A 56,769-nucleotide genomic window follows, 5' to 3' on the forward strand; every position below is an offset into this window, starting at 1 on the left:
CCGGTACGCCTCCAGAAGCAGGTCGAGCCCCTTGACCCAGGTGTCGATCCGTCCCAGGAAGAGGATGTGCTGGCCCGCTCCGATCGCGGCCTCGTCGATCTGCCGCTGCTCGACGCCGTTGGCGATGACCTGGACGTCCGCCCGGGGGCTGAGCCGTCGGACGGCGGAGGCGTCGGCCTCGTTCAGCACCACGATGTGCCGGTAGCAGCGCAGCCCGAGCCGCTCCACCAGGAAGAACGGGACGTGGTAGCGGCGCCAGAGCGCCTCGGCGCCGCGGCCCTGGTCGATCCCGACGACCGGCGTCCGGGAGAACAGCGGCAGGAAGCTTGTCGAGAACGGTGGCGTGAAGTTCTCCAGCCACGCGTCGTGGGGAAGCCTGCGGGCCACGAAGGGGAGGAGCGTCAGGAAGAGCAGCCGCCCGGCGCGCGGCCCGGCCCAGCGGACCGGGAGATAGACGTAACGGATGCCGTCACGACGGAGGGAGACACCGCGCCGTCCGGCCGTCACCACCGTCACGTCGAACTCGTCCGACAGCCTCCGGGAGACCTTCTCGACCACCAGGGCGCCACCGTCCCGGTGGTCGAGGTCGCCCGTCTCGTCGTAGACCGAGACGACGATCCGCTTCCGCCGCGCCCCGCGTCCGCCCTCCTCGGGTTCCGGGAGGCGCCGGGTCCGTACGGTGTCGAGCATCCGCTCCACCGCCTCGGCCGCGACCCGCGACGGGGCGCGCTCGCCGTCGAGCCGTACCACCCGGGGCAGGCGCGAGGCCCAGGCGCGGTACCGCGAGGGGACGGGACCGGTCTCCACCAGCAGGGTCAGGTCGTAGCGCCGGACGAGCCGGGCGAAGCGGTCCGAGGCGCGGTGCTCCGGTGTGAGGCCGAACGCGACCAGCCCGTCCAGCGGCCCGCCGTCCGTCAGCACGACGGCGGGACGCCCTCGGGACCGCGTCGCCAGCGCGCGCCGCGCGGCACGCGTGCGTACGGAGAGGTCGCCGGCGTCGAGCAGGGCGCGGGCACGGCGCGCCCACGATCCCCGGCGCGGGGGATCGTCAGGGCGCCGTACCGTCTCCTCCTCATCCCTCACCCGCGGAGGAGAGCCGAACCCACGGCCCGGGAAACGGCCGTGGAGCGTCGTCACCGCCACACCGCGCTGCCGCAGCAGCCCGGCCATGCGCCGGACCAGCGCGGACCTGCCCGTGCCGTCGGGCCCGGAGACCGCGATCAGGAGAGGCCGCGCCGTGTTCATGAGGTGCGCCTCCGCAGTCGCTCGGTGACGGCGAGCGGCACCCGCAGGGCGACCTCGCGGGCCGCCGTGGAGGCCCGCCCGCGGGTCAGCAGATGCCCGGCGTGTTCCACGCCGGTGCGCAGCGACGTCGTGACGGGCAGCGGCAGGGGCAGCTGTACGAACTCGCCCCGGTCGAGCGTGGCCATCGCCTCGGTCGCGAGCTCCAGGGCCCGGTCTCCGCCGACGGACCAGCCCTCGCGAGCGGTCTGGGCGCGCGCCTCGGCCACGACCTCGGGGGCCAGCAGCTCGCGCAGCGCGAGAAGTTCGGACAGATCGAGGGTCTGGTTGCGGAAGATGCCCAGGGCCAGCCAGATCCTCAGCCGGTCGGCGGGGCAGGGGACGAGCCAGGCGCGGCCGTCGTGGTCGGGGACGGCGTGGGCGAAGAGGCGGTCCGTCGCCATGACCGAGACGCCGCGCCAGGCCACGGCGGTGTGCAACTGGGCCGAGGGGCCGTCGGGCGGCTTCAGGAGCACCGAGGTGGACCGCTCCAGCCAGTGCGTCGACCGCTCGACGTACCAGCCGCCGAGCGCCTTCTGGGCCGCTTTCCAGCGGTCCGTGGGGACGACCAGATCGAAGCTTCCGAGGGTGAGATCGCCCGGCAGATCGGCCTTGACGAGCACCGTGGGGACGGCCGCCGCGCTCAGCCGGTCCGTCGACTCGACGACGTTGCGCCGGAAGAGCCGGCCGGCGTCGTCCACCGCGTGGAGCGTCGAGGCCAGTTGGCGGGGGTAGACCTGCGCCAGTCGGCCCTCGACCTGGTTGTCCCGGGCGACGGCCAGCGCGGCACGCAGCTCCTCGTCGGACGCCGCCGGGGCGTCGCCCCGCCAGACGGCGTCGACCAGCAGCCGAAGCGCACGCCCGGACTCCCGCCCACCACCCGCCCCACCGGCCCGGGCCTCACCCGGCAGGGGCTCGCCGTCCGGCCGGGACCCGAGCGGCCCGGCCGTGGCGGCCCGGGCCGAGTCCGGCGCCCTTCCGTGCGGGAGGGACCCGTCGGGCACGTGCTTGTCCGGCCACGTCTCGCGTGGCCTGGCCTCGTCGGGCCCGGCGACCTCCGGCGAGGTCCGGTCCCGGCGGGACCCGTCCGGCGGGAGCCGGTACGGCTCCGTCCCGTGCTGCCCGGACACGTGCGGCCGGGACTGGGGCGGCCATGACCCGTGCGATGCGGTCTCGTCGCGCCCGGGGCCACCCGGTGGGGTCCCGTGCGGCTTGCTCCCCTGCGGACGGGGCCTGTCCGACGCGCCCTCGTCCAGCCGGGACCCGTGGGGCCCGGCCGACTCCGCCGCGGTACCGGGAGGGAGGGACCACTCGGGCACGTCCTCGTCCGGCCACGTCTCGTGTGGCCTGGCCTCGTCGGGCCCGGCGACCTCCGGCAAGTTCCGGTCCCGCCCGGACCCGTCCGGCGGGAGCCGGTACGGCTCCGTCCCGTGCTGCCCGGACGCGTGCGGCCTGGACTGGGGCGGCCATGACTCGGGCAGTCCGGACACGTGCGGCCGGGACTCGGGCGGCTGGGAGTCGTGTGATGCGGTCTCGTCGGGTCCGGCGCCACTCGGTGGGATCCCGTCCGGTTCGCTCCCCTGCGGAAGGGAACCGTCCGACACGCCCTCGTCCGGCCGCGACCTGTGCGGTCCGGCCGTGGGGGCCCCGGCCGCGTCCGGCACGGCACCGGGCGGGAGGGGCCCCTGCGGACGAGGGGCGGAGGCCGGGGTGCCGTGGCGGCGGAGGCGCCGCCACGAGCGGGTCAGGATCCTGCGCGCGGCGGCGCGCCGTGGCGCGCCGGCGTGAACGGCGGGCCCACGTCGGCCCGCCTCGCGGACGAGCAGGACGCCCAGAGCGACCACCGTCCCGCACATCCCGCCGGTCGCCATCCCCGGCACGCCGCCGGCGAACCAGCCGGCCGTCAGGCCGGACACGTACATGAGCAGGGCGACGACGAGCGGACGCAGCACCACGTCGTCCCGAAAGGCGGGCGCGCGCAGGGCGACGGTGTCGGCGGTCCTCATGGCCGGATCCCCCACGGAGGGCTCGGCGTGCCGACGAGCACGTCCCGGCCGCCGGCGGGCAAGACCGTCGCCTCGCGCACGTCGAGCCTCCTCAGGGCCTCCGGCGCGCGCACCTCGTCACAGCGGTGGCGGCGCGGCAGCGGCCGGAAGCGGTCTTCGTCGAGGTCCCGCCCCGTCACCTCGGTGCGCCCCGCCGCGCGCTCGCGCGCGTCGGAGAGCGCGTCGAAGGCGGAGTTCGTGCATGCTTCGGGCCGGACAGGGCCCCCGTGTCCGGCGGGTTCCGAGGGTGAGCCGGGTGATCCGCCGCCGCGTCGGGCGTGCGCGGCGCGGGCGCGGACGGCACGGGAACGCCGGCGCCGGGCTGCCGTACGCGGACGGCGCACGGCACAACGGCGGGTGCGGACCGCGGGCAGGAGCCGGTCGGTCGCCCGTCGTCCGGGATGGGGCGCGGGGCGGCGGGCCGGGACGCACGGGCTACGGCGCCGGGACTCGGCGGAGGGCCAGTCGGTCACCCGTCGCAGCGGATGCGGAGCGGGTGCCGCCGGCGTCCTGCCGAGCAGATATGACCTCACGAGGAACTTCTTCCGGCAACCGGACCCTGCCGAGGGTCTGTCATGCGTCCAAAATGCCTGACTTCAAGCGTTAGCATCGGATTTCTGATCCGTCAAGCGTGGTCGGCCCGTTCCGCCCGGCCCGCGAGACGCGGCGACGGCCTCAGGCGATGCAGGGCGTTGTGCGGGCGCTCGTCGAGCAGTCCGCCCAGGATCCGTGTCCCGTCACGGAACGTGCGGGCGGGCGACAGGCCGTGGCGGCGCGGCAGTTCGAGACTCGGCACCTCGGCGATCCGCAGCCCGTAGTGCAGGGCGTGGGTGACCAGCTCGGCGCCCAGCTCCACCCCGTGCTCCCGCAGGTCGAGCAGGTCGACGAAGCCTCGGCGGAAGGCGCAGAAGCCGTACCAGAGGTCTGTCAGACGCTGGCCGTAGAGCTGCCGGGCGAGTCGGAGCAGCGCGCTGTGGCCGAGTCTGCGCACGAGCGGGTAGTCGGCGACGCCGCCGCCTGCGATGAAGCGTGAGCCCTTGACGAAGTCGTACCCGCTGTCCAGGTAGTGCAGGTAGTGCGGGATCTCCATCGGCGACATGCTGCCGTCGGCCCCCATCAGCACGACGAACTCGCCGGTCGCGGCGAGCAGCCCCGCGTGCGGGACGTCGCCCGCCGCGCAGTCCCACGGCCCGAGCCGGCGTACGGTCACCGCGGCGCGCGCGGCGCCCGGCTCGACCGCCCCGCTCGCGGTGGCATCCGGTGTCCTCGCCGACGCACCTTCCGCGGCCCCGACCAGGACGACCTCGCCGACCTCGGCCGGTATTTGCTCCAGCAGCCGGTCCGTGTCGTGGTCCCCGGGACGCACCGCGATCACCACGCTCACCGTGCGGGTGTCCGCGTGGGGTGAACGGTCGGTCGACCGGCGCATCGGATGTGGCCCGCTACCCATGGGTACGGCTTTCTCCAGAACGCTTTCTCCGGAATTGTGGAAGCGACTTTCAGCATCCTGCGCGGAACGCCGTGACGTCAAGGTCTCCTCCCTCCGTCCGTGCGCCGCATTCCTCGCGGGATTACAATCCGTTCATGGCAGGGCGAATTGAGGACTACGCCCTCATCGGCGATCTGGAGACGGCTGCCCTCATCGGGAAGGACGGAGCTGTCGACTGGTGGTGCGCGCCTCGCTTCGACTCGCCCGCATGCTTCGCCGCGCTCCTCGGAGACGAGTCCCACGGGGCATGGACTCTGGCGCCGGTCGGAAATCGTCCGTGTAGTCGCCGGAGTTACCGGGGTGATTCACTCGTCCTGGAATCGGTGTGGGAATCCGTCTCCGGAACGGTGCGCATCATCGACTTCATGCCCCCACGTGAACGGACCCCGCAGATCGTCCGGTTGGTGGAAGGTGTCTCCGGACGCGTCGACCTGCACGGCGAGTTGAGGATGCGCTTCAACCACGGCAGCGTGGTCCCCTGGTCGCGGCGTGTCGACCGGCGTACGGTCGCGACCGTGGCCGGCCCGGACGCCGCCCATCTGCGGTGCGGACCGGGTGTCGAAATCGGTGTCACCGACGAATGCGTCACGCTCGACGCGTCGGTGACGGCGGGTCAGCGCATTCCCTTCGTCCTCAGCTGGAGTCCTTCCCATTCCGCACCGCCTCGGGCACCCGACGTGGCGGCCGAGTTGACGCGCACACTCGCCTTCTGGGACGAATGGACCGCACAATTCCGATACGAGGGTCCCTTCCGCGACGCCGTCCTCCGGTCGCTCGTCACCCTCAAAGCCCTTACGTACGAACCGACCGGCGGCATCGTCGCCGCGGCGACCGCTTCACTCCCCGAACGCATCGGGGGAGAACGGAATTGGGACTATCGGTTCTGCTGGCTGCGCGACTCCACCTTCACCCTGTCCTGCCTCCTGCGCAGCGGATTCCGACGCGAGGCGTTCGCCTGGACGGACTGGCTCGTGCGCGCCGTCGCGGGCGACCCCGCCGACCTCCAGCCGCTCTACGGCGTCGCCGGCCAGCGCAACCTCCCCGAGGTGCGCGCCGACTGGCTGCCCGGCTACGAGGACTCCAGGCCGGTCCGGTTCGGCAACGCGGCCGTCGACCAGTTCCAGATGGACATCTACGGCGAGGTGTTGAGCACGATCTACTCGGCCGTCCGTGCCGGAGTCGCCATCGACCCGCACGTCTGGAGTCTCGTGGCCTCCCTCCTGGACTACGTGGACAAGCGCCGGCGGGAACCGGACGAGGGCATCTGGGAAGTGCGCGGCCCACGCCGCCACTTCGTCCACTCCAAGATCATGGCCTGGGTCGCCGCCGACCGCGCCGTGCGCCTCGCCCGCGTCGCCGGCCTGCGGGCCTCCGTCCAGCGCTGGCAGACCATGCGGAGCGAACTGCGCGACGAGGTGTGCGCGCGCGGCTGGAGCGACGAGCAGCAGTCGTTCGTCCAGTACTACGGCGCCCGGCGCATCGACGCGACGGCGCTGCTGATCCCCAGGCTCGGCTTCCTCCCGCCGTCCGATCCGCGCGTCCTGAGTACGGTCGAGGCGATGGGCCGGCTCGACGACCGCGGATTCGTCCGCCGGTACGCGGACGTCGGCAACGGTGAGGTGCACGAGGTGGACGGCCTGGACGGCGCCGAAGGGGCCTTCCTGGCCTGTACGTTCTGGTACGCCGACGCGCTGGCGATGACGGGCCGTCCGGCCGAGGCCCGCACCGCCTTCGAGCGCGTCCTCGACATCCGCAACGACGTGGGGCTGCTCGCCGAGGAGTGGGACCCGCACGCGGGCCGCCAGCTCGGGAACACGCCCCAGGCGCTCAGTCATGTGGCCCTGGTGAACACGGCGTTCACCCTCTTCGGAACTCGACGCCACGCGCGTTCACCCGCGGGACGGTCCGCTGTGGCATGATCCGCCCGCATCGGCGCATCGGCGCATCGCGCATCGCGCATCGGGGGGAAGGGCGAGCATGTCGTCGTACTTCGGCTGGGCCGTGGGTCTGGCGGGGCTGCTGTTCGCGATCGGTGGGGTGCTCGCCCTCACGCGGGGCTGGATCCTGCCCTACCAGCGCAGATGGATCCGCCGCACGGCGGTGTTCGGCTGGGCGCAGCTCGTGGTCGCGGTGGCGTTCCTGCTCCATGCGGCCGAAGCGCTGCTCGTCGAGGATCCGGGCGTGGGCGTCGCGGTGAGCAACACCGGATTCGCTGCGCTGCTCTGCGGCCTCGGCCTCGCCGTGTACGCCCAGTGGCCCCGCGAGGACGCCGGCGAGAACGGCTGACGAGCGGCCCGGCCGATGCCCGGACGCCACCCGACGCCCGCGCCTGACACCCCGTGACCGTCGCGGCCGCCGGAACGACCGCTCGGCGATTCGTTCGGGTGCGTCCAGCGGGCGCGCCGGACCCCACCGGGTTCGAATCGGAGCATGGCTCCCTACGACAGGCTCCGTACCGACGGCAGTATCCCGTCGCTGGAGAACGGCACCTGGTGGTACGCCGCCGTCGCCGGTGAAGCGGCCGACTCCTTCAGCGCCCGGGTACGCAAGCGGATGCGCCGCGCCTGCCTCGGCTCGGTGCTGCTCATGGCGGTCGTCTACGCCGGACTCGTCCTGACCGCGACGGGCCAGCGCTGGGAGAACGCCGTCCTCACCGGCCGCTTCACCGACGAGACGCTCGCCGCCGCCCACGAGGCGAACCCCTCCCTCCAGCACATCACCGTCTACTCCCTCGCCGTCGCCCTGCTCGTCCTGACCGCGATCGGGATGCTGCGCCGGCGATACGCGCTCACGGTCACCGCCCTGGGCGCCGTCGCCGCCTCCCTCTTCCTCGCGGAGGTGCTCAGGCGCTTCCTCCTGGCCCGTCCGGACCTCGTCGAGGCCCCGGCGCACCTGTCGCCGAACAGCTTCCCCAGCGGTCACACCGCCATCGCGGTGAGCGTGATGTTCGGGCTCACCCTCGTCGTTCCCTACCGCGCGCGAGGTCTCGCCGTGGGGCTCTGCGCCCTGTGGGCCCTCGCCGTGGGCGCGTACACCGTGGCCGCCGGATGGCACCGCCCCAGCGACGTGATCGGCGCCGACCTGCTCGTCCTCGCCGTGGTCTGCGGGCTGGTCGCGGTCCTCGCCCGCCGCGGCAAGGTGGCCCCCGCACGCACACGGCACCTCCCCCTGTTCACCCTCTTCGTCGTGGCGCCCCTCGCGCTCGTCGCCGTGGGCGGCCTCGGCAGCGGCACCGTCCTGCTGATCGACTCCATGTACGTCCTGGAGCCCGCCGACCCGTCCGTCCCGCGCCTCGCCCACCGGGCCGGGCAGGCCCTCGTCGCCGGGGCGGGCGCGGCGGTCACGCTCGTGCTGCTCGCCCTGCTCCGCCGCGTCGACCTGGGCGCCACGCCCGTCCCGTACCGGCTCACGGGCACCGTCGCGACGGAGCCGACAGGGCCCTTTCCCACCGAGGCCGATCACGAGATATCTTGATGTCGAGCAATCTCGCAGACGCAGACGTGGAGCGGAGCACACCCGGTGACTGACTCGACCATCATCTACACCCACACTGACGAGGCGCCCGCCCTGGCGACGTACTCGTTCCTGCCCGTGATCCAGGCCTACGCCTCGACGGCCGGAGTCAATGTCGAGACCCGTGACATCTCCCTGGCCGGGCGCATCATCGCCGGATTCCCCGAGCGTCTCGAAGAGGGGCAGCGGATCGACGACGCCCTCGCCGAGCTCGGCGCGCTGGCCAAGACGGCCGAGGCCAACATCATCAAGCTGCCGAACATCTCGGCCTCCATCCCGCAGCTGAAGGCCGCTATCGCCGAGCTCCAGGCACAGGGCTACGCCCTCCCGGACTACCCGGACGACCCGCAGACCGACGAGGACAAGGACGTCCGCGCCCGGTACGACAAGGTCAAGGGCAGCGCCGTCAACCCGGTCCTGCGCGAGGGCAACTCCGACCGCCGTGCCCCCGGCTCGGTCAAGAACTACGCCAAGACCCACCCGCACCGCATGGGCGCCTGGAGCTCGGACTCCAAGACCAATGTCGCGACGATGGGCCAGAACGACTTCCGCTCCACCGAGAAGTCCGCCGTCGTCACCGAGGCCGGCGCCCTGCGCATCGAGCACGTCGCCGCCGACGGCACCACCACCGTCCTGCGCGAGTCGGTCCCCGTCCTCGCCGGCGAGGTCGTCGACGCCTCCGTCATGCGCGTCGCCGCCCTGCGCACCTTCCTCTCCGAGCAGGTCGCCCGCGCCAAGGCCGAGGACGTCCTGTTCTCCGTGCACCTCAAGGCCACGATGATGAAGGTCTCCGACCCGATCGTCTTCGGCCACGTCGTGCGCGCCTTCTTCCCGAAGACCTTCGCCGCGCACGGTGCGGCGCTCGCCGCCGCGGGCCTCTCCCCGAACGACGGCCTCGGCGGCATCCTCAACGGCCTCGCCGCCCTCCCGAACGGCGCCGAGATCAAGGCGTCCTTCGAGGCCGAGATCGCCGAGGGCCCGGCCCTCGCCATGGTCGACTCCGACAAGGGCATCACCAACCTGCACGTCCCGTCCGACGTCATCGTCGACGCCTCGATGCCGGCCATGATCCGCACCTCCGGACACATGTGGGGCCCGGACGGCCAGGAGGCCGACACCCTCGCCGTCCTCCCGGACAGCAGCTACTCCGGTGTCTACCAGGCCGTCCTCGACGACTGCCGCGCCCACGGCGCCTTCGACCCGTCGACCATGGGCTCCGTCCCGAACGTCGGTCTGATGGCGCAGAAGGCCGAGGAGTACGGCTCCCACGACAAGACCTTCGAGATCGCCGCGGCCGGCACCGTCCGCCTCGTCGACGGAGCGGGCAACGTGGTCCTGGAGCAGGAGGTCGCCGAGGGCGACATCTTCCGCGCCTGCCAGACCAAGGACCTGCCGATCCAGGACTGGGTCAAGCTCGCCGTCACCCGCGCCCGCGCCACCGGCGCCCCGGCCGTCTTCTGGCTGGACGAGACCCGCGCCCACGACGCGCGGCTGATCGCCAAGGTCGAGCAGTACCTGCCGGAGCACGACACCGAGGGCCTGGAGATCAAGATCCTCTCCCCGGTGGAGGCCACGAAGTTCTCCCTGGAGCGCATCCGCCGCGGCGAGGACACCATCTCCGTCACCGGCAACGTCCTCCGTGACTACCTGACCGACCTCTTCCCGATCCTGGAGCTGGGCACCAGCGCCAAGATGCTGTCGGTCGTCCCGCTGATGGCGGGCGGCGGCCTCTTCGAGACGGGCGCCGGCGGCTCCGCCCCGAAGCACGTCCAGCAGCTCGTCAAGGAGAACTACCTCCGCTGGGACTCCCTGGGTGAGTTCTTCGCCCTGGCCGCCAGCTTCGAGCACCTGGCCACCACCACGGGCAACGCCCGCGCCCAGGTCCTGGCCGACACCCTCGACCGCGCCACCGGCACCTTCCTCAACGAGGACAAGTCGCCGACCCGTCGCGTCGGTGGTATCGACAACCGCGGCAGCCACTTCTACCTGGCCCTGTACTGGGCCCAGGAGCTGGCCGGGCAGACCGACGACGCGCAGCTCGCCGAGGCCTTCGACGGCCTGGCCAAGACCCTGACCGAGCAGGAGGACACCATCGTCTCCGAGCTCAACGCGGTCCAGGGCTCCCCGGCCGAGATCGGCGGCTACTACCAGCCCGACCCGGCCAAGGCCGCGGCCGTGATGCGTCCGTCCGCCACCTTCAACGAGGCCGTCGCGTCCCTCGTCTGATCGCGGAACGACAGCTCAGCCGCCCCGGCCGGAATTCCTCCGGCCGGGGCGGTCCCGTCGGTGGCGCATGTGCCATCCGGGTGTGAACCTGGATGGATGAGCTGGGCTTCATGGACGACCCCCGGCGTCTACACCGGGCGGGGTGGGGTGCTCACCGAGGAAGTCGGTGCGGTCACCGGCGACCTGACCGTGCACACCACCTGGGCAGATGGGGAAGCACGCGTAGCCGTGCAGTACAGCGGCGCCTCCGACTGGTTCACGATGTCGGGAAGTCCGGTGCCGTGCTCCTCGGAGGCGGAGAGCCGCGACCTCCACGAGGCCGCCGTCGAGGCCGTACGGGCAGGGCACGAGGCGACCGTGCCGTATCTGCCCCACCCACCCGCATAGCCGGATCCGCGGCCCGGTAACCTCGCGTCCCCGGCCGCGAAGTGTTATCCCACCCTCTCCCACGGGTCTCCTCACGACGGGGACGGACAGACCCAGGTACGAGGGAGCAGGGCACATGCACAGCGACGAGCGCGGTACGGCCGCACTGGTGGACGCGGCCGCGGCCGGAGACACCGACGCCGGCGAGCTGCTGATACGCGCCTACCTTCCGCTGGTCTACAACATCGTCGGCCGGGCGCTCGACGGCCACGCGGACGTCGACGACGTCGTCCAGGAGACGATGGTCCGCGCCCTCGACGGCCTCCCCGGCCTCCGCGACCCCGAGCGCTTCCGGTCCTGGCTCGTCGCCATCGCGATGAACCAGATCCGCCGGCGCTGGCGCGACCGCCAGAGCGGACCCGTCCCCGGCCTCGACCGGGCCGCCGAGCTCGCCGACCCCGACGGTGACTTCGTCGATCTGACCATCCTGCGGCTCGGGCTCTCCGGGCAGCGGCGGGAGGTCGCCGAGGCCACCCGCTGGCTCGACGAGAGCGACCGCGAGGTGCTCGCCCTGTGGTGGCTGGAGGCCGGTGGCGAACTCAGCCGCGCGGAGCTGGCCGAGGCGCTGGAGGTCACCACCGCGCACGCGGCGGTCCGCGTCCAGCGGATGAAGGAGCGCCTGGAGACGGGCCGGGAGGTCGTACGCGCCCTGGCGGGGCGGCCGCCCTGCGCGGAGCTGGCGCAGCTCACCGCGGACTGGGACGGCCGGCCCTCCCCGCTCTGGCGCAAGCGTCTCGCCCGTCATGTCACCGGCTGCGCCCGGTGCGTCCCCGCCGGCGCGAACCTCGCCCCGGCCGAGGCGCTGCTGGTGGGCCTCGCCCTGGTACCCCCGCTCCTGCTCTGGGCCACGCCGACGCCGGGAACCGAGACGGCAGCCTGGGCGGCGGACGCCGCGGACCCGAGCCCGTACACGAGCACGGGATCCGAGCCGGTTCCGCACGCGAGCGCGCCGGCGGACCCGCTGCCCCCGGACTCCGGGGCCGGGACGAGCGGGGCGGCCGGGGGCTCGGTCCGGCGGGCCTGGGTCGCCGGGGCTGTCACCCTCGGAGTGCTCGGCGGGATCATCCTGCTGGTGCCCTCCGACCCGGAGCCCCGGTCGCCCGCGCCCCCCGTCACGCCCGTGGCGGCCCCGCCCCCGGCCCCGACCACCACCCCGCCCCTGCCGAGCCCCACCACCCCCTCGCCCACCCCGACCCCGACCCCGACGCCCACCCCGACACGGACGGCCACCCCCGAGGAGCGGCTGAACCGCCTGGTCAACCAGAGGCGGGCGGAGGAGGGGTGCAAGCCCCTGAGGAACGATCCCCGGCTCGCCGAGGCGGCCCGCGCCTACGCCCGGGACATGGTGCGCCGCGGCTACTACGCGCACAGCAGCCCCGAGGGACGCTTCGCCGACGCGAGGATCACGGCCGCCGGGTACTCCTGGTCCGCCTGGGCCGAGAACCTGGCGCGCGGCGCGTCCGATCCGGCCGACGTCTTCGACGGCTGGATGGACGGGGCGATGCACCAGCAGAACATGCTGAACTGCCGGTACCGCGACACCGGCGTCGCCGCCGTGCCGGGTCCCGACGGCACGGTCTGGGTACAGAAGCTGGCCACGCCCGCCTCCTGAACCCGTACCGCCGCACCGGGCCGCCGGGTCAGCGCCGGATGCCGAAGTTCTGCACCCACCAAGGCCCGTTGGAGGTCAGGGCCACTCCGACGCCGAGGTCCTTGAACGAGCAGTTGAGGATGTTGCGGCGGTGACCGTCGCTGTTCATCCAGTCCTCCATGGCCCTCACGGGGGTTTTGGGGCCGCGGTGGATGTTCTCCGCCCAGCTCGACCAGGTGTACCCGGCCGCCGTGATGCGCTCGCCCGCGTCCCGGCCCTCGGGCGTGGCGTGGGCGTAATAGTCGCGGTCCGCCATGTCGTCCGCGTGGGCCTGTGCCGAGTCGTGGAGCCGGCCGTCGGCGCGCAGTGGGGAGCAACCGGCCTTCTCCCGCTCGGTGTTGGTGAGCGCGACGATCTGCTCGACGAACTGCGCGGCCTTCCCGCCACCACCCGGCTCCGGGGCCGCGACCACCGCCTTCTCGGGCCCGGGGGCCCGGGAAGGCGTCTCCATCACCGGCGCCGGGGCCGACGCGGACTCCTTCGGGGCAGGTCCCGGGGCCGCGGGCGCGGACCGGGGCGGCGAGGGCGTCCCGGCCGGGGTGACCCCGGTGGCGGCGGCCCCGGCCGGGTCGGCCGGGGCGGGCGCCGGTGAGGACGGGCCCGTGGGCGGCGGCGCCGACCTCCCGATGAGAGGCGCCACATTGGTCAGGGCGACCCCCTCCGATCGGGTGTCCGTCCCTGACGGGCTCCCCAGGGATGCCACGTACGCCCCCGCCGCGACCGTCAGCGCGGCCGTGGCCGCACCCGCGAGCGTCACGGCCGTACGGAAGGACGGCGCCCGGCCGGCGCGGCGCCGAGGGCTCCCGCCTCTGCGGTGCCGGCCGCCGCCGTGCGTCCGCTGTTCGTGGGGGCGTGGCTCGTCGTGGTGCTCCATGGGCTCCGCTCTCTTCTCCGGGCCGCCGGTCGGTCCGGCGGCGAGGGAGAGCCGCCGGGGCGGCGGTCATAACCCTTTCCGGGCCAGGACCGGCCGACACACCGCGTCAACCTGCCGCGTCACCCCGCCGGGTCAACCCGTAGCGTCACCGCATCACTCGTGCGGCACGACCGCCACCGGGCACGGAGCCAGATGGAGGGCCGCGTGCGCCACCGAACCGATCCGGGGGCCGATCGCCCCACGCCGGGCCCGCCGCCCGACCACGAGCAGCCGCGCACCGCCCGACGAGCTGAGCAGCACCTGTCCGGCGCTCCCGATCTCCACCTGCTCCGTCACCCGGACCTCCGGGTACCGCTCCCGCCATGGCGCCAGAGCCTCGCGCAGGGCCTTCTCCTCGTACGGGACGAGCCCGCCGGCCTCGTCGGCGAGCGCCATCGACCCGGGGCTGTAGGCGTACAGGGACGGCAGGCTCCACGCCCGTACGGCCCGCACGGACGCCCCGCGCGCCGCCGCCGTCGCGAACGCGAACCCCAGCGCGGGGGCGCTGTCCTCCGGCCCGCCCAGCTGACCGACGACGATCTCGCCGCCCTCGGGGTCCGGTTCCTCGCCGCCGTGCGCACGGACCGCCACGACCGGCCGGGTGGCGCCCGCGATGATCTGCTGACCGTGCGAGCCCAGCAGGAACCCCGCAACCGGACCGTGACCGCGCGAGCCGATGACGAGCATCTCGGCCCGCTCCTCGGTGCTCAGCAGCGCGGCGACCGGTGAGTCGGGCCGGACCTCGGCGGTGAGGGCGAGCCCGGGAAACCGTGAGGCGATCGTCGACTCGGCCCCGCGCACCACCTTGTCGGCCAGATGCTCCTGATGCACCGGGTCCTGCGTCAGCGGGAGGTCGAAGGGCTGCGGCCGCCAGGCGTGGACCAGCCGCAGGGCGAGTCCGCGGTGCACGGCCTCCCGCGCGGCCCAGTCCGCCGCTGCCAGACTCTCGGGCGAACCGTCCACTCCGGCGACGATCCCACGGCTCATCAGGCTGCCTCCCTCACTCGACGACTCCGGCCTGTCGACCGGCGTCTTTCCTCCCCAGCTTGGGTCAAACCGCCGCACGGCGAGAGGGCCGGAGGTCCCGACACGCCGACCCCGGACGTCACGCGAGCAGTCTGAGCCCCGGCCGTGTGCCGTGGAGATAGTGGTCGCCGATGTCGCGCATCCGGTGCGCGGCGGACGTCCGGGCGGTCAGGGCGCGGGCGTTGCGCCAGAAGCGGTCGAAGCCGGGGCCGCCGCCCGGGACGCCGGCGGGCTCCGTGGTGTCGACGAGTTCGAGGATCCGGCTGGTGATCCGTACCGCCGCCCGGCTCGTCACGGCCTCGGCCGCGGCGACGAGGACGGCGATGTCGGCGCGCTCCTCGACCCCGAGCACGTCTCCTGCCGTCAGACCGCGCGCCAGGGCGTCCGTCGCCCGCTCGACGACGGCCGCGGCGGCATGGGCGGAGGTGGCCAGCTCCCCGTACGCCAGCAGGAGGAACGGGTCCTCGCGGCCGAACCCGTCGTCGAAGGGGTCGTCGGACGCGCCCGCGCGCGAACCGGCGGAACGGGCGAGGTGCCGTGGGACGGCCCGGGTCGCGCGACTGACGTCACGGGCCTCGGCCAGCGCTCCCTCGGCGATGCCGAGTCCGACGTGGACGAGGAGGAGGCGCAGCGCGAGCGGGGCCAGTGTCGTGAAAGGGGGGACGGCATGCTCGTCGCGGGGGAGGGAACCGAGGACGTTCCGCGCGTCCACCCGTACCTGATCGAACGTCACCGTCCCGGCGCCCGCCAGGCGCTGCCCGGTCCGCTCGGCCGCGGGCTCGGTGAAGACCGCGGGATCCCCCGGGTCCACCAGGACGACGAGCAGCTCCCCGGTCTCCGTACAGCGCGCCCCGACGACGAGACGGTCGGCGACGCTCACGCCGGAGGCGAAGGAGCGGCGCCCGTGGAGGACGTGTCCGCCCGGCGCCGGGGTGAGGGTGAGGCCGGGCTCCCCGGGGCCACGGGACGGCTCGATGCCGCCGGCCAGCAGCCGGCCTGCCGTGGCGCCCTCGAAGGAGCTGTACGGCTCACTCGCGGGGGCGGGCGCCTCGGTCGCGGTGACGGGTGCCGCGCCTCCGGTGAGGAAGCGGGCGGTCCAGGAGAGGACGTGATGGTGGGCGAGGAGTTCGCCGATCGAGCTGTCGGCCGCGGATATCTCCCGGATGACCGCACAGGCCGCCCGCCAGTCGGTGCCCCGGCCGCCCGGGCCCGGCGGAGCGAGCAGGGCGGGCAGTCCGGCCTCCTGGAGCCGGGCCACCTCGTCGAACGGGGGCTTGCCCGCCCGGTCCCTGGCCGGGGCGTCGAAGGCCAGGTCGTCGGCGAGCTCCCGGGTGACGCGGGGCCAGATCTCGTCGTCACCACGGCGGTCGGCCGGTCGGGAGGTGGGGCGTAGCGCTGACTTCTTCGGCGTTCTCACGTCACCTCTTAGGTTCCCTAGGTTTCCCACTGGAATAGTAGGGATAGTTTCAGAGGGTCGCCGGGGCGCCAAGAGGCGTTCACATCATGGACAGTTGAATCTCGTGAGCCGAGACGAGTGTCCGGAGGCCGAAGATCCCTCCGGGGCGGACCGGGGATGGGTCAGGGGTTGGTCCAGGCGTCCGGTGCCTCGGCGAGCCCGGAGATCTCGGTCGGCAGCTTCGCCGCCGCGAGGTCCGCGAGGGAGACCCCGTCGAGCACCTGGCGCACGTTCGCCCGCAGCGCGATCCAGAGCGTCAGCAAGGACTCGGCCGGACCCGTGTAGGACAGCTCCGGCGGCCGTACCCCGCGGACGGACACCAGCGGGCCGTCCACGCAGCGGATGACGTCCGCGACGGTGATCGACTCCGCCGGCCTGGCCAGCCAGTACCCGCCGTTCCCGCCGCGCTGGCTCTGCACCAGACCGCCCCGGCGCATGTCGCCGAGGATCCCCTCCAGGAACTTGTGCGAGATGCCCTGGTCGTCGGCGATCGCCTCGGCCTTCACCGGCCCCGCGTCCTGGGCGGCGGCCAGCTGGAGCGCGGCGCGTACCGCGTAGTCGGCCCTGGCTGAGATGCGCATGACCGCATTATTCCGCATGTGCGTGACCGGATTCGTACGGCCGCGGGAGGCGTGTCCAGGGAGGTCCGCGCCCTTGACGCGGACCGTGACCGCGCCGACACTCGGGGACGGGAATCCGAGTGAACAGGTAGGGAATGATGGGAAACGCCGCTGCCTCCGGGCGGGTGCCGACACCGTCGAGCGCTGTCGTGACCCAACACCGAGCACCCTGAGGGAGAAGCATGTCCGTCATCCAGCACCTCGGCCCGTACGCGCCGCCGTACCTCGCCCCCTTCGTCCCCCCGACGACCGCCCGGCCCGCCTTCTCCGGCCGGATCGGCCAGGACGTCCGAAGCGGCCACTACCCCGTCCCGCACCGCTACCGGCTCCATGTGGCCCGCGACTGTCCCGGCTGTCTGCGCATCGCCGTCACCCACGGCCTCCTCGGTCTCCAGGACACCGTCCCCCTGACCTTCCTCCCCGCCGTCCCCGACGCGCCCGGCGGCGGCTACACCGCTCTGCGCGCCCTGTACGAGGCCAGCGCCCACCAGTACGCCGGGCCCGCGGCCGCGCCCGTGCTCAGCGACCGGTGGACCGGCCGGATCGTCAGCACCCACGCCCCGGACATCCTGCGCGACCTCGCCCTCAGGTTCCGCTGCCCCGACCGGCCCGACCTGCTGCCCCCGGGGTCCGACGCGGAGATCGAGGCGATCGGCGACCTCTGCGCACGCGGCATCGACGACGCCGCGCGGGACGCGGGACAGCCCGGACTCGACGCGGAAGCCGCCCGTCAGGGCCCGCTCGTCGTCCTCTTCGCCGCTCTGGGTGAGCTGGAGAGCGTGCTGGAGCGGCAGCCGCATGTTCTGGGCGACACCGTCACTGCGGCCGACGTCCATGTGTGGGTGACCCTGGTCCACCTCGACACGGTCCGTCGTGAGCAGCTCGACCCTGCCGCCCTGGACCGGATCGCCGCGCACCGGACGCTCTGGTCCTACGCACAACGCCTCTCCGCCCACCCGGCGTTCGCGTCCGCGCTCGACGACGGAGCCGGTCACGGACGCCCGAGCCCCCTCACCTCCGGTGGGGCTCAGGCGGAGGCGGGGTCCCAGTCCTTCCTGACCTCGAAGCGGTAGTCGCTCCGGTCGAGCACCCGCCCCTCGCCGTCGACGAGCGCCGCGCTCACCTCGTACAGACCCCGGGCCCGCGTGCCGTTGGGAACCCGCTCGGGCGGGAGCGCCAGCTCGTACGGGCCGCCGTGCCGGAAGTCCCCGAGCGCCACCTCGCGGCCGCCGAGTTCGGTTCCGGCCCGGTGCCTGATGTCGACCACCTTCAGGCCGGCAACCGATGAGCCGTCCACCTGGAACCGGACCACGGCCCGGCACTCGGTGCCCTCCTTGACCGTGAACGGGGCGGACACCTTCTCCGCCGCGGGTACCGGTACGGAGATGTCCTCGTGTCCCGTGTACTGGAGCTCCAGTCCCAGCAGCCGGACGGTGGGGCGTTCCCGGTGAGCTACGGCCGGGGCCGTGTCGGCGAGGGAAACCATGGTGTGCGCACCTCCCGGGGCAGGTCTCGCGAATGAGGGGGCGGTACGACGACGCACCAGCGGCTACCCGATTCGCCCCCGCGCATGCGGGCGGGCCGGACCTGGCGCGGCGGGTGGCGCGGCGAGGGGGACGGAGCGCGACGCGCCCGTGTCTCTCAGCCTACGCGGCGCCCGGTGAGCGGCCCGGTGGCGTCACCGCTGCCCGCCCGCACACCCCGCAGAAAGGCACCCAGTGCCTCCAGCGAGTTCGAGGACGGCTCCCAGTCGAGTTCGCGCCGCGCGCGGTCCGGAGAGAGCAGCGGAAGTCTCAGCACCGCGTCGAAGAGGTCGGGCGAGGCGGGCGCCACCCGCAGGTGCCAGGCGGCCGCGAGCAGGCTCCGTGCCGCGCCGCTCGGCACCTTCACGGGCCGGGCGTCGAGGAGCGAGGAGAGCGCCGCCGTGTCGATCACCGGGTCCACCGCGAGATTGAACGGGCCCCGGACGTCCCGTACGAGCGCACGGCGGTACGCGTCGGCCGCGTCGTCCGTGTGCAGCGCCTGGAAGCGCAGCCCCCGCAGCTCCGGCAGGAGGGGCAGCAGATCGGGGCGGAACAGCCAGCCCGGGAAGTACCGTCCGGCGAAGATCCGGCGCTGCTCGCTCGCGGCCTCTTCCTTGAAGAGGAAGCAGGGCCGCATCCGGACCACGCGGGTCTGCGGGTGGTCGCGCTCGAAGGTGTCCAGAACGCGTTCCAGGTACGCCTTCTCGCGGGTGTACGCGGCGCCCGGCCAGCCGTGGGTCGGCCACGACTCCGAGACGGGCGGGCCGTTCTCCGGCCCTGGGGAATAGGCGCCGACGGACGAGGCGTACACCAGGGCCGGCACGTGCGCCGCCGCCACCGCGTCGAAGACCCGCAGCGACCCGAGGACGTTGGAACGCCAGGTCTCGACGGGGTCGTGGGTCGGCTGGAACCGCCATGCCAGGTGGACCACCGCGTCGGCGTCCGCGATGTACTCGGCGAGCCGCGGCTCGTCGCTCTCCAGCGAGAGGTCGACCTCGGCCCACTCGGTCTTCTCCAGCGTCAACGAGGGCGTGCGGCGCGCGAGTCCGAGGACGGAGGCGATCCGGGGTTCGCGCGCCAGGACGCGCGTCAGGCTCGTTCCGACGTTGCCCGTGGCACCCGTGACGACGACCTTCAGTCCCGCGCTCGCCTTCATGAATCGACCTTCCGCCATTCCCGGCGGAAGCGCATGTCGGACGCGCCCTGTGACGGATCGTGTCCGCATGGGTCGCGCGGGTGACGCGGTGACCCGAATATGGAGCGACGGAGGGAGTGGGGGCCGCGCCAGGAGGAGCATGATGTTGCTGCCCGACAGAAACAAGATCGACCGGCTGCTGCGGCACTACCGGGCCCAGGAAAGGGTGGTCCTGGCCCGGCCGTGCGACCTGTCGATCCGCAGGCGGTTCGAGGACACGGCGTACACACTGTGTGTGCTGATGGGGGAACGGACCCCGCGCGAGGCCGTACACGCCGCCGAGCGGTACGTGGGAGGGACGAGCCCCGCACCGCGGCAGGCGCTGGAAGGGCTTCCCGGCTCCTGACGGCCGGTGCGTGCCCGGGGCACGCGCGGGGCATGCCGTCCCGGTCGTCGGGGTGAGGGCCGCGTGGCGGGGTGCTTCCGGGGCATGAGAGGGATAGAACCGTGACTCCGTACGACCATGGAGGGAGGCGGGTGATCCGATGACGTCGGAGCGGTTCGCCGTCACGGCCGGACCCGGACCGCAGCCCGGTGCCGTGGTGCTCTCCCTGACGGGGGAGCTCGACCACGACACCGCGGACACACTGCGGAGCGCTCTGGAGGAGCGGACCGGTGCGGAACGGATCCTGGTCGACTGCGAGAAGCTGAGCTTCTGCGACTCGACCGGCTTGAACGTGCTGCTCCGCGCCCGCCTGCGCGTCCTGGAGGAGGGCGGTCGCCTGGAACTGGCCGGCCTCCGCCCGCCCGTCGCCCGGATGTTCGAGATCACGGGGGCGCGGACGGTGTTCCGGGTGTACGAGAACGTGGCCGAGGCGCTCGGCGACCGGCGGGCCGGCGGCTAGGCGCGGATGGCGGAGGGAGTCGTGGGCGGGAAAGCCGTGGACGAGGGACAGGTGCGGCGGCTGGTGCTGTTCGGGACCAAGGGCGTCGTGATGCGTTGTCGCGACTTCACCGCCGAGGCGCTCGGCGACTGGGGCTGGATCCCGGCGGAGGACGACGAGGGCCGCGAGAGGGCGGAGGACGTCCTGCTCCTGGTCTCGGAGGTCGTCACCAACGCCTGCCTGCACGCGGACGGCCCCGAGGAACTGGTGCTGCACCGCCGTGGCGACCACCTGCGGGTGGAGGTCTCCGACGGGAACCCCGAGCACCCGCGCCGACGCCAGCCCCGAGCCCCCTCGCTGCCCGGCGGCCACGGCCTCATGGTTCTGGACCGCCTGGCGGGGGCCTGGGGCTCCGAGTCCCGCGCCCACGGCAAGGTCGTCTGGCTGGAGGTCACCCGCCCCACGCCCGGCGCCGTCGGACGCTGAACCGGGGACCCCGGTCACGTGTGAATCGCGCCCGTGGCAGCCCTGGCGGGGCCCTGGTACCCCTGGTGGCGCTGGTAGCCCTTGGTGGTCCTAGTGGCGCTGCCGGCCCGTCACGGCCTGGTGCAGTCCGCCGGGTCCTGGTGCGCCGGGTCCTGCAGGAGGCCCGTCCGGAGCTCGTCCAGGATGCGCGCCAGCAGGCGCGAGATGTGCATCTGCGAGAGGCCGAGGCGCTCGCCGATCTCCGCCTGCGTCAGCTCCTCGCCGAACCGCAGCGCGAGTATCCGGCGGTCGCGCTCGTCGAGCTCCGCGACCAGCGGCTTCAGCGACTCCAGGGCCTCGATCAGCTCGTAGGCCCGCTCCTCCTCGCCGAGCCGTCGCTCGCCGGCCGTGACGGCCGACTCGTCGTCCCCGGCCGGAGTGTCGAGCGACCGGGCGACATAGCCGTTCGAGGCCTGCTCGCCCTCGGCCACCCTCTCCTCGCCGATCCGCAGATGGGCGGAGAGCTCCGCCCGCGTCGGGCGCCGGCCGAGCCGCTGCTCCAGCGTGTCCACGGCCTTAGCCAGCTCGATACGCAGCTCCTGGAGCCGGCGCGGCACTTGGACGGCCCAGCTGGTGTCCCGGAAGAAGCGCTTCATCTCTCCCACGATGGTGGGGAGCGCGAACGCCGAGAACTCCACTTCCCGGCTGAGCTCGAAGCGGTCGATCGCCTTGATCAGGCCGATCGTGCCGACCTGGATGATGTCCTCCGTCGGCTCGGCCCGGTTCCGGAACCGGCGGGCGGCGAACTTGACCAGGCTGAGGTTCAGCTCGACGAGGGTGTTCCGCACGTACGCGTGCTCGGCCGTACCCTCCTCCAAGGACTCCAGGCGGGTGAAAAGGGCGGTCGAGAGCGTCTGCGCGTCGGTCGTGCTCACCTCGGTGGGCCGGTCGATCTCGGGCAGACCGCCCAGCGCGCGCTCCCGCACGGCCGCGGCCTCGTCGGCCCTGGTGCGGGTCGGGTCGGTGGGCTTGCGGAGGGTCGACATGAGGACTCCTGGACGAGATGGGGTGAGCCTGCGCCGCCGCAGGCGGCCGACTCCGTCGTTTGCCGTCCACAGGCAATGATTCCCTTTCCTTATGGTTTGACACGGAATGGCCGGGAAGCGGAGACGTATGACGAGTGCATCGAGGAGCGAGGTGACGATCCGCACGACGGACAGGTCCCGGCAGTTCACGCTGGGTGCGGGCCCGGGAGTGGTCGGGGAGTGCCGCGACCTCACCCGGCAGGCGCTCCGGGAGTGGTTCGGCGCTCCGGCCGTGATCGGGAACGTCGCCGTGGACGACATCCTTCTGCTCGTCTCCGAGGTCGTCGCCAACGCCTACGAGCACGGGGGAGCCCCGTACGAACTCCGCCTCGACCGCGCCGGCCGCAGGCTGTGGGTCCAGGTCAGCGACGCGAGCCCGGTACGCCCCCGGCCGCACGCTCCACACCGGGCGAGCCGCACCTCGGGACACGGGCTCTACCTGCTGGAACGGCTCTCCGTCGGGTGGGGCTCCGTCCCGCGCGGCCCGGGCAAGGCGGTCTGGTTCGAGGTGGCGGTGACCGACGGCTCCGACGTGGCGGTGACCGACGGTGCCGCGCCCGCCCGCCCCGCCTAGAGCCGCTGCCGACCCCGGGACGGCGTGCCTAGAGTGGAGAAGCGGAACGGCCCGCCGCGGGTGCCTGCGGTACTCGTACCGGGACCCTCCGTGGGTGCGGGCGCCGCGTCCGTACCGCTCTCGTACCCCTCCGTGGAGCGTGAGGTCCGCGATGGAGAGTTCCCCCCGGCCCGCCCGCCCCGATCCGCACGCACCCGCCTACCGCCTTGGTGAGGACGGGCTCGGCGTGCTCCTGGCCGGGCTCACCGCCGTCCGCGACGGTGATCTCTCCGTCCGGCTGCCCGAGTCCGCCGGAGGCATCCTCGGAGAGATCGCGGCCGTCTACAACGACATGGTCGACCAGGTCTCGCTGGTCACCTCGGAGGTCACCCGGGTCGCCAGCGAGGTCGGCGGACAGGGTCTGCTCGGCGGCCGGGCGCGCGAGCCGCGCGTGAGCGGGGTGTGGCGCGAACTGACCTCCGGTGTCAACACGATGGCCGACAACCTGACCTCCCAGGTCCGGTCCATCGCCCAGATCGCCACCGCCGTCGCCCAGGGCGACCTCACGCGGAAGATCCGCGTCGACGCGCGCGGCGAGATCCTGGAGCTGAAGGAGACCATCAACACCATGGTCGACCGGCTGTCCTCCTTCGCCGAGGAGGTCACGCGGGTCGCCCGCGAGGTCGGTACGGAGGGCAAGCTCGGCGGCCAGGCCACCGTGCACGGTGTCTCGGGAACCTGGAAGGACCTCACGGACAACGTCAACTCGATGGCCGACAACCTGACCAACCAGGTCCGCAACATCGCCCAGGTGACGACGGCCGTCGCGCAGGGCGACCTCACCAGCCGGATCGACGTCGCGGCGCGCGGCGAGATCCTGGAGCTGAAGACCACCATCAACACCATGGTCGACCAGCTCTCCTCCTTCGCCGCCGAGGTGACCCGGGTGGCCCGTGAGGTCGGCACGGAGGGCAAGCTCGGCGGCCAGGCCGAGGTGGAGGGCGTCTCCGGCACCTGGAAGCGGCTCACCGAGAACGTCAACGAACTCGCCGGCAACCTGACCCGGCAGGTCCGCGCCATCGCCGAGGTCACCAGCGCCGTCGCCGAGGGCGACCTCACCCGCTCCATCACCGTCGAGGCCCCCGGCGAGGTCGGCGACCTGCGGGACAACATCAACGCGATGGTCGAGTCGCTGCGCGCCACCACCCGTGCCAACGAGGAGCAGGACTGGCTCAAGACCAACATCGCCCGGATCGCCGGCCTGATGCAGGGCACCCGCAGCCTGCCGGACGTCGCCGAGCTCATCATGACCGAGGTGCCACCGCTGGTCTCCGCCCAGTACGGCGCCTTCTTCCTCGCCCGGCACGACGACCGCGGCACCGAACTCGTCGTCACCGCCGCCTACGGATCCTCCGACGAGCCGGAGGCCCCGGCCCGCCGCTTCCGGCTGGGCCAGTCCCTCGTCGGCCAGGCGGCCCACGACCGGCGCCCGCTGGTGGTCGAAGAGGTGCCCGCCGGGTACGCCACCATCGCCTCCGGGGCCGGTTCCGGCGAACCGGCCATGCTGATCATCCTGCCGATCGTGGTCGAGGACCAGGTCCTCGGCGCCGTCGAACTCGCCTCGCTCCGGCCCTTCACCGCCATCCACCGGGACTTCCTCGACCAGTTCGTCGACACCGCGGGCGCCGTCGTCAGCTCGCTCGTCGCCAACCTCCGCACCGACGAACTCCTCGGCCAGTCCCAGCGCCTCACCGACGAACTGCGTGCCAGCTCACAGGAGTTGCAGGACCGGCAGCAGGAACTCCAGCGCTCCAACGCCGAGCTGAAGGAGAAGGCGGCGCTGCTGGCCGAACGCAACAAGGACATCGAGTCCAAGAACCTCGTCATCGAACAGGCCCGGCAGGAACTGGAGGCCCGCGCCCAGCAGCTCTCCCGGACGTCCATGTACAAGTCCGAGTTCCTCGCCAACATGAGCCACGAGCTGCGCACACCGCTCAACAGCCTGCTGATCCTGGCCCGGTTGCTCGCGCAGAACCCCGGGGGAAACCTGACGGAGAAGCAGGTCGACTACGCCGAGGTCATCCACTCCGCCGGATCCGACCTCCTCCAGCTGATCAACGACATCCTCGACCTGTCCAAGGTCGAGGCGGGCAAGATGGACATCCGGCCCGAACGGTTCGCTCTGCACCAGCTCCTGGAGTACCTGGAGGCGACGTTCGGACCGGTGGCCGACGAGCGCGGGCTCACCTTCTCGGTCACCGTCTCCTCGGACGTGCCCGAGGAACTCACCACCGACGAGTCGCGGTTGCGGCAGATCCTGCGCAACCTCCTCTCCAACGCCTTGAAGTTCACCGACGAGGGCGGGGTGGAGTTCCTCATCGAATACGCGGGCGACGACGAACCGCCCGTGGCGCTGCGGGACAGCGGGCCCGTGCTGGCCTTCCGGGTCACCGACACCGGTGTGGGCATCCCCGCCGAGCGGCTCGACGGGATCTTCGGCGCTTTCCAGCAGGGGGACGGGACGACGGCCCGCCGCTACGGCGGTACCGGGCTCGGGCTCTCCATCAGCCGCGAGGTCGCCGGACTGCTGGGTGGAGTGATCGACGTCCACTCCACCCCCGGCAAGGGCAGCCGGTTCACGTTCTACCTGCCCGCCCCGCGGCCCGCCCAGACCGGGGTGCGGGCGCAGGCGGCCGGCACCGACACCGGCCGTGCCACGGCCACCGAAGCCCCTGGTTCCCAGCCCGGCGGTGTCCAGGACCCCACGACGGCCGGCCGTACGGTGCTCGTGGTCGACGACGACCGGCGCAACGTCTACGCGCTCACGGAGGTGCTCGAACGCCACGGCGTCCAGGTGCTCCAGGCCGACGGCGGCAGGGCGGGCCTCGCCCTGCTGGAGCAGCACGACGAGGTCGAACTCGTCCTGATGGACGTGATGATGGCGGGCATGGACGGCTACGCCACGACCGAGGCGATCCGCGGCCTCCCCGGCCGCGGCGGGCTTCCGGTCATCGCCGTCACGGCCAAGGCCATGCCGGGCGACCGCGCCCGAGCCCTCGCGGCCGGAGCCAGCGACTACGTGGCGAAGCCCGTGGACGCCGACGAACTCATGGCCAAGGTCCGCCAGTGGCTGACCACCCCGCCGCGTGCCGGGTCGTGACCGCCCCCGGACCGTGGGCCGGGACGTGTGCCGGGACGTGGGCCGAGCGGGGGGTCCATCAGGGCGTGGAACCGGGTGGTGGGCTCGTCAGCGTACGAGTACGACGACGAGGCTCGTGTCGTCGTCCGTGTCGCCGTCGGCGACGTCGAGCAGGCGCTCCACCTGTTCGTTCGGCGGGTAGCCGCTGACCAGTTCGGCCTGTGCGGCGAGCCGCGCGAGCCCGTCGTCCAGTCCGTCGTGGCGGCGCTCGACCAGCCCGTCCGTGTACAGCAGCAGTGTGTCGCCGGGCCGCAGCGCCGTGCGCCGCTCCTCGTACGCGTACGAGGGCACCGCGCCCAGCAGGATGTCCTGCGGCGGGTCGATCAGCCGCGCCGCGCCGTCGCGCACGAGCAGCAGCGGCAGGTGCCCCGCGCTCGACCAGACCAGCTCCCGGTCCGCCGGGTCGTACAGCGCGCACACCGCCGTCGCCGTCGGGTACCCGCTCGTGCGCAGCGTCATCTCGTTGAGCCACCCCATCAGCCGCCGCGGCGACTCCCCGGTGCAGGCCAGCCCCCGCTGGGCGTTGTGCAGCGACACCATGCCCGTCACCGCTTCGATCCCGTGCCCGGCCACGTCCCCGACCGCCACGAGGACCTTGCCGGTCGGCAGCGGCTGCACGTCGTACCAGTCGCCGCCCACCCGGTACTCCGCTGCCGCGGGCCGGTACCGGGCCGCCACCACGAGACCGGGGAACTCCTGGAGGTCGGGGACCTCGGGCACGATCGCCTGCTGCAGCTGCTGTGCCATCTGGTGCCGCAGCTCGGCCCGGGTCCGCACTGCCGTCAGCTGGTCGAAGGTCGCGGTGAGCGCCGCCTCCGTGCGGCGGCTCGCCGACACGTCCTGGTACACGCCCGCGAAGCCCGTGACCTTCCCGCCGTCGATGAGCGGCTCCGCGGCCACCCGGACATGGCGGACGGCGCGGTCGCCGAGGACGATCCGCAGCACCGTCTGCGCGCCGGTGCGCCGCTCCGTGAGCACCCTGAGCAGATCGGTCAGCGCCTCCCCGTCCTCCGGGTGCACCAGTCCGCGCAACCCGAGCAGGGGTACGGGAGGCTCCTCACGGCTCCTGCCGAAGAGGGCGTACGCCTGCTCCGACCACACCGTGTCGCCGCCCGTCAGGCTGTCCTGGAACAGTGCCACGCTCTGCAGCCGGGAGACGGCGCGCTCCGAGGCCAGCCCGGGATCGGTGGCGGCGTGCCACAGCACCACCACCCGCTCCTCGCCGGCCGGCAGGACCCGTACGTCGACCAGCGGCGGGCTGTCGTCGTCCTCTCCGGGGGCCGCGGTCGCCGGGAGGCGCGCCACGCGCTGGGTGCGCGCCGTCCGGTGGGCGCGCCGCGCCAGATGGGCGATGTCGGCGTGGAGGAGGGGGAGGGCGAGAGCCAGGGACCGGTCCTCGGGCGGGTGCGCGCCGCCGAGGGCCGCCACGGCGTAGTCGTTGAGATGCTCGACCGTCGGCGGCGCCGCGGGCGGGGCCACCCGCAGCAGCATCGCCGGGTGCGAGAGCGCGTCCAGGACGTCCACCAGCACCGGAGAGCCCGACGGGGGCGAGTCCGTCGCGTCGAGCACGGTGCCCGCCACGTCCATGAGGCCCACCAGGGCCCTGCGCAGGGGCTCGTCGAAGGTGGTGGGGCCCGGCCAGGCGGCCAGGGCCAGGCCGACCGTCGCGCCGCGCAGCCGCAGCGGGAGGACCGCCCGCCCCGCGCGCGGCGCGGGGCCCGGCAGCACCTCCACGGCCGGCGGGCCGGCGTCCAGCCAGACGGGCTCACCGTCGGCGAGGACCGAGCGGAACGAGGCCGGGGCCGCGGGCGGGATCCACTGCCAGGCGGCCGCCTCCGCCGCACCCGTACCCGCGTGTCCGGCCAGGCGCAGGCAGTCCCGGGAGTCGCGTCGCCAGAGCCACAGGCTCTCCGCGCCGAGCGGGACCAGCGCGCCTTCGAGCAGCGCGTGGGCCGCCTCCCCGACGGTGTCCAGACTCTCCGCCACGCTGGCCGCCTGCCGCGCCCGCCGCTCCTCGGGGGTGCTGAAGACGACGTGAGCCTCCTCCTCCGCTTGAGCGGGAGCGGCGGAGGGGGCGGGGGCTGCGGGTGCGCCGCCGGACGTTCCCGCGACGCCGTTGACGATGTCGGCGGAGAGTTCCTCGACGCCGAGCCCCGTCGCCCTGGACAGGGCGGACAGGTGCTCCGCCGCGTCGGCGGGGGAGGCGCCCAGCTGGGCGACGAGGACGCCGGTGGCGAGATCGATCAGATGGCGACGGGTGAGTTCGGACCGCAGCCGCCGGTTCTCGGCCGACAGGCCTGCGGTCCCGGGCCCCTGTGGTCCCTCCGCGGACGTCGTCACGACTGCTGCCGTCCCTCCACCACGAGAATGTCCGTAGACGCTCGGTTTCGCTCAGGATTCTACCGTTGTGTGCCATGCCGACGTGTGTCCGGACGCCGGTTCCGGGTACGCGCACGGCGGAACGGAACCGGCACCCCGCCCGGCCGCCGCCGTACGCCCCCGACATCGGAGAGGAGCACGTCATGCCGCGTGGATCGAGCCCCAAGCGGGAACGGCAGTACGAGCACATCAAGGAGAGCGCCCTGGACAGGGGAGAGCCGACGAAGCGCGCGGAGGAGATCGCGGCGCGGACGGTCAACAAGGAACGTGCCCGCTCCGGCGAGTCGGAGACGGCGAGCAAGAACTCGATCCAGGACATGTCGTCCTCGAAGCGGGGCGGGCAGCGCTCGCACAGCGGGTCACGGGGACCGACGTACGACCAGCTCTACGCCGAGGCGCAGCGACGCGGCATCCACGGTCGCTCGTCGATGAACAAGGCCGAGCTGAAGCGTTCACTCGGCGACTGAGCCGGCTGGACCGGGCGAGGACAGGTTCGCCACCGAGAGCCGTCGTCACGAGGATCCGTGGCGGTGAGGGCCGTGGTCACGAGGCCGTGGTCACGAGGCCCGTTGTCAGTGGTGCCCGGCACGATGGACACATGACGACGACTCCGGTTCTCGCCGATGCCGCCGCGTACGCGCGTGCGGTCGAGGACGCCCAGCAAGCCGCTGCCGCCTACTACGCGGGCGGTACGTCCCCGCTCGACGACGACGCCTACGACCGGCTCGCCCGGGCGATAGCCGCCTGGGAGGCCGACCACCCCGACGAGGTGCGGAGCGACTCCCCGACGGGGAAGGTCGCCGGGGGCGCGGCCGTCGGCGACGTGCCGCACACGCGGCCGATGCTCTCCCTCGACAACGTCTTCTCGGCCGAGCAGTTCACCGCCTGGGCCGCGTCCCTGGAGCGCAGGATCGGCCGGAGCGTCGAGCACTGGAGCGTCGAGCCCAAGCTCGACGGCCTCGCGATCGCCGCGCGGTACGAGGAGGGGCGGCTCGCGCGGCTCGTCACCCGAGGGGACGGCACGGCCGGGGAGGACGTGTCGCACGCCGTCGGGACGATCGTCGGACTGCCGGAGCGGCTCACCGAGCCCGTCACGGTCGAGATCCGCGGCGAAGTGCTGATGACCACCGAGCAGTTCGAGGCCGCCAATCCGGTGCGGGTCGCCCACGGCGGCGAGCCCTTCGCCAACCCGCGCAACGCGGCGGCGGGGACTCTGCGCGCCAAGGACCGCCCGTACCGGGTGGAGATGACCTTCTTCGCGTACGACATGCTGCCGCTGGACGCGCCGGGGGAGGGCGCGGCGACCACGGCCGGCCTCGACGAGACAGCGCACAGCGAGCTGCTCGCCCGGGCCGTCGCCCTGGGCCTGCACACCTCGGCCGCCACCGCCGTCCCCGGCCGGAGGGCGACCGGCGTGGCCGAGGTCCTCGCCCGGGTGGAGGAGATAGCCGCTCTCCGCGCGGAGCTCCCCTTCGGGATCGACGGGATCGTCGTCAAGGCGGACCTCGCCGCCGACCGCCGCGAGGCGGGCGAGGGCTCCCGCGCGCCCCGCTGGGCGATCGCGTACAAGCTGCCCGCCGTCGAGAAGGTCACCCGCCTCCTCGCCGTCGAGTGGAACGTCGGCCGTACGGGCATCATCGCGCCGCGCGCCGTCCTGGAGCCGGTGGACATCGACGGCAGCACCGTCACCTACGCCACGCTGCACAACCCCTCCGACATCGCGCGCCGCGACCTGAGACTCGGCGATCACGTGATGGTCTACAAGGCGGGCGACATCATCCCCCGCGTCGAGGCGCCCGTCGCCCAGCTGCGGACCGGGGAGGAGCAGCCCATCGCGTTCCCCGAGGCCTGCCCGCAGTGCGGCTCGGAGATCGACCGGAGCGAGCAGCGCTGGCGGTGTGCTCGCGGGCGGAACTGCCACCTCGTCGCCTCCCTCTCGTACGCCGTCGGCCGCGACCAGCTCGACATCGAGGGCCTCGGCGGGAGCAGGATCGTCCAGCTCGTCGAGGCGGGCCTGGTCTCCGACGTCGCCGACCTCTTCACCGTGACGCGCGAGCAGCTGCTCGGTCTGGAGCGGATGGGCGAGACGAGCACGGACAACCTGCTCGCGGCGATCGCCACCGCGCGCACCCGTCCGCTCGCCCGGGTCCTGTGCGCCCTCGGCGTCCGGGGAACGGGCCGCTCCATGTCCCGTCGCATAGCCCGGCACTTCGCCACCATGGACGCGATCCGGGCGGCAGACGCCGAGGCGATGCGCGAGGTCGAGGGGATCGGGGCGGAGAAGGCACCGGTCATCGTCGCCGAGCTGGCCGAACTGGGCGCCATCGTCGACAAACTGGTCGCCGCCGGGGTCAACATGACCGAGCCCGGAGCCACCCCGCCGCCCCCGCCCGGGTCCGCGACGGAGCCGGACGCCGCCGCCGGTTCGGACGCGGAGTCCGACGCCTCCTCCGCGGTGGCGGCGGGCCCGCTGGCCGGCCTCGCGGTGGTCGTCACCGGAGCCATGCGCGGGCCGCTGGAGGCGCTGAGCCGCAACGAGATGAACGAACTCATCGAGCGCGCCGGGGGCAGGGCCTCCTCCAGCGTCTCCAAGCGCACCGGTCTGGTCGTCGCCGGCGAGAAGGCCGGGTCCAAGCGGACCAAGGCCGAGGAGCTGGGCATCCGTCTGGTGGACCCGGAGGAGTTCGCCGTGCTGCTCGGCGACTTCCTGCCGGCCTGAGCGGGAGCGTGACCGAGCGCCGGTCGTGCGGCCTTCACCGGGGCTGTGGCGAGAGCCCCGCTGTCTCCGGAAGAACCGCACGACCGGCCGTCACAGACCCCCGTCGGCGCCCCCGCCGCCCCGCCCGGCCGACCGGCGCCGCCAGACCCAGAGCGAGAGCGCGGCACCGAGCGACGCCCCCACCAGCGCAAGGGGCAGGCCCGCCCAGGGACGCGAGGGAAGGTCCTCCCGGGACACGGTCCTCCCCGGGGCGCTCAGCGCGGCCACGTCCTTGGACACCGGCGCACCCGACCGCCCCGCGGCGCCGGCGGACCCGCCCGCTGCGGGCCGGCCCCCGGCACCCGCCTGCGGCGCGGACTTCTCGCCCGGGGCCTTCCCCGGCTTCTCGGCGGCGCCTCCCGCGGCCTTCACGCCGGGGCTTGCCGAGGACCTCCCCCCGGGCCGCTCGCCCGATCCCTTCACCGGCTTCGTCTCCGGCCGGTTCTTCGCCCGGTCGCGTGCGGCCCCCGGACCGAGCGAGCCCACCGGCTGGACCTCGTCCGCCGCTTCGAAGCCCCAGTCGAGCAGCGTCCGGGCCTCCTCGTACACCGCGAACCCGCCGCCCGACTGCGGGTTCATCACCGAGACGACCAGCGTCCGCGAGCCCCGCCGCGCCGCCGCGATCAGCGTGTTCCCCGCGCCACTGGTGTAGCCGTTCTTCACACCGATCAGCCCGGGATAGCGGTCCACCCCGTTGTCCCCGGTCAGCAGCCGGTTGGTGTTGCGGATGCCGTACGACCAGCTGCCCGACGGGAAGTCCGCGTACCGGGTGGAGCAGTACCGGACGAACGCCGGATCCTGCAGCCCGGCCCGGCCGAAGAGCGCCAGGTCATAGGCCGAGGACACCTGGCCCGGCTCGTCGTACCCGTCGGGCGACACCACCCGGGTGTCGTTCGCCCCCAGCTCTCGGGCCTTCTCCTGCATCTGACGGGCCATGGACTCCCAGCCGCCGTTCATCGCCGCGAGCACCCGCACCGCGTCGTTCCCGGAGCTGAGGAAGACACCGTTCCAGAGGTCGGACACCTTGTACGTGTAGCCGGCCTGGACCCCGACCATGCTGCTGCCGCTGCCGATCCCCTCCAGCTCAGGCTCGGAGACGGTGTGGCGCTCCTCCTGATCCATGCGCGGCAGCGCGGTGACGGCGAACAGCGTCTTCAGCGTGCTGGCCGGAGGGAGCCGGCGATGCGCGTTGCGCGCCGCGAGGACGTCGCCGGTGGAGGCGTCCGCCACCACCCAGGACAGTGCGGAGATGCCGTCCGGCGCGTCGGGCCCACCACGGGGGGCCTGGACCTGCGTGCCCGAGCGGTACAGCCGGGCGGGATCGATGAAACGTTCGACAGGGGGCGAGGGTTCGCTGACGGTGGAAGCCGTTGCCGCCGGTGCGGGCAGCACGAGCAGCAGCGCCGCGGCGCCGGCGGCCGCATGACGGACAGCTGACATGACGATCATTCAGCCACCGTAGGAAGCACGGGGGACACCCGCAGATCGAAGTGCGCCGACCGGCGTACAGGGGGTGGCATTCGGGCGATGCCCGGACTGCCGTACGCGCACGGCATGCTGGTGACGTGTCCTCACTTCCGAACCAGAGCATGCCCGTTCCCCCGGAGCCCGCGCCCCGGCCGCCCACGACGGACCTCCCGGGCTCCCCCTTCGGCGCACCCGCGATCCGGTCCGACGGGCAGCCGCGTGCCGCCCCGGTCGGCCACATGATCGTCTGCGGGGACGACGTGCTCGCCCACCGGCTGGCGGGCGAACTCCACGACGTCTACGGGGAGAGGATCACGCTGCTCGTCCCCGCACGCGGCGACGCCCCGCCACAGCGCACGGGCCGTCCGGGGCGCGCCGCCTCGCTCTTCGGCCGGGTGACGGCCGTCATGACGCGGACCCCCGTGGGAGAGCCACGGGACGCCTCCGAGGCAGGCCGGTCCGTCCGGGTCGTCGAGACGAGCGAGGTCGACGACACGGTTCTGCTGGACGCGGGAGTGGAGCGGGCCGCCGCGCTCGCCCTCGTCCACGACGACGACGAGACCAACATCCGCGCCGCACTCGCCGCCCGCCGCCTCAACCCGAGGCTCCGGCTCGTCATCCGCCTCTACAACCGCAAGCTCGGCCAGCACCTGGAGACACTCCTCGACCAGGCCGCCGCCGTCGCCGAGCCCGGCCTCGATCCCAAGGTGCTCGACGCCGCCACGACCGTGCTCTCCGACGCGGACACCGCGGCCCCCGCCCTCGCGGCCACCGCCGTCGCCGGCACCAGCAAGGTCGTCCAGGCCGGCGGCCTGCTCCTGCACGCCGTCGAACGCACCCCGCCCGCCCGCGGCGAGACCGCCGACCCGGGCCTCTGTACCCTCGCCCTGCTGTCGGCCACCACCAACGACCCGGCGGGCGTCGAGGGCTCCGAGCGCAGCGGAGCCCAGGGGCCGCTCCTGCTCCCGGACGACCAGGCCGTCGCGGCCGCGCCCGGCAGGGGCACGGTCGCCCTCGAAGCGATCAGCTACGCCGGCCCCACCCTGTCCGCCAAGCGCTTCGGCGCCTCCGCCCTGCCCGTGGGCTCGCTCTTCTCCCGGCGCCTGCGCTGGTCGCTCGCGGGCGTGACCGCGGCCGTCGGCGCCATCGCCCTCGCCACCTGGGTCACCACCGGCGACCACCCCCTGCACGCGGCCTACCTCACCCTCCTCGACATCTTCGCCATCGGAGACCCGGCCGTCGACGAGACGACCGGCCGACAGGTGCTGCAGATCCTCGCCGGCTTCGTCGGGCTCCTCCTGATGCCCGTTCTCATCGCCGGCATCCTGGAGGCCCTCGGCACCTTCCGCACGGCGACCTCGCTGCGCCGCCCGCCCCGCGGGCTCTCCGGTCACGTCGTACTCCTGGGCCTCGGCAAGGTCGGCACCCGCGTCCTCGCACGGCTGCGCCGGCTGGACATCCCCGTCGTCTGCGTCGAGTCCGACCCCGAGGCGCGCGGCATCGCCCTGGCCCGCCGGCTGCGCGTGCCCACTGTCATCGGGGACGTCACCGACGAGGGCGTGCTGGAGGCCGCCCGGATCCACCGGGCCCACGCACTGCTCGCGCTGACGAGCATCGACATCACGAACCTGGAGGCCGCGCTCTCCGCCCGCTCCGTCAAGCCCGACCTGCGGGTCGCGCTGCGCCTGTACGACGACGACTTCGCCACCGCCGTCTACCGGACGCTGCGGGCCGCCCACCCCGAGGCGCTGACCCGCAGCCGCAGCGTCTCGCACCTGGCCGCGCCCGCCTTCGCCGGCGCCATGATGGGCCGCCAGATCCTGGGAGCCATCCCGGTGGAGCGGCGCGTGCTCCTCTTCGCGGCCGTGGAGGCGGCGGAGAACCCGCTCCTGGAGGGGCGGACGATCGCCGAGGCCTTCCGCCCCGGGGCGTGGCGGGTCATCGCCCTCGCCACCGGTTCGGCGCCCCTCGGCCGGTACGGCGCGGGGCTCGTCTGGCAGCTGGAGCCCGACCGCGTCCTGGCCGCCGGCGACCGTGTCCTCGTCGCCACCACCCGACGCGGTCTCGCCGAACTCCTCGGCCGCCACCCCCGGCCACCGCGTCAGGGCGGGCCCGACTCCGTCCGGCACAGGCCGAGTTGACGCCCACGACGGCCGCCGCCACGCGTCGTAGGATCTGACCGCCCGTGAGCCGCCTCGGCCCGTCCCCGCCTTGAGGAGTGACCCGATGAACGCCACGCCCCACCGCCTCGACCCCACCGGCGGCTGCCCCCACGCGGCCAACGCGCGCCTCCTCGCCCAGGGCGCCGTGACCCGCGTCGTCCTGCCCGGCGAGGTCGAGGGCATGGCGGTCCTCGGCCACGACGCGCTCCGGGACTTCCTCGCCCATCCCGAGGTCGCCAAGGGGGCGCAGCACTTCACCGCACTCGCCGAGGGCCGTGTCCCCGACGGATGGCCGCTGCGCACCTTCGCCACCGTCCAGGGCATGACCACCGCCGACGACGCGGATCACCGCCGGCTCCGCTCCCTCGTCAGCAAGGCGTTCACCGCCCGCCGGGTCGAGGCGCTGCGGCCGCGGATCGAGACGCTCACCGCCGGGCTCCTCGACCGGCTGGACGAGGCCGCCCGCGAGGGCGGCGGAGTCGCCGACCTGCGCCGCCACTTCGCCCTGCCGCTGCCGCTCGGTGTCATCTGCGAACTCCTCGGCGTGGAGGAGCGGTACCAGGACCGGCTGCACCGCCTCTCCAACCAGGTCGTCGCCACCGACATCGGCCCCGAGGAGGTCATGGCCGCGAACCGGGAGCTCCTGGAGATCCTCACCGCCATCGCCGCCGACCGGGCCCGCCGCCCCGGCGACGACCTGACCAGCGCCCTCATCGCCGCCCGCGACGAGGGCGGCGACCGGCTCAGCCAGCCGGAACTCATCGGCACGCTCGTCCTGATGATCATCGCCGGTCACGAGACCACGCTCAACCTCGTCACCAACGCCGTCCGCGCGCTCTGCGCCCACCGCGACCAGCTCGCCCACGTCACCGGAGGCGCCGCCGCCTGGTCCGACGTCGTCGAGGAGACGTTGCGCTGGGACAGCCCCGTCAGCTACTTCCCGTTCCGCTACCCCACCCGCGACCTCACCGTCGACGGCACGCTCATCCCCAAGGGCACACCGGTCCTGGCCGCCTACTCGGCGGCCGGGCGGGACACGAAGGCGCACGGCCCGGACGCCGGCCGCTTCGACATCACGCGCGTCCGCGCCGCCAAGCATCTCTCCCTCGGCCACGGCCCCCACTACTGCCTGGGTGCCCCCCTCGCCCGAATGGAGGCGACCATCGCGCTGGAGGCGCTCTTCACCCGCTTCCCCGATCTGGACCTCGCCGTACCCGAGGGCGACCTCACGCGGCACGCGAGCTTCGTCGGCAACAGCGTCCGCGCCCTGCCCGTACGCCTGCGCCAGCGCCTCCCCGTACGCCCGTGATCGTGCCGTCTCACCCCGCCCGGCCGAGGTCGCCCGCGGGAGAGGCGCGCAGGGCCGAGACGAGGCGCAGCAGGTGCGCCTCGTTCCCCACGAGGCCCGCGGCCCGAAGCGCTTCGTCGGCCTCGGCCATCGGATGGGTGAGCATGGCCGCCGCGTAGGGAACGAGGTGCGGATCGGTCAACACGGCCTGCGTCGACTCGAGCAGACGCAGGTACGCCTGGGCTGCGGCGCGCTCACGGACGGTGATCGTGGTCATGTCGGGCTCCCTCTCGACAGGTTGGCGACCTCCACCCTCTCGTACGGGTCTGACAACGGGCTCCCGAGCGGGGCCGGCGGGCCGCCGCCCGGCTCCCTGTGGAGGCGGGCGGCGGTGGCGGCTACGGTGAGGTGGAGAGTCGGCCGGAACACCCGGAGCCGTGATGCGCGGACACAGTCCCGAGCCGCCCGACAGCGCACAGCAACTCCTGGTCGCGCTCGGAAAGCTCGTCGACCAGGCACTGGAACGCATCCAGTTCCAGCGTGCCAGGGTCGAGCTGGCCATGGCCCTGCAGCGCCACATGCTGCCGCCGGGCCTTCCCGAGCTGCCCGGACTGCACTTCGCCGCCCGGTACACGCCCTCACGGGACGGTCTGGACGTGGGCGGTGACTGGTACGACGCCTTCGTGATGAAGGACGGCGCACTGGGGCTCGCGATCGGCGACGTGCAGGGCCACGACGTGGAGGCGATCGCCTTCATGGGGCAGGTGCGGACGAGTCTGCGGGCCATCGCCGAGGCGACGAGCGACACCCAGGAGGTGCTGGGCCGCGCCAACGACCTGCTGATCGGCATGGGGTGCGGACTCTTCGCGACCTGCTGCTTCCTCCGCTTCGACCCGGTGACGCGCGATCTGACGGTCTCCCGAGCGGGCCATGTCCCCATGGTCTGGGCCACGGCCACGGGCCAGTGGGGCATCGCTCTCGACCGTGGAGGGCCGCCGCTGGGGATCGTCGCCGGCGAGAAGTATCCGGTGACCCGCCGACGCCTGCGCGAGGCCGGTGTCCTGGTCCTGCTCACCGACGGAGTGGTGGAGGGGCCGCACTACCCGATCGAGGACGGACTGGCGGAGGTGGCCCGACTGGTGCGCGCGGGCTTCGACGCCGATCCCGACGTGCTCGCCTCCGCCGTCGTGAAGGTCGCCGACCTGACGGGCCACCGCGACGACGCCGCGGTCCTCGTCGTCCGCTACGACGGCCCCCGGGAGCCGCTCTGAGCCCCGTGTGCCGTCGCTTGAGTCGCCGGGACCGGAAGGCGCGTGCAGACTGCTGTCGTGTGCGGTGCGGAGATGAGTCGCTACGGGTCCGCTGCCGTACGGGTGCTTGCCGTCGCCGCGCTGTACTACGGCGCCGCCAGGATCGGGCTCCTGCAACAGCTCGTCCGTGACCAGGTCACGCCGCTGTGGCCGCCGACCGGTGTCGCGCTGGCCGCGCTGCTCCTCATGGGGCTGCGCGTCTGGCCGGGCATCGCCATCGGCGCGTTCCTGGCGAACGCCTTCCTCGGGCCGTCGGCGGTCGCCGTCGTGACCATCACCGTGGGGAACACCCTGGCACCGGTCTGCGCCTGTCTGATGCTGCGCAGGGCCGGCTTCAGGACAGAACTGGACCGGCTGCGGGACGTACTGGCGCTGGTCTTCCTCGGCGCGCTCGCCGGAATGCTGATCAGTTCGACCATCGGCAGCGGTGTCCTGGTCCTGTCCGGTGCGGTGGAGGCGGGCGACTTCTGGCCGACATGGTCCGTGTGGTGGACGGGTGACGCGATGGGCATCCTCGTGGTCACCCCGTTCCTGCTCGTGCTCCGCAGGGCCCGGTGGCCGGTGCACGCCCGGCCGGTGCGTTGGATCGAGGCCGCGGCGCTGGCGGTCGGTACGGTCGTCGTGACCCTCCTGGCCACCCGAACGACGGATTCGCCCCTGCTCTTCCTGGTCTCTCCTTTCCTGATCTGGGCGGCCTTCCGCTTCCAGCTGGCAGGCGCGGCGCCGTGCGCGCTCGTGGTCTCGACGCTGGCGATCCTGGCCGCCACCGGCGACAAGGGCCCGTTCGCCGGCCTGGACCTCTTCTCCAGCATGGTCACGCTCCAGGCCTTCAACGGCACGACGGCGCTGACGGCTCTTCTGCTGGCGGCCGTCATCACCGAACGCAACGACACCCATGAGGAGATCAAGCGGGTGTGCCTGCGGTTCGCGGAGATGGTGGCCCAGCTGGAGCCGCGGCCCGAGTCGTACGAACTCCCGCCCGAAGACCCACCGGAGGCAGGCGGATCCGGAGGGCGGCCACCCGGTCAATAGGGTGACCCCATGTCTGCCACGTTGAGTTCCACCAAAGCCGCCGCCGCGCTCCGCACCGCGGCACGTGTCTCCGCGGAGTCACTGCTGGTCCTGTTGATGGCTGCCGTGACCCTCTGGCTCGTGGGCCGCATGTGGCCGGTCGTCTGGCCGCTGATAGTGGGCCTGTTCCTCACCACGCTCACCTGGCCCCCGGCCCGCTTCCTGCGCCGCCACGGATGGCCTCCCGCCCTCGCCGCGGCGACCGTGACCGTCCTGTTCCTGCTGGTCGTCACGGGCGTCGTCGCGTTGATCGCGGTGCCGATGGCCTCCCAGTCGGGCGAACTGGCCGACGGCGTCGTCGAAGGCATCGAGAAGGTGCGCGAGTGGGCGGCGGGGCCGCCGCTGAACATCGGTGACGACCAGATCTCGGGTGCTCTCGACACCGCCATGGCCCGTGTCCAGGACAGCGTCGGCAGTGTGGTCACCGCCGTGGCCTCGGGGCTCGGGACGGTGTTCAACGGCGTCGTCACCGCCGTCCTCGCACTGTTCCTGATGTTCTTCTTCCTCAAGGACGGTCCGCGGTTCCTGCCGTGGCTCGGGCGCCAGCTCCCCGGCCGGCTCGCCACCGACGTGCCGGTCGTCGCCGAGCGGGGTTGGGACACGCTGGGCACCTTCGTGCGGTCCCAGGCGTTCGTCGGCCTACTCGACGCCGTCTTCATCGGCCTCGGACTCTGGGTCCTGGACGTCCCCCTGGTCCTGCCGCTCGCCGTGCTGACGTTCGTCTCCGCGTTCGTGCCGATCGTGGGTGCGCTCTTCGCCGGCCTGGTCGCCGTCCTCATCGCACTGGTGTCGAACGGCCCGACGGACGCGCTGATCGTCCTCGCGATCATCGTCGTGGTGCAGCAGTTGGAGGGCAACGTCTTCCAGCCCATGATCCAGAGCAGGGGGCTCGGCCTCCACGCGGCAGTGGTCCTGCTGGCCGTCACGCTGGGCGGCAGTCTCGCCGGGATCGTGGGCAGCCTGCTCGCCGTGCCGGTGGCCGCGCTGTTCGCCGTGGTCTGGAAGTACCTGCGCGAACAGCTCACCGAACCCCTGACCCACCCGGAGGCCGACGAACCGCAGACCGCCGCCGTCCCGACCTAGGCCGTGCTGCGGAAGTCCCGCTCTTCGAGCCGGGCGGCGAGCCGTTCGAGGAAGACGCGCTGACCCGCGACGAGGAGCGGCGCGGCCGCCGGCGGGGCGAACCAGCCGACCCGGTCGATCTCCGGGAACTCCCGCCGGACGCCCGAACCGCGCGGCCACTCCATGGTGAAGGTGCCCGGCACGATCCGGGTCGGGTCGAGGTCCGCCTCGACCGCCCAGATCGTGACGGTCTTTCCGTTCGCCTGCCGGGCCTCGCCGAGCGGGATCCGCTCGCCGATTGGCGCCGGCAGGCCGAGCTCCTCCTCGAACTCGCGGCGGGCGGCGGCCTCCGGTGTCTCCTCGGGGCCGTACTCGCCCTTCGGGATCGACCAGGCCGCGACGTCCCTCGACGACCAGAAGGGCCCGCCCATGTGGCCGATGAGCACCTCGAAGCCGCCGTCCGCCGTACCGCGGAAGAGAAGGAGCCCTGCACTGCGCTTGTCCGGCATACGGCTCAGTGTGGCCGAGCGGCTCAGATCCCGCAGCTGCTCGCCGACCAGAAACGCGAGGCGCGGGTGTCCACGTGCGCGTGGTCCCCGTGTCCCGGGTAGCCGGGGCCGAGGATCCCGTTGAAGCCGTGGTTGCGCGCCTGCTTGGCCAGCGTGCAGAGCGAGGGCGACCCCGTCAGGTCGATGCCGTCGCCGTACAGATGGCGGCTGTCGGAGGCCCCGCCGACCGCCGAGTTGCAGGCGTACGAGCGGAAGCCGCTGCTCACCGAGATCGGGACGTCGCCCAGCGCGTGCCGCAGCGCCTCCAGCTTCCACATGGCGCGCAGGGCGTTGGACCTGGCGGTGGCCGCGCCGACCGCGCCGCCGGAGAAGTCGCCGTTGCACTTGTTGAGCTCGGCGTAGGTGAAGTGGATCGGGGTGCAGTCCGCGTCCTGGAGGCCGTACAGCTTCGAGAAGGTCGCCGGACCGGCGACACCGTCGGCGGCGAGTCCGTAGGCCTGCTGGAAGCGGGTCACCGCGGCCTTCGTGGCGGGGCCGTAGGAGCCGTCGACGGCGAGCACACCGCCGTAGCCGGGGTAGCCGGCGACGCGGATCTGCAACTGCGTCACGTCCGCCCCCGACATGCCCGAGGACAGGGTGCGGCCCCAGGTGTAGCAGGCGTCGGCGTGGGCGGTACCGGAGGTGGCGACCGTACCCGTGAGGGCGGCGACCACCACCAGGACCGTGGCGAGCAGGGATCTGACCATGCGCCGGACCATGACACCTCCGTGTCGTGGGAAGAAGGCGGGGTCCCGGGGTGCTCCGGGACCTCCGTCGGAACTGTCCGTCATGAACATGACCATGAGGATGGGGTGAGGTGACGAGGCGGTCAACGGTGCGGGGCATCTGCCAGTGGCTCAGGCCACTGGCGGTTCATGCGCGTTCGGGAGTTCCCGGGCCGACCCGCACGTCCACCGGTCCCCCCGCTCGATCGACCTCGCGGGCCCACACGGCGGACAGTCGTACGGAACGGTGCGGCCACGCCGTACCCAGGAGCCGGGTGCGGTGGAGCACCCGGCCGTCCTGAACGACCTCCACCAACGGACGGGTCAGCGGCTCACGGACGCGCACCAGGAACGGCCCCCCGGCCACCCCGCCGACGACACGGTTCGGCGCCACCCACGCCACCGGGTCCTCCGACCTCAACGGCACCGAGGAGACGGGCCAGGGCTCTCCCGACAGATGCCGCAGTACGGCATCGGCCGCACCGCGCCCCTCGGCCGCCGCCGCACCCGCCGGCTCGACGCCGCGCAGCACGTTGCCCGCCGCGAAGACCCCCGCCGACGCGGTGCGGAAGGCACCGTCGACCGCGGGTCCGCGCGTACCGGAGTCCAGCGGCACCCCGCCGGACCGGGCCAGTTCGTGGTCCGGGATCCAGTCGCCGGTGAACACGACGGTGTCGCAGCGGATCGTGCCTGTCCGGCCGTCGGCGTGACGCACCCGGATCCCCGCGAGGCGGCCCCTGCCCAGCAGTTCGGCCACCGTCGTCCCCGTGAGCAGCGGCGGCTGGGCCAGGCCCCCGAACCGCCGGGGGACGTGCGGCTGTTCGGTCACCATCCCCACCACGTCCACCCGGGCCCCGCGAAGCACCCGCACCGCGTGATGGGCCACCGGCTCGGCACCGATCACCACGGCGCGCCGTCCGAGGCGTTCCCGTCGCACTCCGTACAGATGGGTGGACTGCTGGAGCTCGCCGGTCGTCAGCACGCCGGCGGGCCGTGTCCCTGGCACCAGCCGTGCGCTGCGCGGCCGTTCCCGCGCGCCGGTCGCCAGGAGCACCGCCCGCGCCGTGATCCGCTCCAGGCCCGCCGGGGCCGTGACGTCCAGCGTGAGCGGCCCCGCCCAGCCGGTGGCCGAGACGCCCGTACGGAGGGTGGCGCCGGCCCGGACCGCCGCACGGGCCAGCCGGCGGGCGTAACCCGGGCCGTCCAGCGGCCGCCCGAAGTCGGACAGGCCGAAACCGCCGTGGGCGCAGTGACGCGGCACGCCGCCCGCCTCCCGCTCGCGCTCCAGGACCTCGATCCGGTACCGGCCGCCTTCGGCGGAGGCGAGCCGTGCGGCGGCGGCCAGACCCGCGGGCCCCGCACCGATCACGAGCACGTCGACGACCCGGTTCACCGCTCCGGCCACGACGGCCTCGCCTCCTCGAACATCGACCGGACCGCCGCCCCGCAGGAGAATCCCTGGCACCGGCCGCCCCGCGCCCGCGTCCTGCGCCTCAGCCCGTCCAGCGAGTCCGGGGGAACGGTCGAAGCCAGCGCGTCCCGGATCTCGCCCCGGGTCACCCGCTCGCAGTGACAGACGACGGAGCCGAACTCCGGATCACGGGCGATCAGTTCGGCATCACGGTACGGGCGCGGAGACGCCTCGCCGAGGTTCGGCATCCGGACCGGGGCGAGCGGCCGCTCCGGCCCGAGGGCGAGCCCGCTCTCCGCGAGCAGCTCCACCAGGTGCGCGGCGATCGCCAGGGAGGCGGTCAGACCGGTGGACCGGATACCGCCCGCCGTGACGTACCGCAGCCCGGGATGCGCGGCGCACCGGTAGTCGTCGTACTCGGTGGCGGCCCTCAGTCCCGCGTAGACCGCCGTGACCTCCTCGTCGAGGAGCGCGGGCAGGATACGGCGGCCCTGGGCGAGCAAGCCCTCCAGGCCCTCCGCCGTCGACTCGGTGGCCGTGCGGTCGTCGAGGTTCTCGGCCGTCGGACCGAGCAGGACCTTCCCGTGCACCGTCGGCGCGACGAGCACGCCCTTGCCGAGCGCGCCGGGCACCGGCAGCAGGATGTGCCGCAGGAGCGAGCGGGCGAACGCGTCGAAGACGATCAACTGCCCGCGCCGGGGCGTCACCGTGAAGTCCGCCCGGCCGAACAGCGCGTCGAACCGGTCGGCGTAGAGGCCGCAGGCGTTGACCACATAGCGGGCCCGCAGCACTCCGCGCGGCGTGACCAGCCGATGCGGTGTGTCGGTGTCGCGCCCCGGATCGGCCCTCTCCACACGGCAGTTGAGATGCAGGTCGACCCCGGAGCGCACGGCCTGCGTGGCGTACGCGAGCGTCGTCGTCCACGGGCAGACGACCGACTCGTCCGGGACCTCCAGCGCCCCCAGCGCCCCCTGTCCCAGTCGGGCTTCCCGCGCGCGCAGTTCCCCGGGGCCCAGGACGCGCGTGGACCGGTACCCGTTGCGTCCGGCCTTCTCGGCGAGACGGGGGAGCGCGGCCGACTGCTCCTCGTCCCAGGCGACGAGCAGCGCGCCGACCGGCTCGACGGGGATGCCGGTCTCCTGCGCGTAGTCGGCCAGCAGGCGCCGGCCGTCCCGTACCAGCCGCGCCTCCAGCGAACCCGGCACGGCGTCGAAACCGGTGTGCAGAATGGCGGTGTTGGCCTTGGACGTTCCGTCTCCGACGTCGCCGGACGCCTCGACCAGCGCCACCCGCGGAGGCCGGCGGGCCAGCTCGCGCGCGAGCGCGCAGCCGACCACCCCGGCGCCGACCACGACGACGTCGTACGCCGCGCCGGACGCCGAGGTGTCCGGCAGCGCGCCCCTGCGGGTGACGGTCCCGGGACGTGGTTCCGACGTCATGCGGGCGACGACCCCCCGCCGTCGAGGAGCGCCGTCACGGCGGAACGGAACCGCTCCAGACGCCCGGCGGCCTCCGTCCCGGTCACGGCGGGCTCGTAGACGGCGGACGGCTTCCACTCCGGTACGGCGTCGTGGACGGCGAGACCGGGATCGAGCCCGAGCCGTGCGACCGCGCCGGCCCCGAGCGCCGTGGCGTCGGGCAACGCGGAGACCTCGACGGGGAGTTGGAGCAGATCCGCCTGCGTCTGCATCAACAGCGCGGAGCGGGTGAGCCCGCCGTCCACACGCAGCGTGGTCAGCGGCCGGCCCAGGTCGGAGGCGGCCGCGCGGGCCAGCTCCACGACCTGCGCGGCGACCCCCTCGCAGAGCGCCCGCACCAGGTGCCCGGCGGTGGTGTCCAGGCCCAGGCCGTGCAGGGAACCCCGGACGTCGCCCCGCCACCAGGGCGCGGCGAGGCCCGCGAGCGCCGGGACGAAGGTGACACCGCCGCTGTCCGGCACCGTGCCGCCCACCGTGTCGAGGTCTCCTGCTCCCGAGATCACCCCGAGGTCGGTGAGCCAGCGGACGGCGGACGCGGCCGTGTACACCTGGCCGTCCAGGCAGTAGCTCGTCCGGCCCGCGAGCCGCCACGCCACACAGCTGACGAGCCCCGAGTCGCCCCGGAGCGGAGTCGCCCCTGTTTGCGCCAGCAGGAACGCCCCCGTCCCGTAGGTGCACTTGGCCGCACCGGGCGCGGTGACGCTCTGGGCGAGGAGTGCCGCCTGCTGGTCCACGAGGAGCCCGGTCAGCGGGATCGCCGGGCCGAAGGCGGTCGTGGTCCCGACGCGCGTGTCGGCGTCGACCACGCGGGGGAGCCGTTCACCGCCGAGGCCGAAGAGGCCGAGGGCCGGGGCGGACCAGGACACCGTGTCGAGATCGAGCAGACCGGTCCGGCCCGCCGTCGCGGCGTCGGTGACGAACTCGCCCGTGAGCCGGTGGACGAGCCAGGAGTCGCTCGTGGTGACGACGCCCGCTCCGGTGAGACGCCGACGGATCCAGGCCATCTTGGGAGCGGCGAAATACGGGTCGAGCGGCAGTCCGGTCCGTCGCCTCAACTCCTCCGCGTGCGAGGCGAGTTCGGTGCAGATGTCTGCTGCCCTGCGGTCCTGCCACACGATCGCGTCGGTGAGCGGCTCGCCCGTCGCCGGGTCCCACGCGAGGACGGTCTCCCCCTGGTTGGCCAGACCCACGGCCGCGACCGGGGTGTCCGCCTCGGCGAGGGCGGCCCGGCCGGCGGCGACCACGGAGCCGTACAGCTCCGCCGGATCGACCTCGACGAGACCGCCGGGCAGGTAGCGGGGCCGCACGGGCGCGGAGCCGGTCCCGATGACACCCCGCTCGGGGCAGACGACGAGCGCCTTGGTCCCCGACGTTCCCTGGTCGACGGCGAGCACCGGGCCCGTCATCTCGTACTCCCGTCCTCGAAGGGGCAGCTGCCTTGATCGCGGAACCGGCAAGACTGGTGCACGCGCTCACTTCCGTCAAGCCGCTCGCGGCGGCTCCGTCGGCTTCGGCGGAAGAGGTGACGCATGTTCATATTCGGTCCGGGGCCGGATAGTTACGGTCAGATCCGAAAGTGGATCGCTCTCGTCCAACGGACCCTATAGTGATCGCCGATCAATGGCCCGGGATGCCCATCGGGGGACTGACCACCCCCTTCACCCACCGAGGACCCATGTCACCCACCGCACGCCCCGCTCCCTGATGGCCGGACACGGCTTCCGGCCCGTCTACCATCCGGCGGGCCACGACCACGCCCTGCGCCACGCCGTCCAGGACCTGCGGACCGGCCGCTGGGTGTCCACGGCGCGATTACTCGACGAGACGTCCGGCTGGGCCGACTGGACGCGCCGAACCCAGGTGCTCGCCACCGTCGCCGCCGCCGGCGACGTCGTCCGTACCTGGCGGACCGAGCAGCCGGACAGCGTCTCCGCCACCGTGATGTCCACCCGCGTCGCCGTCGAACGGGCGGTACGCGCCCACCGGGGCGGCCACCCCCGTACCCGCGAACTCTGGCAGGAGGCCTGGACCGCCTGCCGCGACGCCTCCGAACGGGCCCCCGCCGACCCCGTCCCCTGGATCTGCCTCCTCGCCCTCGCCGCGCTGGACGACCGGCAGCGCATGGCGGAGCACCGGCTCACGCCGCCCGCCCCCCTCCTCCCGCCAGGCCCCTGGGGGCTCCTCGCCGAGGTCGACAGACGCGACCCGCAGAACCGCGAGGCCCACCACCGGATGCTGCAGTTCCTCTACGCCCGGCACGCGGGCTCGCTCTCCGAGGCCGTCAACTACGCCCAGTGGGCGTCGGCCTCCGCCCCCACGGGATCCGCCCTGCACGCACTGCCGCTCTACGTACGGGTCGAGCGCTACCGACGGGACCGCGGCCACCAGCACGCGCTCGACCTGCACTGGGTCGCCGAGGACGCCCTGCGGGACGCCCAGCGGGCCCTGCACCACTGGTTCCTCTTCTGCGCCACCGACGAGGCCTCCCTCCTCGACCTGAACCACCTGGCGCACGCCCTCTTCGGCGCCCAGAACTTCACCGACGCCGCCCGCGTCTTCGAAGCCCTCGGGCCCTACTACACCGTGCTGCCCTGGGCCTACCGCACCGACCGCCCCGACGACCGCGACCTCGCCACGGACGTCTTCGTGCGCGCCCGCGCCCGCTGTCTCGAACCATGACCGCCGGGGCCACGCCCCCGGCGCCCCGCCCGAGCAGGACCCGCTCGTCCGCGCCCCCCACCCCCTGGAGGTACCGGCATGTCCCGCACCGTCCCCGACGAGACACGCAAACCCCCCGCCGGCCGCCACGACGACGCCGCCCGGCTGAGGGAGCTCGGCTACCAGCCCGTCCTCGCCCGCCGGATGGACGGCTTCGGCAACTTCGCCATCAGCTTCTCCGTCATCTCCATCCTCTCCGGCTGCATGACGCTCTACGGTTTCGGCCTCGGCACCGGTGGGCCCGCGGTGATGATGTGGGGCTGGGCCGGTGTCGGACTCTTCGTGCTCTGCGTCGGACTCGCGCTCGCCGAGGTCACCAGCGCCTACCCGACCTCCGGCGCGCTCTACTACATGGCGGACAGGCTGGGCGGCCGCCGCTGGGGCTGGTACACCGGCTGGCTCAACCTCCTGGGGCTGCTCGGCGCGATCGCCGGCATCGACTACGGAGCCGCCCTGTTCACCGGCGCCTTCCTCAACCTCCAGTGGGGCATCGTGCCCACGGCCGGGTCCACCTTCCTGATCTTCCTCGCGATCCTGCTGCTGCACGCCGTGCTCAACCTCTTCGGCGTACGGCTCGTCAGCGTGCTCAACTCCGTCAGCGTCTGGTGGCACCTCGGCGGCGTGGCGCTGATCGTCGGCGCCCTCGCGTTCGTCCCCGACCGCCACCAGTCGGTCGAGTTCGTCTTCACCGAGTTCGTCAACGACACCGGCTGGGCCAACCCGTTCTACGTCGCGGCCGTCGGCCTGCTCCTCGCCCAGTACACCTTCTCCGGCTACGACGCCTCCGCCCATCTCTCCGAGGAGACCTCCAACGCCTCGGTCAGCGCCGCCAAGGGCATCGTGCGGGCCATCTGGGTCTCCTGGATCGCCGGATTCGCCCTGCTCGCCGGACTGACCTTCGCGATCCAGGACTACGCGGGCACCCAGAACAGCGCCACGGGCGTCCCGCCCGCCCAGATCCTGCTCGACGCGCTCGGTTCGGGCGGCGCCGCCGCGCTGCTGCTCGTGGTGATCGTGGCCCAGCTCTTCTGCGGCAACGCCGAGGTGGCCGCAGCCAGCCGCATGGTCTTCGCCTTCAGCCGCGACAACGCCCTGCCGGGGTCGACGCTCTGGCGCAAGGTCAGCCACCGTACGCAGACTCCGGTTCCGGCGGTCTGGCTCGCGGTCGGCGTCGCCGCGCTCCTCGCCGTGCCGTCGCTGTACTCCGCCACCGCCTACGGTGCCGTGACCGCGATCAACGTCATCGGCATCACCCCCGCCTACGCGATCCCGATCTACCTGCGCCTGCGCGCGGGCAAGCGGTTCGTCCCGGGGCCCTGGAACCTGGGGCGCTGGAGTCGTCCGATCGGCTGGATCGCCGTGATCTGGGTGGCCGGCGTCACGGTGCTCTTCTGCCTGCCGCAGAAGTCACCGGTGACGATCGACTCGATGAACTACGCGGTCATCGCCCTGGCCGTCGTCCTCGTGCTGTCCAGCGTGTGGTGGTACGTGGCGCGGCGCTCGTACGGCACGCCGTCGGCGTACGGAACGGCCCGCGAGGAGGCGGACATCGCGGAGGGGATCGTCTGACGGATCACGGATCACGGATCACGGATCACGGATCGCGGATCACCGATGAACTGATCCTGGGTATCGGACATTGGATATCGGGCATCGGATATTGGATCCAGTGCGGTGGATCCCGTCCCCGTCCCCGCCCTATCCGCTGAACTCGTACGTCCAGGAGACCCCCTGCGCCGCACAGTCGATGTCCGTGATCTCCAGCGCGTGCCCGTGCTGGTCGCACACCACCCGGTGCACGGCCAGCCGGGGCGCGCCGCCCCCGACCCCCGCCATGGCGGCGGGCGGCACGGCGATGGACTCCCGTCGCGTGAGCCGGAGTCCGGCCTGGTGCATCCAGTGGTAGAGCAGGCGCAGGTCCGGCTGGAGGGTGGAGGAGCCCCGGGTCCGCCGGTACTTCGCGAGCTGGGGGATCTCGGCGAGGGCGGCCCGGGAGAACCAGGACACCGACCGCTGCACCGGGTTCCCGCCGGGGGAGAGGACGACGTGCCGGTGGACGAGGGTCGGTTCGCCGGGTACGAGCCCGAGCCGTCCCACCAGTCCGGCCGGCGGCGCCTCCCACATCAGTGAGGCGCGCACCAGGGCGTCGGCGGCGTCGGCCCCACCGGGGAACAGCTGCCGGCGGATGGTCAGAGCCGGTACGCGCGGCTCGTGTTCGGTGCCCGCGGCGAACGTGCCGCGCCGGTCGGTGACGACGAGCCGCTCCTCGCGCAGCAGATGGAGCGCGCTGCGGACCGTCTGCCGGTTGACGTGGTAGCGGTGTGCGAGGGACCGCTCGGACGGGAGCCGCGTTCCCGGTGCGATGTGCCGGTCGGCGAGGTCGCCCCGCAGGGCTGCGGCGACCTTCAGGTAGAGCGGGACCGCCGCATCCTGCTCGGGTTCGGTCTCGGTCATGTTCCAACCCCTCTCTATTGCTCAGCGTGACAGTCTGATTCGCGGGGGTGATCAATTCCTATCATTGGTCTAAACCATTAAGGAAGAGGGGGCGAAGGGTGTGGCCGAATCCGGAACCGCCCCGAGGTGCGCGCGGACCGCTCTGACCTTGTAATGAGTCACAACCCCCAGTGGCTGCGGAAGAGGCGGGTGAGGCCGGATGACGACACCGGCGGCACGGGCCGAGAAGGGCAAGACGGCCCGCAAGAACGTGGCGCGGTCCTCGCACGGCCGCTGGATACCCTCGTCGCAGCGCCCTGACCCGCTGACCGTCCTGGAGCGGCAGGCCGTCGACCGGGTGCCCGAACTGGTCCCGATCCGGTACGGCAGGATGGCCGTCTCGCCGTTCGCGTTCCTGCGCGGCGCCGCGGCCGTCATGGCCGCCGACCTCGGCGCGCAACCCCACACCGGTCTCACGGTGCAGCTCTGCGGCGACGCCCATCTCCTCAACTTCGGCGTCTTCGCGTCACCCGAACGGGCGCTTCTGTTCGACGTCAACGACTTCGACGAGACGCTGCCGGGTCCCTTCGAGTGGGACGTGAAGAGGCTCGCCGCCAGCGTCGCCGTCGCCTCCCTCCAGAACGGCACCACCAAGGCCAAGGCCCACCGCGCGGCCCTGGTCGCCACCGAGGCGTACCGCATCGCCATGCGCCGTCTCTCCGGCCTCGGTGAGCTCGCCGTCTGGTACGAGCGGATCGACGTCGACGACCTCGCGCCGCTGGTCCGCAGGGACCGGCGCGCCATGCTCGCGGACCGCCTCGCCCACGCCCGCCGCCGCACCAGCCTCCAGGCGTTCGGCAAGCTCACCGCCCCGGACGCGAGCGGAGTCCGGCGCATCGTCGAGGACCCGCCACTGCTCGAGCGGACCGTCGGCCTCGACCGCGTCAGCCTCGGCAAGATCTTCAGCGACTACCGCAGCTCCCTCTCTGAGGAGCGCCGCATGCTCCTGGACCGGTTCCACTTCGTCGACGCCGCCCGGAAGGTCGTCGGCGTCGGCAGCGTCGGTACCCGCTGCTTCATCCTGCTGCTCGAAGGGCGGGACGACGGCGATCCGTTGATGCTCCAGATCAAGGAGGCGGGCCGGTCGGTCCTGGAGCCGTACCTGTCGTCCAGCATGTACGCGCACCAGGGCGAGCGGGTCGTCCGCGGCCAGCGCCTCACGCAGGCCGCGAGCGACATCTTCCTCGGCTGGATGACAGGGCCGGAGAAACGACACTTCTACTGGCGTCAGTTGCGCGACATGAAGGGCTCGGCCGAGGTGGAGACCATGACCCCCTCCATGCTCCGCGCGTACGCCGGCCTCTGCGGCCGTGCTCTGGCCCGCGCGCACGCCCGCTCGGGCGACCGCATCGCGATCGCCTCCTACCTCGGCTCCTCGGACGTGTTCGACCGCGCCGTCGCCGACTTCGCGATGCGGTACGCGAACCAGAACGCCGACGACTACGCGGCCCTGAGCGCGGCGATCGCCGCGGGCGTGATCACGGCGGCGCCGGGCGTGTGAACGACCGGCCCCGCGCCGCCGTCACACGTCCGCTGCCGTCACACGTCCTGCTCTCCGCGCCGCATGGGCGGTTCGGCCGGCGTCCGCGGCACCGGGCCGAAGAGCACGGCCCGGGCCACGGGCGGGGCGAAGAGCGAGGTCATCGGAGCGGTGAGCGTCAGGACCGAGCGGAAGGCGGCCCCGACGACCGGATCCCCGCCGTACCGCTGCTGCAGTCGCCGCATGTACCAGCCCACCGGCCTGTCCATCGCGCGCGACCCGGTCGCGTTGCCCGTGGCGCCCGGCATGTTCCGGTCCGCGCCGGCCGAGATGTCCCAGGCCTGCTTCGAGGAGTCGAGCACCGCCTTCTGGACCGCGCGGGTGGTCGGCGTCGTACGGAGGTCGGCCAGCGCCCGGCGCAGGGCGACCGCGTTCAGCGCGGCGACGGTCATGCCCTGTCCGTAGATCGGGTTGAAGGCGCACAGCGCGTCGCCGGTGGCGAGGAAGCCCGCCGGCCGGCGGCCCGGACGGTCGTACCGGCGGCGGATGTTGGCCGTCTGCCGGAAGCCGTGCACCGACGACTCGGGCGTGGCCTTGGCCATCCACTCGCTCAGGACGGGGTGCGGGAGCTTCGTGGCGAAGGCCTCGAACCCCGCGTCGTCGGTGGGCGGCCGGTCGTCCCTGAGCCCGGACAGGGTGACCAGATGGAGTCCGTCCCCGATGGGCAGCACGACACCGCCGTAGACCTGCTCGGGGTTGGGGACGACGTTGAAGCCCGCCGCGTCCGTCCCCGGGTCGGCCGCGCCGCGGTACATCCGGGTCGCGTACGCGAGACCGGTGTCGATCGTCTCCTCGTGCGGGGCCTCCGCGCCGATCGCCGCGAGCCAGTCCGGGGCGTGCGTGCCGCGGCCCGAGGCGTCGACGACCAGATCGGCCTTCAGGGTGCGGCTCTCCCGCGTGTTCCCCGCCCCCCGCTCACGGAGCAGTACGCCCCGCACCCGCGACGCGTCACCGATCAGCCCGATCGTCTCGGTGCCCTGGACCGTCTCGATACGGGGGTCGGCCAGCACCCGGCGCCGCACCAGCCACTCCAACTGGGCCCGGGGCCCGGTGTAGAGATGGGTGGTGGCCGGCAGGCGGCTGAACCAGCGCCCGTTCTGCCACTGGATCATGTCCTCGGGCATCCCCACCCGGGGGGCGCCGAGCTCGCGCAGCTCACCCGTGAGACCGGGGAGCAGGTCGTCGAGGGCCTGTTGCCCCGCGTCGAGCAGTACGTGCACGTGCCGGGACTGCGGGACGCCCGGGCGGGCGTCCGGCCCCTCCGGGAAGCGGTCGCGCTCGACGACCGTGACCCTCTCGGCGTGTTCACTGAGTACGCGTGCCGCCAGCAGGCCCGCGAGACTTCCCCCGATGACCACCGCGTGACGTGTCACGCGGCGCCCCAACTCGTCGGTCATCCCCGCCCTTTCCCCGTAGTCGATCGGTCTACGAGGTCCCAGTATCCACGCTCTCCCTGGGGGTATCGCGCGCGCCGAGGCGAAGATGCTCGATGTGGAAGACGGCCTCGTCGAGGAGTTGGGCGACGTGGTTGTCGTAGAGGCTGTACTCGATCCGCCGGCCCTGCCGGACGCCGGTCACCAGGCCGAGGGCGCGCAGCAGGCGCAGTTGGTGGGAGACGGCGGACTGCTCCATCTCGACGGCGGAGGCCAGTTCCGTCACTCCGCACGGTCCCTGCCGCAACTTGGTGAGGATCATCAGCCGCGAGGGCGTCGCGAGGGCCTGGAGCGTGGCGGCGATCGTGGCCGCGGACTCCGCGTCCAGGTGGGTTGCCGGGGTCGTCCCGCCGTTCGCTCCGTGTCCCATGCGCTCATCGTAGCCGCGGAGATAAACTCATGAATGAAGACCTCTTCATGTATTCCGCTATGGTGGTGGCCGCCGGCTCCCCGACGGCCCCGCCGTCCCCGACCGAAGAGGTGTCCACCCATGGCTTCACCGGTGCTCGACGCCCGGACCGCGGCGCCCGCCGACAAGGCCCCGCCCTCCTCCCGCCGCACCCGCGTCCGGGACGTGCCGGAGGTGCGCTGGGCAGCGCTGTCGGCCCTCGCCTTCCTGCTCGCCCTCCCGCTCGACCTGGCCGGCGCACCCGCCTGGGCCTGGGGCCCGCTCTACGCGGTCTGCTACGCCGCCGGGGGCTGGGAGCCCGGCCGGGAGGGCATCGCGGCGCTGCGCGAGAAGTCCCTCGACGTCGACCTGCTCATGGTGGTCGCGGCCCTCGGCGCCGCCGCCATCGGCCAGTACCTCGACGGCGGTCTGCTCATCGTCATCTTCGCCGTCTCCGGCGCCCTGGAGGCGCTCGCCACCCGCCGTACCGCCGACTCCGTCCGCGGACTCCTGGACCTCGCCCCCGCCCGCGCGGTACGCCTCACGGGCGGCGGCGCCGAGGAGCCGGTGGACGTCGCCGACCTTCGGATCGGCGACACCGTCCTCGTACGGCCGGGGGAGCGGCTGCCCGCCGACGGCACGGTGCTCGACGGCGCGAGCGACGTCGACCAGGCCACCATCACCGGCGAGTCCCTGCCCGCGGCCAAGGCCCCCGGGGCCGAGGTCTACGCGGGAACCCTCAACGGCACGGGCGCCCTGCGCGTACGGGTGGACAAGGACGCGGGCGACTCCGTCATCGCCCGGATCGTCGCGCTCGTCGAGGAGGCCAGCGCCACCAAGGCGCCCACCCAGCTCTTCATCGAGAAGATCGAACAGCGCTACTCGGTGGGCGTGGTCGTCGCCACCCTCGCGCTCTTCGCGATCCCCCTCGCGCTCGGCGGCGATGTCACCACCGTGCTGCTCCGCGCCATGACCTTCATGATCGTGGCCTCGCCCTGCGCGGTCGTCCTCGCCACCATGCCCCCGCTGCTCTCCGCGATCGCCACCGCCGGCCGCCACGGTGTCCTCGTCAAGTCCGCCGTGGTCATGGAGCGGCTGGGCACCGTCGACCGGGTCGCGCTCGACAAGACCGGCACCCTCACCGAGGGCGCGCCGCGCGTCACCGGCGTCGACGGCGACCCGGAGGCGCTCGCCCTCGCCGCAGCCGCCGAACTCCCCAGCGAACACCCGCTGGGACGCGCCGTGGTGGCCGCGGCACGCGCGCGTGGCCTGCGCGTCCCCGAGGCGAGCGACTTCACCTCGGTGCCGGGCGACGGCGTGCGGGCCACGGTCGAGGGACGGGAGGTGCGGGTGCGCAGGGCCGGGGGTGCGCACACCGACACGGCCGTCGAGGTGGTCGTCGACGGCACCCGTGTCGCCGTCCTCACCCTCGCCGACCGGCTCCGGGACGGCGCTCCCGAGGCCGTCGCCGCCCTCACCCGCCTCACCGGCGCCCCGGTCACCCTGCTGACCGGCGACAACGCGGGCGCCGCCGCCCGGGTCGCGGAGCGGACCGGCATCACCGACGTACGGGCCGGGCTCCTGCCCGAGGACAAGGTCGCGGTTGTACGGGAGTGGGAGCGGGCGGGCGCCCGGGTCCTGGTGGTGGGCGACGGCGTCAACGACGCCCCCGCCCTGGCCGCCGCCCACAGCGGCGTCGCGATGGGCCGGTCCGGCTCCGACCTGGCCCTGGAGACCGCCGACGCCGTCGTCGTGCGCGACGAACTGGCCACGGTCCCCGCGGTCGTGGCCCTCTCGCGACGCGCCCGCAGGCTCGTGATCCAGAACCTGGTGATCGCGGGCACCTGCATCGGGGCCCTGGTGATCTGGGACCTCGCGGGCCACCTCCCGCTCCCCCTCGGCGTGGCCGGCCACGAGGGCTCCACGGTCCTGGTGGGCCTCAACGGTCTGCGCCTGCTCCGCGACGCCGCCTGGCGGAAGGCGGCGGCCGGGGCGTAGGCGACCGCCTTCCCGGCAGCCCTCCGCGGGCTCAGCGGCCCCTCCGCGGGCTCAGCGGTCCAGCTCGGCCAGCGCCTGTGTCAGCCACTCCACCCAGAAGCGCTCCAGGTCGATCCCGCCCCGCAGGACGAGATGGCGCAGCCGGTCCGGCTCGTTCTCGCGGCGCGTGGGCGGGAAGTCCCGTACCTCGATCGCCAGATACTCGTCCAACTGACGCTGGTGCAGGTCGAGATGGCGGCGCAGCTCCTCCCGCATGCCGGGTGCGCCGACGACCGCCGCCGCCCGCATCCGCAGCAGGAGGGCGGAGCGCATCGGCTTGGGGTCCTCGCTGCGGGCGACCCACTCGGCCAGCTCGGTGCGCCCCGCGGGCAGTACCTCGTACTCCTTCTTCTGCCCCCGCGCCGGCACCGGAGCGGGCAGGGCACGGATGTGCCCCGCCTGCTCCAGCTTGCCCAGCTCGCGATAGATCTGCTGGTGCGTGGCCGACCAGAAGTAGCCGATCGACCGGTCGAAGCGGCGCGTCAGTTCGAGACCCGAGGACGGCTTCTCGAGCAGCGCCGTGAGGATCGCGTGCGGGAGGGACATGCACGCATCCTAGATTCGGCGCACCGGGGCGGTCACAGCCCGGCCGCGAGGCGCGTGCCCTGGTCGATGGCGCGCTTGGCGTCCAGCTCCGCCGCGACGTCGGCGCCGCCGATGAGGTGCGCCGTGCGGCCCGCCGCGATCAGCTCCTCGTACAGACCGCGGCGTGGCTCCTGGCCGGTGCAGAGCACGACCGTGTCGACGGGGACCGTCTGCGGCTCGCCGTCGACGGTGATGTGCAGGCCGTCGTCGTCGATCCGCTCGTAGGTGGCGCCGGCGACCATGGTGACCCCGCGGTGCTTCATCTCGGCGCGGTGGATCCAGCCCGTGGTTTTGCCGAGGCCGGCGCCGACCTTGGTGGTCTTGCGCTGGAGCAGGTGCACCTGGCGCGGCGGCCGCGGCCGCTCCGGCGCGCGCAGACCGCCGCGCGTCTCGTACGAGGTGTCCACGCCCCACTGCCGGAAGTACGTCTCGGCGTCCTGGCTCGCGCCCTCGCCGCCGTCGGTCAGGAACTCCGCGACGTCGAAGCCGATGCCGCCCGCGCCGACGATCGCGACCCGCTCGCCCACCGGCGCGCCGTCGCGCAGGACGTCCAGGTAACTGACGACGCTCGGGTGGTCGACGCCCTCGATCTCGGGGGTGCGGGGGGTGACTCCGGTGGCGACGACGACCTCGTCGTAGCCGTCCAGGTCGCCGGCCGCGACCGGGGTGTTCAGCCGGACCTCGACGCCACGCTCGACGAGCTGGGTGCGGAAGTAGCGCAGCGTCTCGTCGAACTCCTCCTTGCCCGGCACCCGCTTGGCGATGTTCAGCTGGCCGCCGATCTCGCTCGCCGCGTCGAACAGGGTGACGGAGTGGCCGCGTTCGGCGGCCGAGACGGAGAAGGCGAGTCCGGCCGGGCCCGCGCCGACGACCGCGATCCGCTTGGTGAGACGGGTGGGGGAGAGGACCAGTTCGGTCTCGTGGCAGGCACGCGGGTTCACCAGGCAGGAGGTGATCTTCAGGCTGAAGGTGTGGTCCAGGCAGGCCTGGTTGCAGCCGATGCAGGTGTTGATGGTGTCGGCGCGGTCGGCGGCGGCCTTGGCGACGAAGTCGGGGTCGGCCAGGAAGGGGCGGGCCATCGAGACGATGTCGGCGCGGCCCTCGGCGAGGATCTGCTCGGCGACCTCGGGGGTGTTGATGCGGTTGCTGGTGACGAGGGGGATGCTCACCGAGCCCATCAGCTTCTTGGTGACCCAGGTGTACGCGCCGCGCGGCACGGAGGTGGCGATGGTGGGGATCCGGGCCTCGTGCCAGCCGATGCCGGTGTTGATGATGGTCGCGCCGGCGGCCTCGATCTCCTGGGCGAGGGCGACGACCTCCTCCAGCGTCGAACCGCCCGGGACCAGGTCCAGCATCGAGAGGCGGTAGACGACGATGAAGTCCTCGCCGACCCGCTCGCGGATCCGGCGGACGATCTCCAGCGGGAAGCGGACGCGGTTCTCGTAGCTGCCGCCCCAGCGGTCGGTGCGGTGGTTGGTGGCGGCCGCGATGAACTCGTTGATGAGGTAGCCCTCGGAGCCCATGACCTCGACACCGTCGTACCCGGCGGCCCGGGCCAGCTCGGCGCAGCGGGCGTAGTCCTCGACGGTCTGCTCGACCTCGGCGTCGGTGAGCTCGTTGGGTACGAAGGGGCTGATCGGCGCCTGGATCGCGCTGGGCGCGACGAGCGCGGGGTGGTAGGCGTACCGGCCGAAGTGGAGGATCTGCATCGCGATCCGCCCGCCCTCGGCGTGCACGGCGTCGGTGATGAGCTTGTGCTCGGCCACCTCCTCCTCGGTGCTCAGCTTGGCGCCGCCGTCCCAGGGGCGACCGGCCTCGTTGGGCGCGATGCCGCCGGTCACGATGAGCCCGACCCCGCCGCGGGCGCGCTCCGCGTAGAAGGCGGCCATGCGCTCGAAACCGTTCTCGGTCTCTTCGAGGCCGACGTGCATGGAACCCATGAGCACCCGGTTGGGCAGGGTGGTGAACCCGAGGTCGAGCGGGCTCAGCAGGTGCGGGTACGGGGTCGAGGTCATGGGGGGCGCCTCCTCGCGCAGTGTCGTCCTCACTGTTGTAGACGAGCCGAGGGAACTTGTGCAACAAGTTGCATAAGGGTGGGGGAGTGATCTGCGCGACGTTGCGACGCGCCACGGCCCCCGGCGGGCTTCCGCCGGGGGCCGTGGGACGGCGTGCCGCGCGAGGCGGCCGGGGTGCGTCAGGGGGTCGCCCTGCTCGACGCTCCCCGGGGTGCGGCGAGCCAGCCGTCCAGGTCCTCCGCGGTGCGCGGGCCCTCCGCGTCCGGGGCGAGCAGACCGTTCGCGCGCAGCAGCCGGGTCACGGCCATGCCCCAGGGGCGGCGCAGCCGGGCCTCGGCGAGCAGCCCGTCGTCGGCGAGCAGGTCCTCGACGGGGCCCGTCCGCAGCCCCGACGGCGCCAGGACGGCGGCC

At 73.3% G+C, this 56,769-nt stretch carries 48 protein-coding genes (2 of these 48 running past the window's edge); 23 read left to right on the plus strand and 25 right to left on the minus strand.

What is annotated here, in order from left to right; translation table 11 throughout:
* The 4 genes from ACFVGW_RS29165 to ACFVGW_RS29180 form a co-directional block, all read right to left on the minus strand.
* Positions 1-1,245 carry the 5' portion of a glycosyltransferase family 4 protein gene (locus ACFVGW_RS29165; RefSeq protein WP_385854038.1) on the minus strand. It extends 516 nt beyond the left edge of the window, so the window shows 1,245 of its 1,761 coding nt (coding positions 1-1,245); it begins with the start codon at positions 1,243-1,245; its stop codon lies off the left edge, out of view.
* Positions 1,242-3,287, minus strand: coding sequence for a hypothetical protein (locus ACFVGW_RS29170; RefSeq protein WP_385854039.1), 2,046 nt, complete (start codon positions 3,285-3,287; stop codon positions 1,242-1,244). Before ACFVGW_RS29170 ends, ACFVGW_RS29165 begins: the two co-directional genes overlap by 4 nt.
* On the minus strand, positions 3,284-3,859 hold the full coding sequence (locus tag ACFVGW_RS29175; protein ID WP_385854040.1) for a hypothetical protein: 576 nt from the start codon (positions 3,857-3,859) through the stop codon (positions 3,284-3,286). Before ACFVGW_RS29175 ends, ACFVGW_RS29170 begins: the two co-directional genes overlap by 4 nt.
* Before the next feature lie 92 nt (positions 3,860-3,951).
* Positions 3,952-4,710 (minus strand): glycosyltransferase, encoded by a 759-nt coding sequence (locus ACFVGW_RS29180; protein WP_385854041.1) that lies wholly within the window; start codon positions 4,708-4,710, stop codon positions 3,952-3,954.
* A 200-nt stretch (positions 4,711-4,910) separates the two neighbouring features.
* Between ACFVGW_RS29180 and ACFVGW_RS29185 the strand changes: the two genes are divergently transcribed.
* The 6 genes from ACFVGW_RS29185 (at position 4,911) to ACFVGW_RS29210 (ending at position 12,592) form a co-directional block, all read left to right on the plus strand.
* On the plus strand, positions 4,911-6,734 hold the full coding sequence (locus ACFVGW_RS29185; RefSeq protein ID WP_385854042.1) for a glycoside hydrolase family 15 protein: 1,824 nt from the start codon (positions 4,911-4,913) through the stop codon (positions 6,732-6,734).
* 58 nt (positions 6,735-6,792) lie between these two features.
* Complete coding sequence (locus ACFVGW_RS29190) at positions 6,793-7,101, plus strand: hypothetical protein (protein WP_385854043.1); 309 nt, start codon at positions 6,793-6,795, stop codon at positions 7,099-7,101.
* 144 nt (positions 7,102-7,245) lie between these two features.
* The gene (locus tag ACFVGW_RS29195; RefSeq protein ID WP_383292023.1) at positions 7,246-8,289 is read left to right on the plus strand and encodes a phosphatase PAP2 family protein; all 1,044 of its coding nucleotides are present in this window, start codon (positions 7,246-7,248) and stop codon (positions 8,287-8,289) included.
* A gap of 45 nt (positions 8,290-8,334) precedes the next feature.
* Entirely contained in the window at positions 8,335-10,554 is a 2,220-nt protein-coding gene (locus ACFVGW_RS29200) for an NADP-dependent isocitrate dehydrogenase (RefSeq protein WP_385854044.1), read from the plus strand.
* A gap of 96 nt (positions 10,555-10,650) precedes the next feature.
* A complete protein-coding gene (locus ACFVGW_RS29205) occupies positions 10,651-10,941 on the plus strand; it encodes a hypothetical protein (RefSeq protein WP_385854045.1) in 291 nt (96 codons plus the stop codon).
* A gap of 115 nt (positions 10,942-11,056) precedes the next feature.
* Positions 11,057-12,592, plus strand: a complete 1,536-nt coding sequence (locus ACFVGW_RS29210) for a sigma-70 family RNA polymerase sigma factor (RefSeq protein ID WP_385854046.1) — start codon at positions 11,057-11,059, stop codon at positions 12,590-12,592.
* Between the two features lie 28 nt (positions 12,593-12,620).
* Here ACFVGW_RS29210 and ACFVGW_RS29215 read toward each other — a convergent pair whose 3' ends face one another.
* The 4 genes from ACFVGW_RS29215 to ACFVGW_RS29230 all read right to left on the minus strand — a co-directional run bounded on the left by ACFVGW_RS29215 (position 12,621) and on the right by ACFVGW_RS29230 (position 16,607).
* Positions 12,621-13,505, minus strand: a complete 885-nt coding sequence (locus tag ACFVGW_RS29215) for a CAP domain-containing protein (protein WP_385854047.1) — start codon at positions 13,503-13,505, stop codon at positions 12,621-12,623.
* A 153-nt stretch (positions 13,506-13,658) separates the two neighbouring features.
* Positions 13,659-14,531, minus strand: a complete 873-nt coding sequence (locus ACFVGW_RS29220) for a universal stress protein (protein ID WP_383225033.1) — start codon at positions 14,529-14,531, stop codon at positions 13,659-13,661.
* Positions 14,532-14,649: 118 nt separating this feature from the next.
* Positions 14,650-15,987, minus strand: a complete 1,338-nt coding sequence (locus tag ACFVGW_RS29225) for an acyl-CoA dehydrogenase family protein (protein ID WP_385854048.1) — start codon at positions 15,985-15,987, stop codon at positions 14,650-14,652.
* A gap of 161 nt (positions 15,988-16,148) precedes the next feature.
* Entirely contained in the window at positions 16,149-16,607 is a 459-nt protein-coding gene (locus ACFVGW_RS29230) for an Rrf2 family transcriptional regulator (protein WP_352190283.1), read from the minus strand.
* Positions 16,608-16,828: 221 nt separating this feature from the next.
* On the opposite strand from ACFVGW_RS29230, the gene ACFVGW_RS29235 reads away from it, so the two are divergent.
* Positions 16,829-17,719, plus strand: a complete 891-nt coding sequence (locus ACFVGW_RS29235; protein WP_385854049.1) for a glutathione S-transferase C-terminal domain-containing protein — start codon at positions 16,829-16,831, stop codon at positions 17,717-17,719.
* Here ACFVGW_RS29235 and ACFVGW_RS29240 read toward each other — a convergent pair.
* Positions 17,674-18,132, minus strand: a complete 459-nt coding sequence (locus ACFVGW_RS29240) for a hypothetical protein (protein ID WP_385854050.1) — start codon at positions 18,130-18,132, stop codon at positions 17,674-17,676. The genes ACFVGW_RS29235 and ACFVGW_RS29240 overlap by 46 nt on opposite strands.
* Before the next feature lie 155 nt (positions 18,133-18,287).
* Positions 18,288-19,325, minus strand: coding sequence for an NAD-dependent epimerase/dehydratase family protein (locus ACFVGW_RS29245; protein WP_385854051.1), 1,038 nt, complete (start codon positions 19,323-19,325; stop codon positions 18,288-18,290).
* A 142-nt stretch (positions 19,326-19,467) separates the two neighbouring features.
* Here ACFVGW_RS29245 and ACFVGW_RS29250 point away from each other — a divergent pair, with 142 nt between their 5' ends.
* The 3 genes from ACFVGW_RS29250 to ACFVGW_RS29260 all read left to right on the plus strand — a co-directional run bounded on the left by ACFVGW_RS29250 (position 19,468) and on the right by ACFVGW_RS29260 (position 20,674).
* A complete protein-coding gene (locus ACFVGW_RS29250) occupies positions 19,468-19,710 on the plus strand; it encodes a DUF5133 domain-containing protein (protein ID WP_352190280.1) in 243 nt (80 codons plus the stop codon).
* Between the two features lie 139 nt (positions 19,711-19,849).
* Complete coding sequence (locus tag ACFVGW_RS29255; RefSeq protein ID WP_383225022.1) at positions 19,850-20,209, plus strand: STAS domain-containing protein; 360 nt, start codon at positions 19,850-19,852, stop codon at positions 20,207-20,209.
* Positions 20,210-20,230: 21 nt separating this feature from the next.
* Entirely contained in the window at positions 20,231-20,674 is a 444-nt protein-coding gene (locus ACFVGW_RS29260) for an ATP-binding protein (RefSeq protein ID WP_383225021.1), read from the plus strand.
* A 110-nt stretch (positions 20,675-20,784) separates the two neighbouring features.
* Here the strand turns inward: ACFVGW_RS29260 and ACFVGW_RS29265 are convergent, their stop codons facing one another.
* Positions 20,785-21,699: a SigB/SigF/SigG family RNA polymerase sigma factor gene (locus tag ACFVGW_RS29265; protein WP_385854052.1), complete on the minus strand. Its 915-nt coding sequence runs from the start codon at positions 21,697-21,699 to the stop codon at positions 20,785-20,787.
* Positions 21,700-21,850: 151 nt separating this feature from the next.
* Here ACFVGW_RS29265 and ACFVGW_RS29270 point away from each other — a divergent pair, with 151 nt between their 5' ends.
* Together ACFVGW_RS29270 and ACFVGW_RS29275 are read left to right on the plus strand one after the other, a co-directional pair.
* A complete protein-coding gene (locus ACFVGW_RS29270; protein WP_385854053.1) occupies positions 21,851-22,312 on the plus strand; it encodes an ATP-binding protein in 462 nt (153 codons plus the stop codon).
* A 151-nt stretch (positions 22,313-22,463) separates the two neighbouring features.
* Positions 22,464-25,451, plus strand: a complete 2,988-nt coding sequence (locus tag ACFVGW_RS29275; RefSeq protein WP_385854054.1) for a HAMP domain-containing protein — start codon at positions 22,464-22,466, stop codon at positions 25,449-25,451.
* 87 nt (positions 25,452-25,538) lie between these two features.
* On the opposite strand, the gene ACFVGW_RS29280 is transcribed toward ACFVGW_RS29275, so the two are convergent.
* Positions 25,539-27,830 (minus strand): SpoIIE family protein phosphatase, encoded by a 2,292-nt coding sequence (locus tag ACFVGW_RS29280; protein ID WP_385854055.1) that lies wholly within the window; start codon positions 27,828-27,830, stop codon positions 25,539-25,541.
* Between the two features lie 182 nt (positions 27,831-28,012).
* On the opposite strand from ACFVGW_RS29280, the gene ACFVGW_RS29285 reads away from it, so the two are divergent.
* The gene (locus ACFVGW_RS29285; protein WP_385854056.1) at positions 28,013-28,336 is read left to right on the plus strand and encodes a plasmid stabilization protein; all 324 of its coding nucleotides are present in this window, start codon (positions 28,013-28,015) and stop codon (positions 28,334-28,336) included.
* Between the two features lie 131 nt (positions 28,337-28,467).
* On the plus strand, positions 28,468-30,588 hold the full coding sequence (ligA, locus tag ACFVGW_RS29290; RefSeq protein ID WP_385854057.1) for an NAD-dependent DNA ligase LigA: 2,121 nt from the start codon (positions 28,468-28,470) through the stop codon (positions 30,586-30,588).
* A gap of 90 nt (positions 30,589-30,678) precedes the next feature.
* On the opposite strand, the gene ACFVGW_RS29295 is transcribed toward ligA, so the two are convergent.
* Entirely contained in the window at positions 30,679-32,067 is a 1,389-nt protein-coding gene (locus tag ACFVGW_RS29295; RefSeq protein ID WP_385854058.1) for a D-alanyl-D-alanine carboxypeptidase family protein, read from the minus strand.
* Positions 32,068-32,333: 266 nt separating this feature from the next.
* On the opposite strand from ACFVGW_RS29295, the gene ACFVGW_RS29300 reads away from it, so the two are divergent.
* On the plus strand, positions 32,334-34,235 hold the full coding sequence (locus ACFVGW_RS29300) for an NAD-binding protein (RefSeq protein WP_385854089.1): 1,902 nt from the start codon (positions 32,334-32,336) through the stop codon (positions 34,233-34,235).
* Positions 34,236-34,320: 85 nt separating this feature from the next.
* Entirely contained in the window at positions 34,321-35,565 is a 1,245-nt protein-coding gene (locus tag ACFVGW_RS29305; RefSeq protein ID WP_385854059.1) for a cytochrome P450, read from the plus strand.
* 10 nt (positions 35,566-35,575) lie between these two features.
* Here the strand turns inward: ACFVGW_RS29305 and ACFVGW_RS29310 are convergent, their stop codons facing one another.
* Positions 35,576-35,821: a hypothetical protein gene (locus tag ACFVGW_RS29310; RefSeq protein WP_352190271.1), complete on the minus strand. Its 246-nt coding sequence runs from the start codon at positions 35,819-35,821 to the stop codon at positions 35,576-35,578.
* A 163-nt stretch (positions 35,822-35,984) separates the two neighbouring features.
* On the opposite strand from ACFVGW_RS29310, the gene ACFVGW_RS29315 reads away from it, so the two are divergent.
* The 3 genes from ACFVGW_RS29315 (at position 35,985) to ACFVGW_RS29325 (ending at position 39,008) form a co-directional block, all read left to right on the plus strand.
* Entirely contained in the window at positions 35,985-36,815 is an 831-nt protein-coding gene (locus ACFVGW_RS29315; RefSeq protein WP_383292011.1) for a PP2C family protein-serine/threonine phosphatase, read from the plus strand.
* Positions 36,816-36,887: 72 nt separating this feature from the next.
* Positions 36,888-37,886, plus strand: a complete 999-nt coding sequence (locus tag ACFVGW_RS29320) for an MASE1 domain-containing protein (protein WP_385854060.1) — start codon at positions 36,888-36,890, stop codon at positions 37,884-37,886.
* A 9-nt stretch (positions 37,887-37,895) separates the two neighbouring features.
* A complete protein-coding gene (locus ACFVGW_RS29325) occupies positions 37,896-39,008 on the plus strand; it encodes an AI-2E family transporter (protein ID WP_385854061.1) in 1,113 nt (370 codons plus the stop codon).
* On the opposite strand, the gene ACFVGW_RS29330 is transcribed toward ACFVGW_RS29325, so the two are convergent.
* The 5 genes from ACFVGW_RS29330 to ACFVGW_RS29350 all read right to left on the minus strand — a co-directional run bounded on the left by ACFVGW_RS29330 (position 39,005) and on the right by ACFVGW_RS29350 (position 44,555).
* Positions 39,005-39,496, minus strand: a complete 492-nt coding sequence (locus ACFVGW_RS29330; protein ID WP_385854062.1) for an NUDIX domain-containing protein — start codon at positions 39,494-39,496, stop codon at positions 39,005-39,007. The two genes, ACFVGW_RS29325 and ACFVGW_RS29330, sit on opposite strands and share 4 nt — an antisense overlap.
* A gap of 23 nt (positions 39,497-39,519) precedes the next feature.
* Positions 39,520-40,254, minus strand: coding sequence for a D-Ala-D-Ala carboxypeptidase family metallohydrolase (locus tag ACFVGW_RS29335; protein ID WP_385854090.1), 735 nt, complete (start codon positions 40,252-40,254; stop codon positions 39,520-39,522).
* Positions 40,255-40,408: 154 nt separating this feature from the next.
* Positions 40,409-41,665: an FAD-dependent oxidoreductase gene (locus ACFVGW_RS29340; protein WP_385854063.1), complete on the minus strand. Its 1,257-nt coding sequence runs from the start codon at positions 41,663-41,665 to the stop codon at positions 40,409-40,411.
* Positions 41,650-43,110, minus strand: a complete 1,461-nt coding sequence (locus ACFVGW_RS29345; RefSeq protein WP_385854064.1) for an FAD-dependent oxidoreductase — start codon at positions 43,108-43,110, stop codon at positions 41,650-41,652. The genes ACFVGW_RS29340 and ACFVGW_RS29345 overlap by 16 nt, the downstream gene beginning before the upstream one ends.
* Positions 43,107-44,555 carry an FGGY family carbohydrate kinase gene (locus tag ACFVGW_RS29350; RefSeq protein ID WP_385854065.1) on the minus strand — a complete coding sequence of 483 codons (1,449 nt, stop codon included), beginning with the start codon at positions 44,553-44,555 and terminating at the stop codon, positions 43,107-43,109. Before ACFVGW_RS29350 ends, ACFVGW_RS29345 begins: the two co-directional genes overlap by 4 nt.
* 298 nt (positions 44,556-44,853) lie before the next feature.
* On the opposite strand from ACFVGW_RS29350, the gene ACFVGW_RS29355 reads away from it, so the two are divergent.
* Positions 44,854-45,828: a hypothetical protein gene (locus ACFVGW_RS29355; protein ID WP_383224989.1), complete on the plus strand. Its 975-nt coding sequence runs from the start codon at positions 44,854-44,856 to the stop codon at positions 45,826-45,828.
* 78 nt (positions 45,829-45,906) lie between these two features.
* Positions 45,907-47,436: an amino acid permease gene (locus tag ACFVGW_RS29360; protein ID WP_385854066.1), complete on the plus strand. Its 1,530-nt coding sequence runs from the start codon at positions 45,907-45,909 to the stop codon at positions 47,434-47,436.
* 129 nt (positions 47,437-47,565) lie between these two features.
* On the opposite strand, the gene ACFVGW_RS29365 is transcribed toward ACFVGW_RS29360, so the two are convergent.
* A complete protein-coding gene (locus ACFVGW_RS29365) occupies positions 47,566-48,321 on the minus strand; it encodes a GntR family transcriptional regulator (protein ID WP_385854067.1) in 756 nt (251 codons plus the stop codon).
* A 199-nt stretch (positions 48,322-48,520) separates the two neighbouring features.
* Here ACFVGW_RS29365 and ACFVGW_RS29370 point away from each other — a divergent pair, with 199 nt between their 5' ends.
* Entirely contained in the window at positions 48,521-49,861 is a 1,341-nt protein-coding gene (locus ACFVGW_RS29370; RefSeq protein ID WP_383224984.1) for a DUF2252 domain-containing protein, read from the plus strand.
* 38 nt (positions 49,862-49,899) lie between these two features.
* Here the strand turns inward: ACFVGW_RS29370 and ACFVGW_RS29375 are convergent, their stop codons facing one another.
* Together ACFVGW_RS29375 and ACFVGW_RS29380 are read right to left on the minus strand one after the other, a co-directional pair.
* On the minus strand, positions 49,900-51,297 hold the full coding sequence (locus ACFVGW_RS29375) for an FAD-dependent oxidoreductase (RefSeq protein ID WP_385854068.1): 1,398 nt from the start codon (positions 51,295-51,297) through the stop codon (positions 49,900-49,902).
* 28 nt (positions 51,298-51,325) lie between these two features.
* On the minus strand, positions 51,326-51,703 hold the full coding sequence (locus tag ACFVGW_RS29380; RefSeq protein WP_352190258.1) for a metalloregulator ArsR/SmtB family transcription factor: 378 nt from the start codon (positions 51,701-51,703) through the stop codon (positions 51,326-51,328).
* Between the two features lie 120 nt (positions 51,704-51,823).
* On the opposite strand from ACFVGW_RS29380, the gene ACFVGW_RS29385 reads away from it, so the two are divergent.
* Complete coding sequence (locus ACFVGW_RS29385; protein ID WP_385854069.1) at positions 51,824-53,719, plus strand: heavy metal translocating P-type ATPase; 1,896 nt, start codon at positions 51,824-51,826, stop codon at positions 53,717-53,719.
* 51 nt (positions 53,720-53,770) lie between these two features.
* Here the strand turns inward: ACFVGW_RS29385 and ACFVGW_RS29390 are convergent, their stop codons facing one another.
* The 3 genes from ACFVGW_RS29390 to ACFVGW_RS29400 all read right to left on the minus strand — a co-directional run.
* Entirely contained in the window at positions 53,771-54,304 is a 534-nt protein-coding gene (locus ACFVGW_RS29390; RefSeq protein WP_385854070.1) for a PadR family transcriptional regulator, read from the minus strand.
* A 32-nt stretch (positions 54,305-54,336) separates the two neighbouring features.
* Complete coding sequence (locus ACFVGW_RS29395) at positions 54,337-56,358, minus strand: FAD-dependent oxidoreductase (protein ID WP_385854071.1); 2,022 nt, start codon at positions 56,356-56,358, stop codon at positions 54,337-54,339.
* A 179-nt stretch (positions 56,359-56,537) separates the two neighbouring features.
* Positions 56,538-56,769, minus strand: partial view of an energy-coupling factor ABC transporter ATP-binding protein gene (locus tag ACFVGW_RS29400; RefSeq protein WP_385854072.1) — the 3' end only. 635 nt of this gene lie beyond the right edge of the window; the window shows 232 of its 867 coding nt (coding positions 636-867); its start codon lies beyond the right edge, outside the window — the gene reads right to left on this strand; the stop codon is at positions 56,538-56,540.

The sequence above is a fragment of the Streptomyces sp. NPDC127129 genome (assembly GCF_042671585.1).
GTDB lineage: Bacteria > Actinomycetota > Actinomycetes > Streptomycetales > Streptomycetaceae > Streptomyces.

Coding starts and splice junctions, on each gene's coding strand:
- ACFVGW_RS29255 (WP_383225022.1), top strand. CDS start 19,850: ATGACGTCGGAGCGGTTCGCCGTCACGGCCGGACCCGGACCGCAGCCC.
- ACFVGW_RS29305 (WP_385854059.1), top strand. CDS start 34,321: ATGAACGCCACGCCCCACCGCCTCGACCCCACCGGCGGCTGCCCCCAC.
- ACFVGW_RS29245 (WP_385854051.1), bottom strand. CDS start 19,325: ATGAAGGCGAGCGCGGGACTGAAGGTCGTCGTCACGGGTGCCACGGGC.
- ACFVGW_RS29215 (WP_385854047.1), bottom strand. CDS start 13,505: ATGGAGCACCACGACGAGCCACGCCCCCACGAACAGCGGACGCACGGC.
- ACFVGW_RS29295 (WP_385854058.1), bottom strand. CDS start 32,067: ATGTCAGCTGTCCGTCATGCGGCCGCCGGCGCCGCGGCGCTGCTGCTC.
- ACFVGW_RS29365 (WP_385854067.1), bottom strand. CDS start 48,321: ATGACCGAGACCGAACCCGAGCAGGATGCGGCGGTCCCGCTCTACCTG.
- ACFVGW_RS29390 (WP_385854070.1), bottom strand. CDS start 54,304: ATGTCCCTCCCGCACGCGATCCTCACGGCGCTGCTCGAGAAGCCGTCC.
- ACFVGW_RS29395 (WP_385854071.1), bottom strand. CDS start 56,358: ATGACCTCGACCCCGTACCCGCACCTGCTGAGCCCGCTCGACCTCGGG.
- ACFVGW_RS29350 (WP_385854065.1), bottom strand. CDS start 44,555: ATGACGGGCCCGGTGCTCGCCGTCGACCAGGGAACGTCGGGGACCAAG.
- ACFVGW_RS29235 (WP_385854049.1), top strand. CDS start 16,829: ATGTCCGTCATCCAGCACCTCGGCCCGTACGCGCCGCCGTACCTCGCC.
- ACFVGW_RS29205 (WP_385854045.1), top strand. CDS start 10,651: ATGAGCTGGGCTTCATGGACGACCCCCGGCGTCTACACCGGGCGGGGT.
- ligA (WP_385854057.1), top strand. CDS start 28,468: ATGACGACGACTCCGGTTCTCGCCGATGCCGCCGCGTACGCGCGTGCG.
- ACFVGW_RS29170 (WP_385854039.1), bottom strand. CDS start 3,287: ATGAGGACCGCCGACACCGTCGCCCTGCGCGCGCCCGCCTTTCGGGAC.
- ACFVGW_RS29285 (WP_385854056.1), top strand. CDS start 28,013: ATGCCGCGTGGATCGAGCCCCAAGCGGGAACGGCAGTACGAGCACATC.
- ACFVGW_RS29185 (WP_385854042.1), top strand. CDS start 4,911: ATGGCAGGGCGAATTGAGGACTACGCCCTCATCGGCGATCTGGAGACG.
- ACFVGW_RS29190 (WP_385854043.1), top strand. CDS start 6,793: ATGTCGTCGTACTTCGGCTGGGCCGTGGGTCTGGCGGGGCTGCTGTTC.
- ACFVGW_RS29370 (WP_383224984.1), top strand. CDS start 48,521: ATGACGACACCGGCGGCACGGGCCGAGAAGGGCAAGACGGCCCGCAAG.
- ACFVGW_RS29380 (WP_352190258.1), bottom strand. CDS start 51,703: ATGGGACACGGAGCGAACGGCGGGACGACCCCGGCAACCCACCTGGAC.
- ACFVGW_RS29275 (WP_385854054.1), top strand. CDS start 22,464: ATGGAGAGTTCCCCCCGGCCCGCCCGCCCCGATCCGCACGCACCCGCC.
- ACFVGW_RS29265 (WP_385854052.1), bottom strand. CDS start 21,699: ATGTCGACCCTCCGCAAGCCCACCGACCCGACCCGCACCAGGGCCGAC.
- ACFVGW_RS29330 (WP_385854062.1), bottom strand. CDS start 39,496: ATGCCGGACAAGCGCAGTGCAGGGCTCCTTCTCTTCCGCGGTACGGCG.
- ACFVGW_RS29325 (WP_385854061.1), top strand. CDS start 37,896: ATGTCTGCCACGTTGAGTTCCACCAAAGCCGCCGCCGCGCTCCGCACC.
- ACFVGW_RS29315 (WP_383292011.1), top strand. CDS start 35,985: ATGCGCGGACACAGTCCCGAGCCGCCCGACAGCGCACAGCAACTCCTG.
- ACFVGW_RS29335 (WP_385854090.1), bottom strand. CDS start 40,254: ATGGTCCGGCGCATGGTCAGATCCCTGCTCGCCACGGTCCTGGTGGTG.
- ACFVGW_RS29230 (WP_352190283.1), bottom strand. CDS start 16,607: ATGCGCATCTCAGCCAGGGCCGACTACGCGGTACGCGCCGCGCTCCAG.
- ACFVGW_RS29220 (WP_383225033.1), bottom strand. CDS start 14,531: ATGAGCCGTGGGATCGTCGCCGGAGTGGACGGTTCGCCCGAGAGTCTG.
- ACFVGW_RS29375 (WP_385854068.1), bottom strand. CDS start 51,297: ATGACCGACGAGTTGGGGCGCCGCGTGACACGTCACGCGGTGGTCATC.
- ACFVGW_RS29355 (WP_383224989.1), top strand. CDS start 44,854: ATGGCCGGACACGGCTTCCGGCCCGTCTACCATCCGGCGGGCCACGAC.
- ACFVGW_RS29195 (WP_383292023.1), top strand. CDS start 7,246: ATGGCTCCCTACGACAGGCTCCGTACCGACGGCAGTATCCCGTCGCTG.
- ACFVGW_RS29210 (WP_385854046.1), top strand. CDS start 11,057: ATGCACAGCGACGAGCGCGGTACGGCCGCACTGGTGGACGCGGCCGCG.
- ACFVGW_RS29240 (WP_385854050.1), bottom strand. CDS start 18,132: ATGGTTTCCCTCGCCGACACGGCCCCGGCCGTAGCTCACCGGGAACGC.
- ACFVGW_RS29320 (WP_385854060.1), top strand. CDS start 36,888: ATGAGTCGCTACGGGTCCGCTGCCGTACGGGTGCTTGCCGTCGCCGCG.
- ACFVGW_RS29310 (WP_352190271.1), bottom strand. CDS start 35,821: ATGACCACGATCACCGTCCGTGAGCGCGCCGCAGCCCAGGCGTACCTG.
- ACFVGW_RS29360 (WP_385854066.1), top strand. CDS start 45,907: ATGTCCCGCACCGTCCCCGACGAGACACGCAAACCCCCCGCCGGCCGC.
- ACFVGW_RS29300 (WP_385854089.1), top strand. CDS start 32,334: ATGATCGTCTGCGGGGACGACGTGCTCGCCCACCGGCTGGCGGGCGAA.
- ACFVGW_RS29250 (WP_352190280.1), top strand. CDS start 19,468: ATGTTGCTGCCCGACAGAAACAAGATCGACCGGCTGCTGCGGCACTAC.
- ACFVGW_RS29385 (WP_385854069.1), top strand. CDS start 51,824: ATGGCTTCACCGGTGCTCGACGCCCGGACCGCGGCGCCCGCCGACAAG.
- ACFVGW_RS29345 (WP_385854064.1), bottom strand. CDS start 43,110: ATGACGTCGGAACCACGTCCCGGGACCGTCACCCGCAGGGGCGCGCTG.